Source organism: Streptomyces sp. NPDC059875 (assembly GCF_042731085.1).
Taxonomy (GTDB): domain Bacteria; phylum Actinomycetota; class Actinomycetes; order Streptomycetales; family Streptomycetaceae; genus Streptomyces.
The window spans coordinates 1-55,842 of sequence record NZ_JBHWJZ010000003.1; the positions used below are offsets into that span (position 1 = coordinate 1).

The following is a 55,842-nucleotide window of genomic DNA, read 5'->3' on the forward strand; positions in this document are numbered from 1 at the left end:
CCCGGCAGGCGTGCCGGGAGCCACTCGCATACGGCGATCAACCCGAACTGCCGAACTGCCGAATCATCAAACTGCCGAATTGCCGAACTGCCGGTCAATCGCGACGGTTCTGCTCTCTGGCGAGTGTGAGCACCAGTCGGGCGGTGGCGTCCACGAGTTCCTTGTCTATGGGCTTACCCGACACGAGCACGCGGTAGTACAGGGGGCCGAGGAGAACATCCACGAGGTGGTCGACGCTCCGCCCGTCGACCGCGGCGTCGTCATCGCGGGCGAGGAGCGCGCGCAGGCCGGCCGTGTCGCGCTCGCGCTGCTCCCGGAGGAAGCCGTCCCGCAGCGAGCCGGCCGTGTCCGCGTCCAGCTGGGCCTGGCCGATGAGGGCCTGCAGCACCTGGCCGGCCGGTTCCTCGAAGAAGTCGGCCACGCGCCGGAGTTGGGCCCTCAGCTCTTCCTCGGAGCTGCCGTGGCCCGGGTGCCACTCCAGGGCCTCGCGTGCATCGTCTATGAGGGTGTCGAGAAGGATGTCGACCTTCGACTTCCACCAGCGGTAGATCGTCTGCTTGGCCACGCCCGCGCGCTGCGCGATGCCTTCGATGGTCAGGGCGGCGAAACCTCGCTCGACCAGGAGGTCGTCCGCGGCGTGGAGCACCGCGAGCCGCACGCTCTCGCTGCGGCGTGGGCCCGTTCGGCTGACGACATCGGTCTGTTCGCAGGCCGGTCGTGGCTTCCGCGTAGTGCTGATGGTTCCCTCAACCCTTCGAGTCGTGACCTGTGGTGATTCTGGCACAGCCGTGTCGGCCGGTCCGCCGGGAAGCTTCGCGGCGGTCACGGCTCACCCCGTCTTCCGGCCCGTGCGGACCAGGCTGAGCAGGACGCCGAGCGCGAGTGCCGCGACCACCGCGCTGAACGTCTCGCCCGCCGGACGCAGGCTGGTCTCGCGGATCAGGACGCCGACGCCCACGGCGGGCACCGCCAGCATCGAGTACAGGATGGCGAAGAAGGTGGAGACCGACGCGCCGCGATGCTGTGGAGCGCTGCGCGTGGTGATGCTGCCGATGCCGTGGCCGAGAGCGACACCTGTCGCCAGTCCGTTCACGGCGGCCCCGATGAGCAGCGGCGTCAGCGTGCTCGTCGCCATCGCGGTGGCGATGAGGGCCGAGGCGACGATCAGCCCCGCGCACGCCGTCGGCAGGGCGACGCCGGCCTTGAGGACGCGCACCAGGAGCTGACCGAGGGCGGTGCAGGCGAACGCGACGAAGACCACGAGGCCCGTCAGGGAGTGGCTCGACTCGTGCAGCACGGTGCCGAGGAACAGTCCCGTCACGGCGGTCAGCACGCCGAGCACCGCGAAGCCCGCACCCGCCGCCATCGCGGAGCGCAGGAAGTCCGACCGGATCTCGCCCGGGATGTGCAGCCGCTGGAGCCGGAGGGAGACCTTGGACCGGTGCGTGGAGCTCTCCCCGCTCATCGCCACCGCCAGCGCACCGACGGCGGCCAGGACGAGCATGACGACCCAGGGGGTGCGCAGTGGGGACCGCGTGACGTCCGCGAGGATCCCCGCGAGGAGAGTGCCGCAGGCGAGGCCGCCCATGTTGGCGAACAGGGCCAGGGTGGCGGGCTTGACGCGGCTGTCCTGCCCGAGGCGTTCGGTGAGTGAGGCGGTGGCGGCGCCGGTCACCAGGGCGGCCGAGAACCCGGAGACGACGCGGGCGATGAGCATGGTGGTCACGCCCTCCGCGTAGATGAAGACGATCGCCGCGGCGACGGAGAGCAAGGTCGCGGTCAGCAGGACGGGTCGGCGTCCCACCTGGTCCGAGAGTCGCCCGAAGACCAGTAGTCCGACCACCACGCCCACGGCGTAGACGGCGAAGACGACGGTGACCGTGAACGGCGTGATGCCGAAGACCTCGCCGTAGATCGGATAGAGGGCGGTGGGCGCGGTCGTGCCGGCCATGGTGATCCAGAAGGCGAAGGCGACGCCTAACACGGCGAGGCCGCCGCCTCGTGCCCTCGCCGGTGCACCGGCGAGGTCGCCGGCGCGGATGGTTGAGTTCCCCACTGATCGTGGCCTCTCGTGAGCGGTCTGAGGTACGGACGCGGGCACAGTCGAGACTTACCGTTGCGTCTAGTCAAGACACTAGACTAACCGTCTCGTCTATTCAATGGCTCCATGCACGCAGAGGCCGCTCGGTCGCCCGTGATCGTGGCGGGCGCCAGGGGATCCGGCGCCGTTTACCCGCCCAGCATGCCGCGCAGCAACTCGTCGAACCCGACCCGCAGTTCGGCTCGGCTCGGCACGGAGGAGTGGAACGAACCCGCGGCGCAGGAGAACATCAGCCCCTCGCACCACGCGATCAGGGACAGCGCGTGCCGCTCGGGGGCGGGTGAGCCGGCGTCCGCCATCATCGCGATCAACGGCCCGTGAAAGGCCAACCCGGCCGTGTCGAAGAAGGTGCGCAGCTCGGGGCGGCGGGTGGCCTCCAGGGCGAGTTCGTAGCGCGAGACGAGCAGCGCCCGGTGGTCGGTGAGGTACCGGTGCAGGGCGAGCGAGAGTGCGTCCACCAGCTCTCCGGCGCCCGCGTCCGGCCCCGGCATCTCGTGCGGGGTGAGAACCCGGGCCTCCAGCTCGACCTGACGGCGGACCGCGGTCTCCAAAAGCGCCTGGCGGGTGCGCGCGTGATTGGAGGTCGAGCCCTGCGGCAGCCCCGCCCGCTCGTCCACGGCCCGGTGGGTGAGTCCGCGCATCCCGCCTTCGACGAGGAGATCGAGTGCGGCGTCGCCGATCCGCTCGGCGCGGGAGAGGGGCGCGGCGGGGGAGTCCGGAGCCAGGGGTTCGGGGGCGGATCCGGGGGTGTGTGCGGTCATGGGGTCAACCTACTACCGACCCGACTACAGCTGTAGTACGGTCGAGAAGTCACTACAGCTGTAGTTTCCGAGGGAGCAGTCATGGAACAGCACCGTGCCGTCGTCATCGGAGCAGGCATCGGCGGACTCACCGCCGCCGTCGCCCTCCAGCGGAGCGGCTGGGACGTCACCGTCCTGGAGCGCGCCGCCGCCCTCGAGCCGGTCGGGGCCGGCATCGGCCTCGCCCCCAACTCCCAGCGCGCCCTGGACGTCATCGGGCTCGGCGACCGCGTCCGCGAGCTGTCCGCCTGGCAGGGCGACGGCGGCATGCGCGCCCCCGACGGCCGCTGGCTCGCCCGTACGAGCGCCAAGGCCGCCGCCGCGCGCTTCGGTGGACCCCTCGTCCTGCTCCACCGCGCCACCCTCGTGGAGATCCTCACCTCCGCCCTCCCCGCCGGAGTCGTACGGACCGGAGTGACGGCGTCCCTCGCCGACCCCGGCGACGACGACCGGCCCGCCGTCGTCCGCACCGGCGACGGGGACATCGAGGCCGAACTGGTCCTCGGCGCCGACGGCATCCACTCCGCGGTCCGCCGCGCCCTCTTCCCCGACCACGCGGGTCCCGAGTACTCCGGCTTCACGACCTGGCGCGTCGTCGTGCCCGCCCCCGACCGCCCCTTCGCCCCGCACGAGACCTGGGGACCGGGCCGACTCTGGGGCACCCAGCCCCTCAAGGACGGCCGTGTCTACGCCTACGCGATGGCCGCTGCCCCCGAGGGCGCCCACGCCCCCGACGACGAGAAGGCCGAACTCCTGCGCCTGTTCGGGGACTGGCACCACCCGGTGCCCGAGATCCTCGCCGCCGTCGACCCCGGCGGCGTCCTGCGCCACGACGTCCACCACATGCCCCGACCGCTGCCCGCCTTCCACCGCGGCCGCGTCGCCCTGCTCGGCGACGCCGCCCACGCCATGGAGCCCACGCTCGGCCAGGGCGGCAACCAGGCCATCGAGGACGCGATCGTCCTCGCCCACCACTCCGGCCGGGGACTTCCGCCGAGCCGCGCACTCTCCGCGTACACCGCCGACCGGCTGCCGCGCACCATGGCGATCGTCCGCAAGGCCGCCCGGACCGGCCGGCTGACCCTCCTCTCCGCCCGCCCCGCCGTCGCCCTGCGCAACGCGCTCATCGCCGCCGTCTCGCGCTTCGGCCCGGGTCTCGTCCTGCGCGGTTTCGACGGCATCGCCGACTGGCGACCGCCGGTCGCCGCGGACCGCCCGCGAGTAAGCTGACCAGCGCGAACGGCAGATCCGCCAAGGACAGAACCGCGAACGACACATCACCCAGCGCTAGGGAGACCCCGTGAAGGTCGGCTGCATCGGACTCGGCGACATCGCGCAGAAGGCATATCTCCCGGTCCTCGCCGCCCTTCCCGGGGTGGAACTCCACCTGCAGACGCGGACGAAGGCCACCCTGGAGCGGGTCGCCGACACCCACCACGTACCGGCGGTGCGGCGCCACAGCGACCTCGACTCGCTGCTCTCCGCCGGCCTCGACGCCGCCTTCGTGCACGCGCCGACCGCCACGCACGCCGAGATCGCCACCCGGCTCCTCCAGGCCGGTGTGGCGACCTACGTCGACAAGCCCCTGGCGTACGAGTACGCCGACTCCGAGCGGCTCGTGGAGCTCGCCGAGGAGCGGGGGGTGAGCCTGGCCGTCGGCTTCAACCGGCGCCTGGCCCCCAGTTACGAGCAGTGCCTGGACCACCCGCGCGAGCTGATCCTCATGCAGAAGAACCGGATCGGGCTGCCCGAGGACCCGCGCACCCTCGTCCTCGACGACTTCATCCACGTCGTCGACACCCTGCGCTTCCTGCTGCCGGGAGAGGTCGAGCACACCGACGTACGGGCCAGGATCCGCGGCGGACTGATGCACCACGTCGTGCTCCAGCTCTCCGGCGACGGATTCACCGCCATCGGCATGATGAACCGGATGAACGGCTCCACCGAGGAGATCCTCGAAGTCTCCGGCCAGGACACCAAGCGCCAGGTCCTCAACCTCGCGGACGTCGTGGACCACAAGGGTCAGCCGACCGTCCGGCGACGCGGGGACTGGGTGCCGGTGGCCCGCCAGCGCGGCATCGAGCAGGCCGTCATCGCCTTCCTCGACGCCGTACGGGCCGGCAAGCACCTCAGTGCCCGGGACGCCCTGTCGACCCACGAGCTGTGCGAGCGCGTGGTGCGCGAAGCTCTGACACAGGCCTCCTGAGCGCCCCCATGCCCTCGGCGGCGCACAGCGCCGCCAGCACGGTCAGCGCGCCGTACAGCGGCCAGTCGCCGAAGCTTGCGTAGCCGGTGGTCGTCCGGGCCAGGGGCAGTTCGTAGACGGCCGCCGCGCTGCGGTCGGTGGCCAGCGTCGTACCGATCCGGCTGCCGTCGGGGCCGTACACGGCGCTGACGCCGGTCAACGTCGCGTGCACCACCGGCCGACCGGACTCCGCCGCGCGCAGCGCCGCGAGCGAAGCGTGCTGGGCGGGCGCCCAGCTGTCCTGGAAGGTCGAGGTCGCCGACTGGGCGATCAGCACGTCGGCACCGTCGCGGGCCAGCCGACGGGACATGTCGGGGAAGGCCGACTCGAAGCAGACCAGCGGACCGATCCGCAGCGCAGGCTCGGCGCCGTCGGCCGGCAGGGTCATCACCACGGGCTCGGTGCCGCGCCGCCGGTCCTCGCCCGCCGCCTTGCCGACGGACGTCACCCAGCCGAGGACGCCGCGGGCCGGGACGTACTCGCCGAACGGCACGAGCCGCATCTTGTCGTACCGGTCGCCGGTGGGGCCCTTCTCCCCGATCAGCACGGCGCTCTTGAAGATGCCCGGCCGGTCGGAGCGGCGGGCGTCCACATTGACGAGGATCGGCGCGTCCACCGCGCGGGAGAGCGCCGTCAGCCGGGCGGCGAGGTCGGGGCGGGTGGCCAGATCGGCGCCGACGCTGCTCTCGCCCCAGACGACCAGGTCCAGGTCCAGGTCCCGGCCGACGAGTTCACGCGTCAGCTCCTCGCCGCGGGCGAACCGCCGCTCGGCGCCGCCGGACCCGTCGTACACCCCCGGCTGCACGACGGCGATCCGCGCCGTCCCCTGCTCCCGTGGTGGTGCGGTGCCCCACCAGACCACGCCGATGGTGAGCGCGCACACCACGAGTCCCACCAGCGCCGTGATCCGTACGGCGGCCGCCGACACCACAAGAAGCGCCACGGCCGTGTTGACCGCCACCACCAGCAGGGACACGAGCCACACACCGCCGACGGAGGCGAGCCGCAGCGCCGGCGCGACCTGCCACTGACTCGCGCCCAACAGGCCCCACGGCCCGCCCAAGGCCTCCCAGGAACGGGCCAGTTCGATCAGCAGCCAGCCGGAGGGGATGACCAGGAGCGCGGCGACGGCACGCGGACCGGACGGCCCGTCGCCGAGCATCGCCCGCACCAGCCATCCCCAGGGCACCCACAACAGCCCGAGCAGCGCGGCCAGTACGAGCAGGAAGACGTGCAGGCTCGGCGCCAGCCAGTGGTGCATGGCCAGCATGAAGCCGATGCCGCCCAGCCAGCCCTCCAGGGCGGCGCGGCGCGCCGTGGGCGCGGTGCGGAGCAGCAGCAGCCACGGGACGAGGGCGACATAGGCGAGCCACCAGAGTGCGGGAGCCGGGAAGGCGAGCGCGGGCAGGGCGCCGGCGACGACCGCGAGCGCGGCGCGGGCGCCGCGACGCGGTGTCCGCACGGCGCGAGACGGCGCGTCCTCGGGCGGCCCGTCCCCGGGTGGGCCGTCCCCGGCCCCTGAGCCCGCCCGGGCGCTTTCCCGGGCTTCCGTACGGGCCCAGTGCGGGCGCCGGGCACCGCCACCGGGCCCGTGCTCCGCGCCGGTGCCGCCACGGCCGAACGCAATCCCCACGCCGCGCCTCCAGGTGTCGCCTCCAGTGTGCGCCGCGCGGTCCCTACGCGCGGCGCCACTTCTCCCGTACGACGACCGAACGGAGCCGCCAGCCCGCGTCCGTCCGGAGCAGCGAGAACGCGTACCGGCCGCCACAGACGAAGTCCTCGCCCGATTCGAAGCGCATGGGGTTCACGTAGTCGGCGTGGACCTCCGCGGTGTCCCCCGGATAGCCGCCGAGGTCCTGGATGGTCACCCGGCGGTTCACGATGAGGTGCTGGCGCACCGGGAACAGCCGCATCGTCTCCGCGAGCCAGTCGGCCACCTCCGCCGCCGGGCCCTCGACGCCGCCGGAACCGCGGTAGTCGGCCGTGCCGTCGCGGGTGAACAGCGCCCGGTAGCCCGTCCAGTCGGAGTCGTCCACGGCCACCGCGTACCCGGTGACGAGGTCGTCGATGGCCAGCCGGTCCATCACGGTCGCGAGATCCACGCGCTGCGTCATCGGCTCAGTGTCGGGCAGGGGGAGCCGCGGGGCCAAGAGCCGTGCGGCGTGGGCGTGGTCGGATCCCGGTCATACTTTCCGTCATGCGCATCGACATCGATCCCGACCGGAGCGACCGGAACACCTTCTACCGGCTGCTCACCGCCACCGTCGTGCCCCGGCCGATCGCCTGGATCTCCACGACCTCGGCCGACGGGACGGACAATCTGGCCCCGCATTCCTTCTTCACGATCTCGTCGGTGACCCCGCCGGTGGTGCAGTTCACCTCGGTGGGCCGCAAGGACTCGCTGCGCAACATCGAGGACACCGGGGCCTTCGTGGTGAACTTCGCGCCCGAGCCGCTCTTCGAGCAGATCAACGCCACGGCGACGGACTTCCCGCGCGGGGTGAGCGAGTTCGACGCCTGCGGGGTGGAACGCGAGCCGAGCCTACGGGTCAAGCCGCCGCGGGTGGCGCACGCGCCGGTGGCGCTGGAGTGCGAGCTGCACAGCACGCTGCGGATCGGGGACTCGACCGTCGTCTTCGGTCGGGTGGTGCACGCGGCGGTGGACGAGTCCGTGATGGTGGACGGCCACCCCGAGATCACGCTCATGCGGCCGCTGACCCGGCTCGGCAAGAACGAGTGGGGGACGCTGGGCGGCATCCGGGAGATCGCCCGGGTCCCGTACGAGTCCGGGGCCTGACGTCCGAGTCCCGGGCGTGACGAGCCCGGTCTAGGCGGCCTCCCACCGGTGCGGGCGGCCGCCGCGCCACTCCACCAGATGCGGATCGTCGAGGATCATGTCGGCGTCCTCGAGCCCGGCTCGGCGCAGGAACTCGACGAGGTCCGTGTCGTTGTGCGCGAGGCCCACGATCTGCCCGCGGACGGTGACGCGCCGCCCGCCGTCGGGGGAGGGGCGGTGGATGACGATGGGTGCTTGCCAGGCCATGGTTCCAGGGTGCGACGCGCGCCCGGATTGCGCCCGGCGGATCCGCCGGCCGGGTTCACACGGGGTGTGAACGGAACGCGTCGACACCTGCCGTGCACACGCTCGCAGCTCAGCCGTGCCGGCGGGAGGATCGTCGCGTCCCTTCGGGAGGCGCGCACCAGAGAAGAGCCGCCGGAGACCCCCCGAGTCCGGCGACCCGTCCCGATCCGGCGCGAACCCGGTACCCGCCCGAACGGACATGAGCCCGTCCGCCCGCCGGCGGTCCATCGACTCCTGCCGGCCGCGGACGGGCTCCGGCCCGTGCGGTGATCTCGGTTCCGGTCCGGTCAGTGACCGGACTCGCCCGCGTGGGGGCTGAGGGCGTCCGTGCCGACCAGGATGAAGAGCAGAATGCCCAGAATGATCCGGTAGACGACGAACGGCATGAAGCTCTTGGTCGTGATGAACTTCATGAACCAGGCGATGACGGCGTATCCGACGGCGAACGCGATGATCGTCGCGAAGATCGTCGGACCCCAGGAGACGTGGCCGCCGTTGCCCGCGTCCTTCAGTTCGTACGCGCCCGAGGCGAGCACCGCCGGGATGGCCAGCAGGAACGAGTACCGGGCCGCCGCCTCGCGGGTGTAGCCCATGAGCAGACCACCGGAGATCGTCGCGCCCGAGCGGGAGACGCCGGGGATCAGGGCCATCGCCTGGCAGACGCCGAAGATCAGGCCGTCCTTCACGCCGAGGTCCTTGAGCGTCTTGCGCTCGCGGACGACGCGATGCCGTCCGCCGATCTCGTCGCGGGCGGCGAGACGGTCCGCGACGCCGAGGACGACGCCCATCACGATGAGGGTCGTGGCGATCAGCCGCAGATCACGGAACGGGCCCTCGATCTGGTCCTTGAGCGTCACGCCGAGCACACCGATCGGGATCGAGCCGACGATGACCAGCCAGCCCATCTGGGCGTCGTGGTCGCTGCGCATCGACTTGTCCCGCAGCGAGCGGAACCAGGCCGAGACGATCCGCGCGATGTCCTTGCGGAAGTAGATCAGGACGGCCGTCTCCGTGCCGATCTGGGTGATCGCGGTGAAGGCCGCGCCCGGGTCCTCCCAGCCGGCGAAGGCGGCGGTGAGGCGAAGGTGCGCGCTGGAGGAGATGGGAAGGAACTCCGTCAGCCCCTGGACGAGTCCGAGGATGAATGATTCGAACCAACTCATGGGGCTAGGGCCGTCCCGAATGTGCTCGTGCGGTCAGAAAGGGCGGTCGGATCGGAGATCGCCCGCCGGTCGTTGCGCAGCGTACCGTCCTTGGGTGACGGCCCCGATCCCAGGTCCGCACGGGCCCTGTTGCCCTCGGGTCTCCATGGAGCTCGGTCCTGAGGCGGCCGTGGCCCTCAGCCCTCCACGGGACCCGTCGTCGTCCAGCCTGCCGACCGCACATGGTGGGTCAGGCTCGCGGCGTCCGCCTCGTCGCCGCAGCAGGCGCAGACGACCCGGGGGCTGAGCACCTCGCCGCAGCTGTGCTCCAGGACCACCGGCCGGTCCTGCGGGTTCATATGGCGGTCGCCCCAGGCCATGAGCGTCAGCAGCACCGGCTGCAGCTCCTCGCCGGCCGGAGTGGCCCGGTACTCGAAGCGCCGCGGGCGCTCGCTGTACGGCACCTTCTCCAGGATTCCGGCCTCGACCAGCCGCTTCAGGCGTGCCGTGAGGATGTCGCGCGGAGCGCCGGTGTTGCGGGCGATCCGGTCGAAGCGGCGCACACCGAGCGAGATCTCGCGCAGCACGAGCAGCGAGTACTTCTCGCCGACGAGGGTGAGGGCGTCGGCGATCGAGCAAGGGCGGGGGGCGGCCTTCATGCGCCCAGCCTAAGGCAGGGCGCAGGGGGAGGGTTTGAGAATCAAACTCGCTGGGCTATGTTACTGGCAGGTGTTGGTCCATTTTTCCAACTCATCAGGTGATCGAGGAGCCGTCATCATGCGCGACGCCGTCATCGTCGAAGCAGTCCGTACGCCCATAGGCAAGGGAAAGGCGAACGGTGCCCTCGCCGGGGTCCACCCCGTCGCCCTGCTCTCCCACACGCTCAGCGCCCTGATCGAGCGCAGCGGCATCGACCCCGCCCTCGTCGACGACGTCATCGGCGGAACGGTCGACCAGGTCGGCGAGCAGGCCATGAACACCACCCGGTACGCCTGGCTGGGCGCCGGCTTCCCCGAGTCCGTGCCCGCCACCACCGTCGACCGGCAGTGCGGCTCCTCCCAGCAGGCCGTGCACTTCGCGGCCCAGGGCGTGATCTCCGGGGCGTACGACATCGCCGTCGCCTGCGGTGTCGAGTCCATGAGCCGCGTCCCGATGTGGTCGAACGTGCCGCCCGGCGCGGACCCCTTCGGCCCCGGGGTCGCCGAGCGCTACCCCGAGGGCCTGGTCCCGCAGGGCGTCAGTGCGGAGCTCATCGCCGCGAAGTGGTCGATCGGGCGCGAGGCGATGGACGAGTTCGCCGCCGCCTCGCACGCCAAGGCCGCCCGCAGCTGGGACGCCGGTCTCTTCGACACCGAGGTCGTCCCCTACGGGGACGTCCGCCGTGACGAGTCGGTGCGGCCCTCGACCACACCGGAGATCCTGGCCGGGCTCCGGCCCGCCTTCCAGGACCCCGTCTTCGCCGAGCGCTTCCCGCAGATCGACTGGTCGGTCACCGCGGGCAACAGCAGCCCCACCAACGACGGCGCCTCGGCCGTGCTCGTCATGGCGGCGGACACGGCCGAACGGCTCGGGCTCCGCCCGCTCGCGCGGCTGCACAGCTTCGCGGTGACCGGCTCCGACCCGCTGCTGATGCTGACCGGCGTGATCCCCGCGACGGAGAAGGTGCTGCGCAGGGCCGGGCTCGGCCTCGACGACATCGACCTCTTCGAGATCAACGAGGCGTTCGCGAGCGTCGTGCTCGCCTGGCAGCAGGAGACCGGTGCCGACCCGGCGAGGGTCAACGTCCACGGCGGCGCCATCGCGATCGGCCACCCCCTCGGCGCCAGCGGCACGCGGCTGACGACCACCCTGGTCCACGCCCTGCGGGCCCGTGGGGCCCGGTACGGCCTCCAGGCGATGTGCGAGGCGGGCGGCCTGGCCAACGCGATGATCGTCGAGGCGCTCTGACGGACGGGCCCGGTCGGCACGGCCGCCCGGTGCCCGGCGGGGCGGGGCTGGGCGGGCCGAGCGGGCCGAGCGGGCGACCGGCCGAACCGGCTCGCCCCGGCCGTCGGGGCGCGGGGCGGCAGCGTCCTGCGTCGCCGTCGACGCCTACGACACGCCCTGGCGCTCCTGCGAGGCGCCCACCCCCGCCAGCGGGCGCGGCTCCGACGGCTCGGTGGCGGGGTCGGGCGTCGCGCGCAGACCGTGGCGCTTGCGCCAGGCGACGGTCGCCGCGGCGAGGCCGGACACGACGATGAAGCCCATCGAGATCAGAAAGGCGGGCGAGGTCGGCGAAGCGGCCTCGCTGCCCGCCACCACGTACGCCGTCGTGTTCGGGATCGACCCGATGCCCGTCGCCAGGAGGAACGGCGCGTATCCAATCCGCGACACCGCCGCGCAGTAGTTGGCGGCGGCGAACGGCACCCCGGGGAAGAGCCGGATCGCCAGCATCGAGCGGAACCCGTGCCGGCTCAGCTGCCCGTCCGCCGCCTTCAGCCAGCGTCCCCGCAGCAGCGGTCGCAGCGCGTCCTGCCCGAGAACTCGCCCCAGGGTGAAGGAGATCCCCGCCCCCAGGACCGTCCCGGCCACCGCCGCAGCGAGGCCCGCCTGGGTGCCGAAGAGCGCGCCCGCCGCCAGGTTCAGGATCGGCCGCGGGACGAAGGCGGCGGTGCACGCCCCGTACGCGAGCCCGAAGAGCACCACCGCGCCGACGCCGCTCATCTGCGGCGGCCAGCCCGCCGACAGCAGCCGCTGGGGCTCGTAGAGCACCACGGTCGTCGCCGCGGCGAGCAGGAGTACGGCGAGCAGCGACAGCCGCGACCAGGGCGAAAGCAGCGCCCGGGAGCAGCGCAGTGCGAGGGAGCCCGGCGGCCGGGAGACGGGGTCGAGCATCCGGGGAGAGTAACCGACGGGCCCATGTGATCGCCGTAATGTCCGTCATCCGCCGTAGTGTGAGCCGCATGACGCTCGCCGTGCCCGACAGCGCTCTCGCCGACACCGTGCTCGCCCGCCTCACCGAGGTCTACCCGGCGGCCGGCGACCCCTTCCGGGCGCAGGAGATGGTCGCGTACATGAAGGGCGCTGCCCCCTTCCTGGGCATCCGCACCCCCGAGCGGCGCGCCCTGTCCCGTACGGTCCTCGACGGCACCCCGCGCCCCGAAGAGGCCGACTGCGTCGCCGTCGCACTGCGCTGCTTCGCGCTCCCCGAGCGCGAGTACCACTACTTCGCCGTCGACTACCTGCGCCGTCACGTCACGCGCTGCTCCTCCGGCTTCCTGCCCGTCGCCCGGCACCTCGTCACCACGGACTCGTGGTGGGACACGGTCGACCACCTCGCGGCGCATGTGGTCGGCGGCCTCGTCGCGGCCGATCCGGCGCTGGCCGCGCGGATGGACGAGTGGATCGAGGACGACGACCTGTGGGTCGACCGCACCGCGCTGCTGCACCAACTCCGCTTCAGGGACGCGACCGACACCGAGCGGCTCTTCGCCTACTGCCTCCGCCGGGCCGGCGACACCGACTTCTTCCTCCGCAAGGCGATCGGCTGGGCCCTGCGCGAGTACGCCAAGACCGGCCCCGACGAGGTGCGCGCGTTCGTCGAGCAGAACCGATCCCGGCTCGCCCCGCTCTCGGTGCGCGAGGCGCTCAAGCACCTCTGAACTCTCCTACGGCAGAAAATCGTTCGACGGCGACCGCCCGTCCCGGGATGATCGTGGACATGTTCCGGTACGCCTTCCTCGAAGCACGGCCCGCAGTCGCGGCCGCGCCGAAGGCTGCCGTCGCGCCCGTCGCCGCCGCTGCGTTCGCAGCCGCCGCGCTCGCGGCCGTCGCACTCGACGGCGCCCGAAGCTGACCCTCCCCGGCTCGTCCGGCGGACCCCACAGGGGGAGGGTCGGTCCGGCCCCGGGGTCCCCTCACACGCTTCGAGCTCAAGGAACGAGCGAACCATGTCCAAGACGGCATACGTGCGCACCAAGCCACACCTCAACATCGGCACCATGGGTCACGTCGACCACGGCAAGACCACCTTGACCGCCGCCATCACCAAGGTCCTCAGCGAGCGCGGGACCGGCACCTTCGTGCCGTTCGACCGGATCGACCGCGCGCCCGAGGAGGCCCAGCGCGGCATCACCATCAACATCGCGCACGTCGAGTACGAGACCGACACCCGCCACTACGCCCATGTCGACATGCCCGGACACGCCGACTACGTCAAGAACATGGTCACCGGCGCCGCCCAGCTCGACGGGGCCATCCTCGTCGTCTCCGCGCTCGACGGGATCATGCCGCAGACCGCCGAGCACGTCCTGCTCGCCCGTCAGGTCGGCGTCGACCACATCGTGGTCGCGCTCAACAAGGCCGACGCGGGTGACGACGAGCTGACCGACCTCGTCGAGCTGGAGGTGCGGGAGCTGCTCACCGCGAACGGCTACGGCGGCGACTCCGTCCCCGTCGTCCGGGTGTCCGGGCTCAAGGCCCTGGAGGGGGACCCGCGCTGGACCGCGGCGATCGAGGCGCTGCTCGACGCGGTGGACACCTATGTGCCCATGCCCGTGCGGTACGTGGACGCGCCGTTCCTGATGTCCGTCGAGAACGTCCTCACCATCACCGGCCGCGGCACGGTCGTCACGGGAGCCGTCGAGCGCGGGACGGTGCGCGTGGGCGACCGCGTCGAGGTACTGGGCGCGGAGACCGAGACGGTCGTCACCGGGGTCGAGACCTTCGGCAAGCCCATGGAGTCGGCCGAGGCCGGCGACAACGTGGCCCTGCTGCTGCGCGGTGTCGCGCGCGACACGGTCCGCCGCGGGCACGTGGTCGCGGCGCCGGGCAGCGTCGTACCGAGCCTGCGGTTCACCGCGCAGGTCTACGTCCTGTCGGGCAAGGAGGGGGGCCGCACCACGCCCGTCTCGACCGGCTACCGGCCGCAGTTCTACATCAGGACCGCGGACGTCGTCGGTGACGTCGACCTCGGCGAGGCGGCGGTCGCGCGCCCGGGCGACACGGTCACCATGACCGTCGAACTCGGCCGCGCCGTACCGCTGGAGCCGGGGCTCGGCTTCGCGATCCGCGAGGGCGGACGCACGGTCGGCGCCGGCACGGTCACGACCGTCGGCTGAGCCCGATCGGATGGAGGCCCGCATTCCGCACCCTGCGGAATGCGGGCCCGACTCCGTGCGCCACACTCGGATGATGACGCAGACAGCACTGGTACTGGGCGCGAGCGGACTGGCGGGTGCGGGCTGGGAGTTCGGCATCCTGCACGGTCTGGCCGAGGCCGGAGTCGACCTGTCCACCGCGGATCTGATCGTCGGCACCTCGGCGGGCGCGGTCGTCGGCGCGCTGCTCGCCGCCGGGAAGCACACCCTCGCCGAGCTGTACGAAAGCCAGCTCGACGACGCCCCGGACGAGCCCGCGGCCCGGCTGGGCGCCGGAACGATCCTCCGCTACGCGATCGCCGTCCTGACCTCCCGTACCCCCGAGGCGTACGGGCGCAAGCTCGGCAAGCTCGCGCTCGGCGCCACCACCGTCGACGAGGCCACGCGCCGCGAGACCATCGCCCGCCGGCTCGACGCGGCGGAGGAGTGGCCCGAACGCCGACTGCTCATCACCGCCGTCGACGCGCTGACCGGCGAGCTCAAGGCCTACGACAAGGACAGCGGCGCCACGATCGTCGACGCCGTCACGGCGAGCTGCGCCGTTCCCGCGTCCGCACCGGCCGCCACGATCGACGGCCGCCGCTGGATCGACGGTGGGGTGCACTCCACCGCCAACGCCCACCTCGCCGCCGGCTACGACCGGGTCGTCGTCATCGCGCCCAACGCCTCCGGCAACAAGGTCATCGTCTCCGCCGCCCGCCAGGGCGCGGCGCTCGCCGCGGCCGGGGCGCGGGTCGAGGTGATCACCATGGACGCCGACTCCAAGGCGGCCTTCGGCCGCAACCCGCTCGACACGAGCCGCCGGGCGCCCGCCGCCCGCGCCGGACGGGCCCAGGCCGCCGCCCATGCGAAGGCGGTGGCCGCCGTGTGGGCACAATGAGAGCGTGAACGAGCAGATACCCGTCATCCGGGACGTCGACTGGGGGACCGCCCGGCTCATGCCCGACGTCGACCGGGAGCGGGCCTGGCTGCTCACCGTCGACGGCGCGCCGCAGTCGTACGTCGATCTGGACGAGCCGACGCACCTCGAGTTCGAGTACGCGCAGCGGCTCGCCCATGTCGTCGACAGCGTGGCCGAGGAGGGCGCGCCCCTGGCCGTGCTGCACCTCGGCGGCGGGGCGCTCACGCTGCCCCGGTACGTCGCGGCGACCCGTCCCGGCTCACGGCAGGACGTCGTGGAGGCCGACCGTGGCCTGCTCGACCTGGTCACCGAGCACCTGCCGCTGCCGGCGGGCTCGGGGGTCACGGTGCACGGAGCGGACGCCAGGGCGTGGCTGGAGAACGCGCCCGCCGCGTCCGCGGACGTGCTGATCGCCGACGTGTTCGGCGGCTCCCGGGTGCCCGCGCATCTGACCTCGGCCGAGTACGCGCGGGAGGCCCGGCGGGTGCTGCGACCGGGCGGTGTCTACGCCGCGAACCTCGCCGACGGAGCGCCGTTCGACTTCCTCCGCTCCCAACTGGCGACCTTCGCGGGCGTCTTCACCGAGCTGGCCCTGATCGCCGAACCGGCGGTGCTGCGGGGCCGCCGCTTCGGCAACGCGATCCTCATCGCCTCCGACGAGGAGATCGACACGGCCCATCTGGCCCGGCGGGCGGCCGGCGACGCGTTCCCCGCGCGCGTGGAGTACGGGGCGACCCTCACCCGCTTCACGGGGTCGGCCCGCCCGGTGACCGACGCGGACGCGGTCCCGTCGCCCGTGCCGCCGGACGGAGCCTTCAGCATCGGCTGAGGGCCGCCGGGCCGCCCACGCGATCCGCCGATGCCAAGTCAGTCGGCGGAGTGCGGCGTCCGAGCCTCCGCGACCGATGCGACCGGCACCGGCGCGAGCGGCGCCTCGGCGATCGGCGCCGGAACGGGCACGCCCGCCGCGTGGTCGGCGGAACCGCGCACCTCCTTCGTGCGGCGCTTCAGGTTCCGGACGTCCGGGACCAGGAGGACGAGGGCCGTCACCACCACGATCAACGCCGCCGATCCCCACAGCGCCTCGCTGCGGCCGAAGAGGCTCTCCGCAGGGCCCGCGAGGGCCGTGGACAGCGGGAGCATGGCCGTCGAGCCGAACCAGTCGTACGCCGACACCCGGGACAGCTTGTCCTCCGGGATCTCCTGGTGCAGCGTCGTCATCCACGCCACGCCGAACACCTCGATGGCCACGCCGCTGACGAACATCGCGGCCGAGAGACCCACCACGTCGAGCGGAACCGCGAGCGCCGCAGACGGCAGGGCGATCGGGAAGACGCCGAGCGTGCCCACGAGCAGCATCCGGCGCGGCTTCCAGCGCATCATCAGCAGCGCGCCGGCGAGCATGCCCACGCCGAAGAAGGCCAGCGCGATGCCCCACGGCCGGGCGCCGCCGAGCTGGTCCCGGGCCACCAGCGGGCCGTACACCGACTCGGCCGCGCCGACGAGTGCCACGACGATGGAGAACTGGGCCACGATGGACCACAGCCAGGGCCGGCCGATGAACTCGTGCCAGCCCTCGCGCAGATCGGCGAGCAGACCGCCGCCCGGCTCGCGCTCCGCGATGTGGCTGACGTCGAGGAAGGCGCGCAGCGCGCCGGCCACGGCGAAGGCCGCTGCGTCGATCGCGAGGACCCAGCCGGGCCCGACCGCGGCGATCATCGCGCCGCCGAGCGCCGCCCCGCCGATGCCGGCGCCGTGCATCGCCATCCGGAACAGGGCGAAGGCCCGGCTGACCTGTTCGCCGCTGACGCTGGACATCAGCATGCCCTCGGCCGCCGGGCTGAAGAAGGCCTGGCCCGTTCCGCCCAGCGCGGTCAGCAGCATCATCTGCCACAGCTGCGGCTCGCCCGTGAGGACAAGGAGGGCGAAGACGCCCTGCGAGACGAAGTTGAGGGCGTTGGCGGCGACCATCACCCGGTGCCGGGGTATCCGGTCCGCGACCGCGCCGCCGATGAGCAGGAAGAGTACGAGCGGGAGGGTGCGGGCCGCCGCCACCAGACCCACGTCGCCGGCGTCCCCACCGGAGTGCATCACGGCGAACGCCGCCGCGATCAGGGCACCGTGGGCCCCGAGGTTCGTGACGATCGCGGCGGCGGTCAGCAGCAGATAGTTGCGGCCGGCCCACTCGGGGCGGCGGGACAGCAGGGAGGTGCGGGGGGAGGCGGCGGGGGTTCTCACCCCGGGACTATCCCTGTCGCCGCCGCCTCCTGCCAAACCGATTACCGGACCACTCCGACCGGTGGGGAGTCCGTCAGGACGAGGCCGGGGCCAGCCGCACCGTCGAGAGGATCTGCTGGATCGTCGCGTCCGGCAGCTCGTCCTTGACCCCGTCGGCCCCGTAGAGCACGAACGACGAGAAGTCGCCCTTGGAGTTCTTGAAGGAGAACGCGACGGACTTGCCGTCCGACTCGCACTTGTTCCGCTTCTTGATCCCCGGAGCGGTGGCCGTCGCCATGCTGCCGACGAGGCCGGACTTGGTGGTGTACGGCACCGCCTTGGTGATCTTGATGGTGCCCTTGGGCATGTGCTGGGCGTAGCCGGCCCACACCCAGTTGCCGGCCTCGTTGTACGCGGCCTCCGCGGTGTCCTTGGCGCCCTGGCCGCCCTTGGTGCCCGCGCTGCTCAGGCTCCAGGTCTCCTGGGTGCCGTTCTTGTCGACGTCGTACGCGCACCACTTGCTCTTGTAATAGGTGGGCGCGGACATCGTGACGACCGGGGAGCCGTCGCCCTTCTTCTCGTCCTCGAAGAAGGTGACGGAGCCGGGCTTCAGCAGCTCCCACTCCGGCGGTACGTCGAACAGCGTGCCGTACTTGGGGTTGTGGACGACCTTCCAGCCCGGGATCGTGGGCTGCTGCTGGGCGTCGTCGCGCGGGTTGTCGATCGGCGGGGACGACGGTGCGGCCGAACTGGAGGCCGACGAGGTCGGCTGCTTCGGGTCGTCGCCGGCCTGGGTGTTCTTGCCGTCGTCCTTGCCGAGGACGAGGAAACCGGTGACACCGGCGGCCACGACGACGGCGGTCGCGGCGACGATGGCGATGACGGTCGTCTGCTTCTTCTTGCCGTCACCCGGCCCGCCCGGCGGGGGCGGCATCCCCGGCACCTGGTACTGCGGCACGGTCGGCTGCTGGTACGGGTTGGGCTGTGGGTACCCCGGCTGGGCCGGCTGCTGGGGGTAGCCCGGCTGCGTCGGCGGCTGTTGCGGATATCCGGGCTGCTGCTGGTACCCCGGCTGCCCCGGCTGCTGATACGGGTTCGGCTGCTGGTAACCCGACTGCTGGTACGGGTTCTGACTCTGATCCTGCGGGTTCTGCTCGCCCCCGGGCGGCTGCTGTCCTGGCCACATGGCCAGTAACCATAGAGGTGTGGCGGGAACCCTGCTACGCCCGCCCCCGCGCGGGAGCGCGGCGCCGGGGATGGCCTTCCCTGCTACCCGCGGGTAACATCGCCGTATGAGCGCAGACCAGATGTCCGTCGGCGAGATGCTCGCCGCGACGGTTCCCATGGCCAGGACCCTCAACCTCGAGTTCCTGGAGACCACTTCCGAGCGTGCCGTCGTCCGCCTGCCCGACCAGGCCGACTACCACAACCACGTCGGCGGCCCGCACGCCGGAGCCATGTTCACGCTGGCCGAGTCCGCCAGCGGCGCGATCGTCCTGGCCGCCTTCGGCGACCAGCTGAGCCGCGCGGTGCCGCTCGCCGTCACTGCCGAGATCGGCTACAAGAAGCTCGCGATGGGCGTCGTCACGGCCACCGCCACCCTGGGCCGCCCGGCCGCCGACGTCGTGGCCGAGCTGGACGCCGGCGCGCGGCCCGAGTTCCCGGTCCACATCGCGATCACGCGCGAGGACGGCGCCGTGACCGGCGAGATGACGGTCGTCTGGACGCTGCGCCCCAACGCCTGACAGGCACGGCACCGAGCCGCCCCCGCACGCCGATTCGCGTGCGGGGGCGGCTTTGTCAGCGGGGCTCCGGTGAAAATGACGGGCCGTCACGCATAGTGCGCTCACCGCGTCAACGCGGCATCCGCGCCCGTGCGAAGGAGCAGCGCCGTGTCAGAACTCGAGTCCCGCGAGCCGTATCCCCCTTCGGCCGGTCCCGCGGCCGATCCGTCCGCCGATGCGGACGAGCGTCGCGCCGCCCGTGCCGCCTCCGGGTGCCTCAAGGGCCGCCCGCGCCCGGCACCGTCGGGGCAGCGGTCCGCCCCGCAGGCCCCGTCGGGGGAGCGTCCCGCCCCGCAGGCGCCGTCGGGGGAGCGTCCCGCCCCGCAGGCGCCGTCGGGGGAGCGGTCCGCCCCGCAGGCGCCGTCGGGGGAGCGGTCCGCCGCGCAGGCCGCGGCCGATACGCGACTGCCGCGCAGGGGCGCGCTGTGGTTGCTCGGCGGGGCCGTCGCCGCCGCGGCCTCCCTGGCCACGCCGGCACTCGCCACGCCGGCGCGCGCCACACCCGCGCGCCGCCGCGGCGGCCGGGTCGACGACCTCCTCGCCCGGCTCACCCTGGACGAGAAGGTCTCCCTGCTGCACGGCGCCCGCGACCCGAAGAGCCTCGGCCAGGCGGGCTACGTACCCGGTGTGCCCCGGCTCGGCGTCCCGGCGCTGCGACTCGCCGACGGGCCGGCCGGGGTCCGGGTCAGGCGCACCGCCACCGCCCTGCCCGCCCCCGTCATGCTCGCCGCCGCCTTCGATCCCGGCCTCGCCCGCGCCTACGGCGGGGTCATCGGCCGCGAGGGCCGCGCGCTCGGCCAGGACGTGCTGCTCTCCCCGATGGTCAATCTGATCCGCACCCCGTACGCGGGACGGAACTTCGAGACCTTCTCCGAGGACCCGCTCCTCACCGCCGACCTCGTCGCCGAGGAGATCCGCGGTATCCAGGCCGAGGGCCTGATCGCCACGGTCAAGCACCTCGCCCTCAACAACCAGGAGCGGGACCGGACGTCCGTCGACGTACACGTCGACGAACAGACCCTCCACGAGACCGAGCTGCGCGGCTTCGAGGCCGCCGTCGCCGCCGGGGTGGGGGCGGCCATGGCCGCGTACAACAAGATCGACGGCGTGTACGCCACCGAGAACCCCGTGCTCCTCACCGATGTGCTGCGTACCCGCTGGGGCTTCGACGGCTGGGTGATGAGCGACTGGGGCGCCACCCACAGCACCGCGCCCGCGCTCGAAGCCGGCCTCGACATGGAGATGCCGTCCGGCGCGCACTTCGGCGCCGCGCTCAAGCAGGCGGTGGGGGAGGGCCGGGTCGCCGAGGCGGCCGTGGACCGGGCCGTGCGCCGCATCCTCTCCGTACGGGACCGGTTCGGGCTCCTCGACGAGGCGCCGCCGCCGGACCGGGACGCACCGTCGGGCGCCGACGTCGCCCTGCGCGTCGCCATCGCCGGAGCCACCCTGCTGCGCAACGAGCGCGGGACCCTGCCGCTCACCGGCCCCGCCGCCCGCTCCCTCGCCGTCATCGGCCCCACCGGCGCGGTCCCGTTCGCCAGCGGCGGCGGCAGCGCCCATGTGGTCCCCGACTCCGCCGCCCGGCCGCTCGACGCGATCCGGGACCGGGCCGGGGCCGGGGCCACCGTCACGTACACAAGCGGCGAAGACCTCTTCGGACGGCCGCTGCCCGCCCCGGAGCCCCCGACCGAGCTGGAGAACCGCACCGTCGCCGCCGGCGCCACCTGGAGCTACGAGGGCACCCTCACCCTCCCCGAGGCCGACCGCTGGACCTTCCTCGTCCACTACAGCGGCGCCCGGCCCACCGTCACCCTCGACTCCACCGAACTCTTCCCCCTCCGCCAGGGCGGGGAAGACGTCTTCGTAGGAGGACTGGAGAAGCGCACCTCGGACGGTCTCGCCGTCCGCCGCGCCACCGTCGACCTCGCCGCCGGGCCCCACCGCCTGACCGTCTCCGCCCGCGGCGGGCCGGCCGGTCAGCTCTTCCGGCTCCGCGCGATCACCTCAGCCGATCGCGCGGAGGACGTCGCGGAGGCGGTGCGCGCGGCCCGCGCCGCGCGGAGCGTCGTGCTCTTCGCGTACGAGGACGCCACCGAGGGCGAGGACCGGACGAGCCTCGCGCTCCCCGGCAACCAGGAGGCCCTGATCGACGCGGTGACGGCCGCCAACCCCCGTACCACCGTCGTCCTCAACACCTCGTCCGCGGTCGCCATGCCCTGGCTGGAGCGCAGCGCCGCCGTGCTCCAGATGTACTACCCCGGGCAGGAGGGCGCCGCCGCGACCACGGCCGTCCTGTTCGGCGACGCCGACCCCGGCGGACGGCTGACCCAGACCTTCCCCGCCGCCGAGGACCTGCACCCCACGGCGGGCGACCCGCGCCGCTACCCAGGGGTGGACGGGGTCCAGGAGTACAGCGAGGGCGTCCATGTGGGCCACCGCTGGTACGACGCCGAGAGGGTGGAGCCGCTGTTCCCGTTCGGGCACGGACTCTCGTACACCACGTTCGGCTACGAGGACCTGACGATCGAGCCCGCGGACGACGGCGGACTCGAGGTCAGCTTCACGGTGCGGAACACGGGCGGCCGGACCGGGACCGAAGTGGCCCAGGTCTACCTCGGCCCCTCGCCCCACCTCGCCGCGCTCGGCGTCGACCAGCCGCGGCAGCTCCTGGCCGCCTACCGGCGCCTGGAGCTGGCCGCGGGCGAGCGGTGCCGGGTGACGGTGTCCGTCGCCGCCCGCACCCTCGCCTCCTGGGACGTGGCCCGGCACGGCTGGGTGCGCGGGACGGGCCGGCGCACGGTCCGGGTGGGCGCTTCGTCACGTGATCCCCGGCTGTTCGCGAGGGTCGCGGTGCGTCCGCTGTGACCAGGTAGGCTGCCCCGGCGTGCGCGACGCGGCGCACGCCATCGACACGGGAGGATCCGCGTTGCACGTCCAGGAGTGGCTGGAGACGATCCCCGCGGTCGCCGTCTACGCGCTGGTGGGGGTGGTGATCGGGCTGGAGAGCCTGGGCATCCCGCTGCCCGGCGAGATCGTCCTCGTGAGCTCGGCCCTGCTCGCCTCGCAGCACGGCGACATCAATCCGTACGTCCTCGGCGCCTGCGCCACGGCCGGCGCGATCATCGGCGACTCGATCGGCTACGCGATCGGCCGCAAGGGCGGGCGACCGCTGCTGGCCTGGCTGGGGAAGAAGTTCCCCAAGCACTTCAGCGAGGCCAATATCGCGCTCGCGGAGCGGTCCTTCGAGAAGTGGGGCATGTGGGCGGTCTTCTTCGGCCGTTTCGTCGCCCTGCTGCGGATCTTCGCCGGACCGCTGGCGGGCGTCCTGCACATGCCGTACTGGAAGTTCCTCATCGCCAATGTCTTCGGCGGGATCCTCTGGGCGGGCGGGACCACGGCGGTCATCTACTCGGTGGGCGTCGTCGCCGAGGCCTGGCTCAAGCGCTTCTCCTGGCTCGGCCTGGTGCTCGCCGTCCTGATCGGCCTGGCCTCCATGCTGATCATCAAGAACCGTGCGAAGAAGGCGGCGGCCAAGGCGGAGTCGTCCGCCGAGCCGGTGCCGGCGGCCGTCGGGGACTGACGACCCGCGTACGGCGACAGCGGTACGACGACAGCGGTACGCAGAGGGGCGCGGTGCCTTCCCCGGGCACCGCGCCCCTCTGCGTACCCGGGGGCTCAGTCCCCGAACGCCTCGGCGTGGCCCTTGGCCAGGTGCAGGTACATCTCCGCGTTGAGGCGGATACCGGCCTGCTCCTCCTCGGTCAGCGGCCGTCGGACCTTGGCCGGGACGCCCGCGACGAGCGAACCCGGCGGGATCTCCATCCCCTGGGGGACGAGCGCCTGGGCGGCGACGAGCGAACCGGCACCGACCCGGGCCCCGTTGAGGACCGTGGCGCCCATGCCGATCAGGACGTCGTCCTCGATCGTGCAGCCGTGGACGGTCGCGTTGTGGCCGACCGTCACGCGGTCGCCGATGGTGACCGGAAAGCCGGGGTCGACGTGGACCGTGCAGTTGTCCTGGATGTTGGAGTCCTCGCCGACGGCAATGGGGCCGCAGTCCGCCCGCAGCACCGCGTGGTACCAGACGCTCGCTCGGGCGCCGAGCGTGACGTCGCCGAGCACGACGGAGGTCGGCGCGGTGAAGGCGGTCGGATCGACCTGCGGCTCCTTGCCGCCCACGCCCTTGATCAACGCCTCTGTCATCGTTCGCTCCTGATCCCTCGTCGTTGCGTCACGCCTCCGGGGCAATCTAGCCCTGCCCCATGACGGACATCACAGGGCACCCCACTGATCAGGCACGACGGCGAGGACTACCGTGTCCGGGTGCCCAGGAACAGAAACACGTTCTCTTCTCTCGCCGCCTGGCGGCGCCGGGTTCTCGCCCGTGTCGTGCAGGGCGGTTGGCGCTGGGTGCAGGAGGCCGGTTCCGTCACCGCCGAGCACCCGGGGCGGCTGCGTTTCCGTCGCCTCGGCGCGGGCACCCGGCTCGCCTTCCCGCAGGGGACCGTCTTCGGTGAGCAGTGGATCGAGATCGGCGAGTGCTGCATCATCGCCGAGCAGGTCACCCTCACCGCCGGCATGCTCCCCGGACTCGACCTCGGCCCCGACACGGTCCTGACCCTCGGGAACGGCGTCGTCCTGGGGCGCGGCAGCCATGTCATCGCGGACACCAGGGTGACGATCGGCTCGGACACGTACTGCGGGCCGTACGTCTACATCACCTCGACCAACCACAGTTACGACGATCCGGACGAGCCGGTCGGCAGGCAGTGGCCACGCTCCGAGCCGGTCGAGATCGGGCCGGGCTGCTGGCTGGGCACGGGCGCGGTGATCCTGCCGGGCGCCAGGCTCGGCCGCAACGTGGTGGTCGCGGCGGGCGCGGTCGTGCGGGGAGAGGTCCCGGACCACTCGGTGGTGGCCGGGGCGCCGGCGAAGGTCGTGCGCAGCTGGGACCTGGAGCGGGGCTGGCAGCCGCCGCTGCGGACCCCGGCGCCGGTGCCGATCCCGGACGGCGTGACGCACGAGCAGCTCGCCGCACTCGCGGCCTGGGACCTCGCGGAGGGCTGATCCGGCGACCGGCACGGACCGGGCCGACGGGACGGCCGGACGACCAGGGCGACCGGGCGTCCCGGCGCTCGCGCCCCGGGCTCAGCCGGACGCGAGCAGCACCGTGCCGACCAGGGCGAGGCCCGCACCCGCCGCCTGCACCGCCCGCAGCCGCTCCTTGAGCACCCCGAGCGCGGCAAGCGCCGTCACCACCGGGTAGAGGTTGGCCAGGACGGCGGCGACGGTGACCGGACCGTTCTGCGCCGCGATCGAGTACGTACCGTTGGCGGCGACGTCCGCGAGGCCGACGAAGGCGAGCGCCGGGAGCGCGGCCCAGACGACCTTCATCCCTCCGCCCTCGGGCAGCGCCCGGCCGCCCCGCTTCACGGAGACGAACAGTGCCCCGCCGCCCACCAGCACGTTGGTGACGCGCTGCACGAACAGGGCGAGGAACAGGCCGGTGAGGGTCGAGGACGCCTCCGCGATCAGGGCCATCACCGAGCCGAACCCGAAGGCCGCGACGAGGGTGAGGAGCACCGCCTGGCGCTGCACGGGCGCGCCGCGCAGCTCCGGTCCGCCGGCCAGGACGATTCCGACGACCGCCACGCCGATCCCGGCGAACTGGAGCAGCCCCGGCCGGTCGCCGATGAGCAGGCCCACCGAGACGGGCACGACGACACCGAGCGAGCCGAGCGGGGAGACCACACCCATCGGGCCGAGCGCCAGCGCCTTGTAGAACGCGAGCATGGCCACCGGGCCGACCACGCCCGCTGCGACCGCGTACCAGAGCTGTGGGCCCACCTCGCTCCACCCGCCGGTGGCGATCACGATGGCGCCGAGGACCACGACCGCGATCGTCTGCGAGGCGACGATGACCGTCAGGGCGGGCATGCGCCGGGTGAGCAGCCCGCCGCCGAAATCGGCCAGCCCCCAGAGCAGGGCGGTGGCCAGGGCGAACAGCGCGGTCATGGAATCCTCGCAGGGTGGTGGTCTGGCAGTACAGTGCGGTGTACAGCTGGGTACACCGCGATAGACCCCACGGTAGTTCAGTCTGTTGAACTCTGTCATCCAGAATATTGGACGGAATGTGTCGGACCTCGATCAGCTCACGCAGTCGCTCGCGCGGAATCTGAAGCGGTGGCGCAATGAACGCGGTTTCACGCTGGACGCGCTCGCCGCACGGGCGGGGGTCAGCCGCGGCATGATCATCCAGATCGAGCAGGCCCGCACCAACCCCAGCGTCGGCACCACGGTGAAGCTGGCGGACGCGCTCGGCGTCTCGATCACGACCCTGCTCGACTACGAGCAGGGCCCGCAGGTCCGCCTCGTCCCGCCCGAGCAGGCCGTCCGCATGTGGTCCACCTCCACCGGCAGCCAGACCAAGCTCCTGGTCGGCACCGAGGCCCGCGGCCCGCTGGAGCTCTGGTCCTGGACGCTGATGCCGGGCGACGGCAGCGCCTCCGACCCGCACCCCGACGGCACCACCGAACTGCTCCATGTCACCGAGGGGGAGCTCACCCTCGTCGTCGAGGGCGAGGAGCACCGGATCCCGGCCGGCACCTCCGCGGTCTTCGAGGCCAACGTGCCGCACGCCTACCGGAACGACGGCACGGAGAAGGCCGAGATGACCATGGCCGTCTCCATCCCGCCCGCACGCTGAGACGGCCGAACCGGGGAGCGGACGGCTTGTTAGCGTGACGCGCATGCGCGCACCCATCGGAGACTTCGACAACGCCGTACCCGCCCCCGAGTGCCTCGACCTGCTCACGGAACCGGTGGCCGCCGCGGTCCGCGCCTGGCAAGGCGCCGTCCCCGCCGACCAGTTGCTGTACGTGGACACCGACCCGGAGATCGCCGACACGGCCGCCTTCGTCGAGAACCACGGCCGCGAACTGCTCGACCAGTCCGCGAACTGCGTGATCGTGGCCGGGAAGCGCGGCGAGGTGACGACCCTGGCCGCCTGCGTGGTGCGCTCGGCCACCCGGGTCGACGTCAACGGAGTCGTCCGCAAGCACCTGGGCTCCCGCAAGGTGCGGTTCGCGCCGATGGAGACCGCGACCGGCGAGAGCGGCATGGAGTACGGCGGCGTCACCCCGATCGGCCTCCCCGCCGACTGGCCGGTCCTCGTCGACGCCACCGTCGTCGACACCGCATGGGTCCTCGTCGGAAGCGGCCGGCGCCGGGGCAAGCTGATCGTCCCGGGCAAGGCCTTCGCCGAACTGCCCGGCGCCGTCGTCCTGGAGGGCCTCGGCGTCAGCTGAGGCGGGGAATCTCGATCGCGGGGCAACGATCCATGACCATGTCGAGCCCGGCCTCGCGCGTCCGGGTGTACGCCGCCTCGTCGATCACGCCGAGCTGGAACCACACCGCCTTGGCGCCGATGGCCGCAGCCTCGTCGGCGACCTGCCCCGCGTGCTCGCTGTTGACGAACACGTCGACCACGTCGACCGGGAACGGGATGTCGGCGAGCGAGGCGTAGCCCTGCTCGCCGTGGACCGTCTCCGCCTTCGGGTGGACGGGCACGATCCTCTTGCCGAAGCGCTGGAGAACCGCGGCCACGCCGTACGCAGCGCGCGCCTGGTTCGACGACAGGCCCACGACCGCCCAGGTGTCGCCCATGGCGGTCAGGATCTTCCGTACGGTGTCCGACTCGGTGGTCGTGGTCTCGACGCTCATCTACTGCCTCCTGTGGCTCGTCCCTGTACAGAACGAGCCGTGAGGCCCGGTGATTCCCCGCCGGCGCGCGCTCGGGCAGGGCCCGCGTCCCAGGCCCGCCGCTCGTCGTCGCGCGGGGACTCGACCACCCGCGGAGCGCCCCGGCCGAAGGTCATCACCGGGCGGGACGCGTCCCAGGTCCGCCACCCCGGGTCGCCGCTCTCCGCGAACCGTACCCAGGCCGTGTGCATCGCCGCCGCCAGCTCCCTCGGGGCGTCCGGGCCGGTCAGCGCCGCCGCCTCGGGCCGGTCCAGGGTGTCGAAGACGAAGGCGATCTCCAAGGCGTGGCAGGCCCCGAGACCGAGGACGGGCGAGCGCCAGCCGAACTCGTAGACGTAGGTGGCACCCCGGCCCTCGGCCCGGGCGTCCGCGAGCCGGTACAGCGGCACGCGCAGCAGCTTGTCCGTCGCGAGCGCGCCCAGCAACTCGCCCGGTGTCGCACCGGGGCGGTTCGCCCGGTACGCGCGCGTGGTGCGCCACGGCACCTTGGTCCGCCACAGCGCCACCCGCAGCGCGAGGCGGCTCAGCCGCTCGGTGAGCCGGCTGGGCACGAACCACAGGCGGTACTCCTCGCTGTTCGTCCCCATCAGCAGATCGACGTCCGCCGACGCCCCTTCGCGCAGCGCCTCACCCGGCTCGCGCGGGAGGACCTCGCCGTCGACGGCGATCTGGAAGGAGTGACCGCCGGTCAGCGGTGAGCCCTTGCCGGTCACCGCGGTCTGCGCGTCGAGGAGCTGGTCACGGGGCACGGCGGACAGCGCCCGCGCCGTCGCCTCGACACCCAGGTGCGCGGCGATGGCCTCCGTCGTCCGACGAGCCCGGTCGAGCGGCAGCGCGGTCGGCGCCCCGCTCTGGAGCACGGCGCGCCGGAACAGGCCCTTGGCGAGCGGGGAGGCGAGCAGCGCCGCGATCGAGATCGCGCCCGCGGACTCGCCGAAGACCGTCACCCGCTCCGGGTCACCGCCGAAGGCGGCGATGTTCCGCCGTACCCAGGCCAGCCCGGCCAGCTGATCGAGCAGGCCCAGATTGGCCGGGGCGTCCGGGAACACCCCGAACCCCTCGATACCGAGGCGGTAGTTGAGCGAGACGAGCACGACACCGTCACGGGCGAACGCCGCCCCGTCGTAGACGGGGACGGAAGAGGAACCGTGGACGAGCGAACCCCCGTGGATCCAGACCATGACGGGCCGTTCTCCGGCCGAACGTGGCCAGGGCGCCCAGACGTTCAGGTTGAGACAGTCCTCGCCCTCGACGTCCGGGTCGGGGAGCAGCGCGTCCAGGGGCGGGGCGTACGGGCGTTTGGGCGCCGTCGCCCCGAAGGCGACCGCGTCGCGCACGCCGTCCCACGGCTCGACGGCCTCGGGCGCGCGGAACCGCAAGGGACCCACCGGGGCCTCGGCGTAGGGGACACCGAGGAAGGCGGCCACGCCACCCTTCAGGGTGCCCCGCAGGACGCCGTCGCTCGTGGTCGCCACGGGAGCGGATGCGTCGGACATCGTTCAGCCCTTCCTCGGCACGACGGTCGGCACGGGTCGGCACAGGTCGGCACGGATCACGACGGTCGGCATGGATTCAGACCGCGGAGACCAGTGCCCGCTTGAGGACCTTTCCGCTCGGCCCGAGCGGAAGCGCGTCGACGAACCGCACCACGCGCGGGTACTTGTGCCGGCCGAGGCGCTCCTTCGACCAGTCGACGAGCTCCTCCGCCGTGACCGGGCCGGCGCCGGCGCGCAGCACGACCACCGCGCAGACCTCCTCGCCCTTGGCGTCGTCGGGGACACCGATCACCGCGACCTCGGAGACCGCCGGGTGGCGGACCAGGACCTCCTCCACCTCGCGCGGGTAGATGTTGAAGCCGCCGCGGATGACCAGGTCCTTCTTCCGGTCCACGATGCTCAGGAAGCCGTCCTCGTCGCGGACCCCGAGGTCGCCCGTGCGGAACCAGCCGTCGACCACGGCCGCGGCCGTCGCCTCGGGGTCGTCGAGATACCCCGCGAAGACGTTGTGTCCGCGCACCACGACCTCGCCGATCTCGCCGTGCGCGAGCAACCGGATCTCGTCGTCCACGGCCGCGTCCGCGATCCCGATCTCGACGCCCCAGACGGGGTGCCCGACCGTGCCCGGACGCCGTCCGATGTGCGGCTGGTTGAAGGTGGCGACCGGCGAGGTCTCGGTGAGGCCGTAGCCCTCCAGGACCTGGGTGGAGAACGTCTCCTCGAACCGTTCGAGCACGGCCACGGGGAGCGCCGCGCCACCCGAGACCGCGGCGCGCAGTCCCGTCGGCCTGGCGTGGGACCCGGCGGCCGCCTCCACCAGGGCGTGGTACATCGTCGGTACGCCCATGAAGACGGTGACTCCCTCCGTGGCCAGCACTTCCAGGGCCGCGGGCCCGCTGAACCGGGGCATCAGGACGAGCGTGGACCCGGCCCGCAGCGTCCCGTTCATGGCGCACGTCTGGCCGTAGCTGTGGAAGAGCGGCAGACAGCCGAGGACCACGTCCTCCGCGCCCAGACCCAGCAGGTCCTGCGAGGTCACGGAGGCATTCAGCACGATGTTGAGGTGCGTGAGCCGGGCCCCCTTCGGCCGGCCCGTCGTCCCGCTCGTGTAGAGGATCACCGCCGTGTCGGAGGGCTCGGCGGGCTCCGGAGCACGCAGCGGCTCCGCCGCCGAAGGGGCACCCTGCAGCGCGTGCACGCCGGTGGCCCGCGCCGCCGCCTCCTCGGCCACCGGCCACAGCGGCCCGCCGCTGACGATCGCCACCGCCCCGCTGTGCTCCAGGACGTACCGCACCTCCTCGGCCACCAGCAGCGCGTGCACGGGCACGACCGTGGCGCCCGCGGCCAGCGCGCCGTAGTACACCCGCAGGAACTCCGTGGTGTTCGGCAGCAGCACGGCGACCCGGTCGCCCGGCTTCACCCCGGCGGCGCGCAGCCCCGCCGCGCAGCGCAGCGCCTCGCCCCACAGCTCCCCGTACGTCACCCGGGCCGCACCCTCGACCACCGCGATCCGGTCGGGGAAAAGGCGGGCGGACTCGCCCAGGACGTTGGCGACGCTCAGTGACATGGCACGCTCCAGGAAACGCGGCGTTAACGAAGGCCTGACACGGGACAGAATCCGTCCTGGCGCCGGTCGTGCACCATGTGCATCTGCCCAGCATGCGGACGACGGGGCTGGGCAGTGGCCCCCCTCGGGCCTCCTGGGCGTGGCATTCGCCAAATTCCGGCGTTACGGTGCGGCCATGACGTACGGCCCCCCGAACCCCGACAGGGCGTACGGGTCCCCGACGCCCGGCAGAGCGTACGGCCCTCCGGCGCCCGGCAGGACGCACCGCTCCACGGGGCGCGGCTCCACGACGCCCGGCAGTGTGCGCGCCCACACGCCCGTCGGCTCCGCCACCGGCGTACTGCGCCGTACCCTCGCCACCGCGCTGCTCGGCGACATCGACCCCCTCACCGACCGGGCCGTCGACGACATCCGCGCCCACAGCGGCACCTACGCCTCGGGAACCCCCGTCACCCGCGAGGAGCTCTGGGCGTTCGTCCGCGACAACCTGACGCGCGCCCTGGAGGACTTCGGCGGCCTGGCCCCCACCGGCGGCGACTTCGAAGACGCGGCTCGTGAGACCGGGCGCCGACGGGCCGAGCAGAACGTGCCGCTCGACACCGTGCTGCGGGCCTACCGCCGCGGCGGCCGCGTCCTGTGGCAGGTGATGGCCGAGCACTTGAGGGTCAGGCCCGGGCGGGACTCCGACACCCGCGACACCGAACTCGACGTCGCGGGCGCGGTCTGGGAGACCATCGACCGCTACTCGGTCGTCATGTCCGACTCCTACCGCCTGACCCAGCTGGAGATGCAGAGCCGCCAGGACACCCGCCGGGTCGCCCTCTTCGAGGCCCTGCTCGACGGCCGCGCCGAGGACCCGGCCGTCGCGGCGGCCGCGTCCACCGCGCTCGGCGTCCCGCAGCAGGACCGGTACGTCGTCGTGGTCGCCGCCCAGAACCCGGCCGCCCCGCCCAATCCGGCACCCGTCCTCGAAGCGCGGGGCATGTGGTCGTTCTGGCGCCCCCGCGCCGGCCGCTACGCCGGCATCGTCCGGCTGCCGCGCGGCGCGGACGCCACGCACACCCTGCTCGACCTGCTCCGGCACCGGACGGGTGCGACCGCCGGAGTCTCCCCGGAGTTCGACCGGCTCGCGCGCGCCGGCCGCGCCCTGCGGCTCGCCGAGGAGACCTTGCGTACCCTCCCCGCGGGCAGCGGCGAGGCCGCGGCGTTCGACGACCGGCTTGCCGAGGTGCTGCTCAGCGGCCGGGGCGACATCGCCGACCGGATCGTCACCGTCCATCTCGGACCGGTCCTGGCCACCGGCGGCGAGCGCGCCGCCCTGCTCGAGACCCTCCGGGTCTGGCTGGACAACGGCTGCTCGGCCGCCCGGGCCGCCGAGCTGCTCTACTGCCACCGCAACACCGTCCTCAACCGCATCAGCCGTATCTCGGAGCTCACCGGCCGATCCAGCGAGTCGGGCGACACCCGCCTCGGCTGGTCGCTGGCCCTGAGGGCGCTGCCCCTCGCCGACCTCGGCGAACCGGGCGAGCAGCGGGAGGAGCAGGAGCGGCCGCCGGGGGACTGAGGACGGGGGCGCGGTCGCGGACGCATAGGGTGGCGGGATGCAGGAGCAGTACCGCACGCTCGCCCGCGAGGGTGTGCACGAGACCGAGATCAACCGTTCGCGCTTCATCTGCGCGCTGGCGCCCGTCGCGACCGAGCAGGAGGCGCAGGCGTTCGTCGCGCGCATCCGCAAGGAGCACCCGACCGCCACGCACAACTGCTTCGCGTACGTCATCGGCGCCGACGCGGCCGTCCAGAAGGCGAGCGACGACGGCGAGCCCGGCGGCACGGCCGGTACCCCGATGCTCCAGATGCTCATGCGACGCGAGGTGCGGTACGTCGCCGCCGTCGTGACCCGCTACTACGGCGGCGTGAAGCTCGGCGCGGGCGGTCTGATCAGGGCCTACGGCGGGGTGGTCGGCGAGGCCCTGGACGCGCTCGGGACCATCACCCGGAAGCGTTTCCGCCTCGCCACCGTCACCGTCGACCACCAGCGCGCGGGCAAGCTGGAGAACGACCTGCGGGCGACGGGACGGGCCGTGCGCGAGGTGACGTACGCCGAGGGCGTCACCATCGAGATCGGTCTGCCGGACGCGGACGTGGAGGCGTTCCGCGCCTGGCTCGCCGACGCGACGGCTGGCACGGCCGCGCTGCGGCTCGGCGGCGAGGCGTACGGCGATGCCTGAGCGCGTCACGCGTCGCGTACACCCGCCCGCGACCCGGGGAATCCCCGAAGCCGGGACCGATGTCCGACCCCACCGATACGCTCCTCGATCATGAGATTCCTGCACACGTCGGACTGGCACCTGGGACGGTCGTTCCACCGGGTGAGCCTGCTCGACGCCCAGTCCGCGTTCCTGGACCACCTGGTGGCCACGGTGCGCGAGCGCGACGTGGACGCGGTCCTCGTCGCCGGGGATGTCTACGACCGGGCCGTGCCGCCGCTCTCCGCCGTCGAGCTCTTCGACACCGCTCTGCACCGGCTCGCCGAGGCCGGAGTGCCGACGGTCATGATCTCCGGGAACCACGACTCGGCGCGGCGCCTCGGCGTCGGCGCCGGGCTCATCGAGCGCGCCGGAATCTACCTGCGGACGGACCCGGCCGGGGTCGGCACGCCCGTCGTACTCACGGACGCCCACGGCGACGTGGCCCTGTACGGCCTGCCCTACCTCGAACCGGCCCTGGTCCGCGAGCAGTTCGGCGCCGCCAAGGCCGGACACGAGGCGGTCCTCGGCGCCGCCATGGACCGCGTCCGCGCCGACCTCGCCGAGCGGCCCGACTCCACCCGCTCCGTGGTCCTCGCCCACGCGTTCGTCGCCGGCGGTGAACCGAGCGACAGCGAACGGGACATCACCGTCGGCGGCGTCGCCGCCGTCCCCGCCGGAGTCTTCGACGGCGTCGACTACGTGGCCCTCGGCCATCTGCACGGCAGCCAGACCGTCACCCCGCGCGTGCGCTACTCCGGCTCTCCGCTCGCCTACTCCTTCTCCGAGGCCGACCACCGCAAGACCATGTGGCTGATCGACCTCGGACCCGACGGCGGGATCGAGGCCGCCGAGCGGATCGACTGCCCGGTGCCCCGGGACCTCGCCCGGATCAGGGGCCGCCTGGACGACCTGCTGGCCGACCCCGCCCTCGTACGGCACGAGCAGTCCTGGGTCGAGGCGACCCTCACGGACCCCGTACGGCCCGCCGAGCCCATGGCCCGGCTCACCGAACGCTTCTCGCACACCCTGAACCTGGTCTTCGAGCCCGAGCGCACCGAGAGCGACCCGTTCGCCTCGTACGCGCAGCGGCTGCGCGACCGCAGCGACCAGCAGATCGCGGAGGACTTCGTGGCCCACGTGCGCGGCGGCGCCGGACCGGACGGCGCCGAAAGGACCGTGCTGTACGGCGCGTTCGACGACGTACGGGTGGACGCGACGGAGCGGGAGCGCGAGGTGGGCGCCCGGTGAGACTGCACCGCCTCTCGGTCACCGCGTTCGGGCCCTTCGGCGCCACCCAGGAGATCGACTTCGACGCGCTGTCCGCCGCGGGGCTCTTCCTGCTGCACGGACCGACCGGCGCCGGCAAGACCTCCGTCCTCGACGCCGTCTGCTACGCCCTGTACGGCGCCGTGCCCGGCGCGCGGCAGTCCCCGGGAGCCTCGCTCCGCAGCGACCACGCCCCGCTCGGCACGTCCACCGAGGTGACGCTCGAACTGACCGTGGGGGAGCGGCGGTTGGAGATCACCCGGCGGCCCGCCCAGCCGCGCCCCAAGAAGCGGGGCGGCGGCTTCACGACCGAGAAGGCGCAGAGCCTGCTCCGGGAGTACGACGCCGGCACGGCGGAGTGGACCGGGCTCAGCCGCTCCCACCAGGAGATCGGCGAGGAGATCACCCAGCTCCTCGGTATGAGCCGGGAACAGTTCTGTCAGGTCGTCCTGCTTCCGCAGGGCGATTTCGCCCGCTTCCTGCGGGCGGACGCCGAGGCGCGCGGCAAGCTGCTCGGGCGGCTCTTCGACACCCGCCGGTTCGCGGCTGTCGAGGAGCGACTCGCCGATCTGCGGCGCGGGGCCGAGCAGCAGGTACGGGACGGGGACGAGCGGCTGCTCGCGCTGGCCCATCGGATGGCGCAGGTCACGGGCGGAGCCGTGGTCGAGGAGCGGCCCGGTGAGCCCGGACTCGCCGAGGCCGTCCAGATCCGCGCCGCCGTGGCCCGCTCCGAGGCGCGCGAGGCCCTCGACATCGCCGACTCGGCCGTCTCGGCGGCCGAGTCACGCCAGGCCGCGGCGCGTCACGCGCTCGACGCGGAGCGGGACCTGGCTGCCCGTCAGGCGCGGTACGCCGAGGCGCGGCGACGGCGGGAGGAGCTGGAGGCGCGCCGGCCCGAGCGGGACGCATGGGAGGCCACGCTGGACCGTGCGCGCAAGGCCGACCGCGTGGCGCCCGCTCTCGGCCTGCGCGTCGACGCGGAGCGCGACCACGCGGGGGCGAGCGCGGCCCGTGAGCAGAGTCGCGGCAGGCTGCCCGCCGACCTGGTCGACGCGGGCGCGGAGCAGCTGTCCGACCTGGAGCGCCGGCTCCGTGAGGAGCTGGGCGGCCTCGAGTCCGCGCGGCGGGCCGAGCGGCGTGGCGCGGAGATCGCCCAGGAGCGTGCCGTACTGGAGCGCCAGGCCCGCGCCGACGAGGAGATCCTCCAGGAGGCGGGCGGCTGGCTCGACGGGTGGGAGGCGCGGCGGACGGAGCTGACGGCGCGCATCGAGTCGGCCCAGGAGGCCGCCGCCCGCGCCGAGCACCTCGCGGGGCGTCTCGAACCCGCCCGCCGCAGGCTGTCCGCGGCCCGTCGCCGCGACGACCTCGCGGAGCGGACGAGCGTCGCCGACTCGCGCCTCACGGCCGCCCGCGAGCGCCGCAACGCGGCCCACGAGGCCTGGCTCGACGTCAAGTCCCGGCGCCTGCAGGGCATCGCGGCCGAACTGGCCGCCGCCCTGACCCCCGGCGCCCCCTGCCAGGTCTGCGGCTCCGCCGACCACCCGGCCCCCGCCCGCACGGGCGCCGACCACGTCGACCGCACCGCGGAGGACGCGGCGTACGCCGCCTTCACCCACGCGGAGGAATCGCGTACGGCCGCGGAACGCGAGCTCGCAGCCACCCGGGAAGCCTGGTCCGCGGCTCGGGCAGAGGTCCTGCCGGGGCTCGACGACGGACCCGACGCGACAGGGGACGCGGCGCGGCGCGGCTCGCCTGCGGACGCCGTGGCCGACGGCCGTACGCCGACCGACCACGGCCCTGGCGGTGCGTTGCCCACGACGGGTGAGGGAGTCCCGGTGGGCGCCGGCCGTGGCCGTGCGTCGGCCGCCGTCGGGGAGACGGAAGTCGATGCCGAGCCCACCGTCACCGAACTGTCCCGAGAAGTCGAGGAGTTGGCGCGGCAGCACGCCGAGGCGCATGCGCTGGCCGCGCAGACGCACGGTGCCCGTGAGGCGCTCGGGCGGGCCGAGCGGGAGTACGAGCGCCGGGTCGGCGCGCAGCGGGACGCCGAGCGGCGGGTGGCCGGGCGGACCTCGCAGCGTGAGGCGCTCGACCGCGAACAGGCCGCCCTGGACGCCGAACTGGTCAGGGGCCGTGGCGACTCCGCGAGCGTCGCCGAGCACGCCTCCCGCCTTGAGCGGAAGATTGCCATCCTGATCGACGCCGCCGAGACCGTCCGTGCCGTGGACCTCACCGCGCAGCGGCTCAAGGAGGCCGACGACCGGCTCGCCGACGCGGCGTTCCGTGCCGGGTTCGACACCCCCGCCCAGGCCGCGACGGCGCTCCTGGAGGACGGCGAGCGCCGCACCCTCCAGCACCGCCTCGACGCCTGGCAGGCGGAGGCCGCTGCCGTCGCCGACCGGCTCGCCGAGCCCGAGACGCGGGCCGCGGCGGACCGGCCGCCCGCCGATCCGGCGAGCGCCGAAGCAGCGCACACCGCGGCCGAACGGGCCCTGCGGGACGCCACGTCGGCCCTCGCCGCCGTACGGGACCGGTGTGCCGAGCTGGCCCGTCTCTCCCGCCAGGCCGACACCGAGGTCCGCCGCCTCGGGCCGCTCCGCGAGGAGTACGACCGCGTCGCCCGGCTCGCCGGACTCACCGCCGGCACCTCGGCCGAGAACGAACGCAGGATGCGCCTGGAGTCGTACGTCCTGGCCGCCCGGCTCGAACAGGTCGCGGCCGCCGCCACCGCCCGCCTCCAGCGGATGTCCTCCGGCCGCTACACCCTGGTCCACTCCGACGCCCGCTCCGGCGGCAAGCGCGCCGGCCTGGGCCTCCACGTGGTCGACGCCTGGACAGGCAACGAGCGCGACACCGCCACCCTCTCCGGCGGCGAGACCTTCTTCGCCTCCCTGGCGCTCGCGCTCGGCCTCGCCGATGTCGTCACCGACGAGGCCGGTGGCGTCCGGCTCGACACCCTCTTCATCGACGAGGGCTTCGGCAGCCTGGACGACCAGACCCTCGACGAGGTGCTCGACGTCCTCGACTCCCTGCGCGAACGGGACCGCAGCGTCGGCATCGTCAGCCACGTGGGAGACCTGCGCCGCCGCATCCCGGCCCAGCTGGAGGTCGTCAAGGAGCGGACAGGGTCGATCGTGCGGCAGAAGGGGGTAGGTGCCTGACCCGCCGGTGCGAACCGGCCGTCAGGAAGGCTTCCTATCCTGTTTTGCCCCCGTTTTCCTTGATCGCCTTCTTCCTTGTGTCCCCGGCCGCGGGCCCAGCCCGCACGTGATCAAACGATCACGTTCGGAAAGCGGAAGCCTTCTCACAGCAGGGGGCGGGGCGCGTTGCGAACCTTCGCCGGGACCTGTCGGCGATCCTGGGGAACCATGCGGATGCTGCTCTCGGTCGTCTTGGTGCTCGCTGCCGTAAACGCGGTCAACAACCGGTTGGCCCCCGGCCTCTACGTGCCGGTCTGCCTCACCGCGGCGGCCCTGCTCGTGCTGATCGCGCGGCTCTCCGGACTGACGGCGGACGATCTGGGGCTCGGCAGGGACTCCGTCCGCCGCGGACTGCGATGGGGGCTGATCCTGGTCGCGGCCGTCGTCGCGGTGTACCTGGCGGGGCTCGCCATGCCGTTCACCCGGGAAGCCTTCCAGGACCAGCGTGCCGCAGGTCTGACCGGCGGCGAGCTGGCGTACCGCGCCCTGGTCCGCGTGCCGCTCGGCACGGTGCTGCTGGAGGAGATCGCCTTTCGTGGAGTGCTGTGGGCCATGCTGGAACGACGGTGGGGCCACCTTTGGGCGACGACAATCTCCTCCTTCCTCTTCGGCCTCTGGCACGTCCTGCCGTCCCGCGGGTTGACTCGCGCCAACGCGGCGGCTGAGGCCGTCTTCGGTACCGGCTCCGCCGGCGTGGCCCTGTCGGTGGTGACGGCTGTCGTCGGCACGGCCCTTGCCGGGGTCCTGCTCTGCGAACTCCGCCGCCGATCGGGGAGCCTGATTCCGCCCATGGCGCTGCATTGCGCGCTGAACAGCACGGGGTACGTGCTGGCCTGGGCGGCAGGACGCTGGTGGGGTTCTCCGTAGCCCCTCCCGGACGCTCCGAGCCCACGGCACCAGGCGCCGCGGCTGCTGCTTCGGGCCGGAATCGACGAGGGGTTCGGCAGTCTGGACGACCAGACCCTCGACGAGGTGCTCGACGTCCTCGACTCCCTGCGCGAACGGGACCGCAGCGTCGGCATCGTCAGCCACGTGGGAGACCTGCGCCGCCGCATCCCGGCCCAGCTGGAGGTCGTCAAGGAGCGCCACGGCTCTACCGTGAAGCTCCGTACGGGAGGCGGCCTCAGCGGCTGATCGGGCGTCGGGGGAGCGGCGAGGAGTACACCACGTTCGTCGTCACGGAGCCGAGCGTGGCGACCTTCCCGGAGATTTCCTCCAGGTGCTTCATGGACCGGGCGGCCACCTTGATCACGAAGCAGTCGTCGCCGGTCACATGGTGCGCCTCCAGGACCTCCGGCGTGGTCTCGATCAGATCGTGGAACGGCTTGTAGTTGCCGTTGGGGTAGCGCAGCCGGACGAAGGCGAGGATCGGCAGCCCGAGCCGCTCCTGGTCCACCACCGCCGTGTATCCGGCGATCACCCCGGCCTCCTCCAGCCTGCGCACCCGCTCGGTCACGGCGGAGGCGGACATGGACACGGCCCGGGCCAGCTCCGCGAAGCTGGCCCGGCCCTGGCTCTGCAGGGCCTCGAGGATGCGCCAGTCGGTGGCGTCCGGTGAATAAGCGGTCATGGCCGAGATGTACCAGGGAGATCCCCGGGCGATCAAGACGCGCCCGGGGATTCTCACGGTGCGGAAGGGGAATCGTGCCGGATTCCCCGCCCGCCCGCCGACCTCTTCGCCGGTTCGGGCCGCGGGCCTTCTCGTCTGTGCCCGCGGTCCCTTCGCCCGGTCCGTCAGAGGCGCGAGATCTCGTCCACGAGGTCGTCGAGACCCAGCGGACCCTGCGACAGCGCCGCCATGTGCCACGCCTTCGCGTCGAACGCGTCGCCGTGCGCCGCCCGCGCGTTGGCGCGGCCGAGCAGCCAGGCACGCTCGCCCAGCTTGTAGCCGATCGCCTGGCCCGGCATCGAGAGATAGCGCGTCATCTCGCTCGCGACGAAGGCCGGCGGACGGCTGCAGTGCTGCTGGAAGAACTCCTCGGCCAGCTCGGGCGTCCACTGCTCGCCCGGGTGGAAGGGCGAGTCCGCCGGGATCTCGAGCCGCAGGTGCATGCCGATGTCGACGATCACGCGGCAGGCGCGCATCATCTGCGCGTCCAGATAGCCGAGCCGCCGTTCGGCGTCCGGCAGGAAGCCGAGCTCGTCCATCAGCCGCTCCGCGTAGAGCGCCCAGCCCTCCGCGTTGGCGCTGACCCCGCCGATCGTCGCCTGGTAGCGGGAGAGCCGGTCGGCCACGTGCACCCACTGGGCGATCTGCAGGTGGTGGCCGGGGACACCCTCGTGGTACCAGGTCGACACCAGGTCGTACACCGGGAAGCGGGTCTGGCCGTCGACCGGCAGCCAGGTGCGCCCGGGCCGGGAGAAGTCCTCCGAGGGGCCGGTGTAGTACGGGGCTGCGGCGCCGCCCGGCGGGGCGATGTGCGACTCCACCTTCCGTACCCGCTCGGCGAGTTCGAAGTGGGTGCCGTCGAGCGCCTCGATCGCCTCGTCCATCAGTTCCTGCAGCCAGACCCTGACCTCCTCGACGCCCTCGATGTGGGTGCCGTGGACGTCCAGGTGCGCGAGCGCCTCCCACGGACCCGACCCGGGCAGGATGCGCTCCGCCTCGACGCGCATCTCGCCGAGGAGACGGTGGTACTCGGACCAGCCGTACGCGTAGGCCTGGTCCAGGTCCAGGTCGGTGCCGTTGAAGTAGCGCGACCACCGCTGGTAGCGCTCGCGGCCCACCGTGTCGGGCGCGCCCACGACCGCGGGGGCGTACACGTCACGCATCCAGTCCCGCAGCGCGGCGAGCGCCTCGGTCGCGCCACGGGCCGCCGCCGCGAGCTCCGTCCGCAGTTCGGGACGCAGGGACTGAGGCCCCTGGTCGGCGAACTCCTCGAACCAGCCACGGCCCTCGCCCTCGCCGCCCGACCACTCCGTCAGCTGGTCGACGAAGGTCGCGGTCGGCCGCGGGCCGCCCAGCAGCTTGCGCTCCAGACCCAGCGCGAGCGAGGCGCGGTAGCCCTCCAAGGACGCGGGAACCGCGCGCAGCCGCTGGGCCACGGCCTCCCAGTCCTCTTCCGTCTCCGTCGCCATCACGGTGAACACCATCCGCACGCTGTGCGCGGGGGACCGCATGTTGCTGACCGTGCAGAGGCCCTCATCGGCCTCGTGGACGGCGAGTTCGGCTGTCAGCCGCTCCCGGAGCAGGCGGCCGCAGCGCCGTTCGGCATCGGTGTCCGCGCCGGGCCGCCGCTCGGCCTCGTCGAGCAGGGCCAGGGTGCGGCGGGCGAGTTCGGCCACCGCCTCCTGTCCGGCCGGTGAGAAGTCGGGAAGGAGGCCGGCGCTCTCTTTGACTCCCAGGTATGTACCGGTGATCGGGTCGAGTGCGATGAGTGCGTCGACGTAGGTGTCGGCGACCTGGCGGGGCAGCGCGCTGCTGGAAGTCTCTGGCATGAGGCTCATCCTCGTGCCTCCACCGTCCTCGCGTCACCCTCGTTCGATCTCAGTCGGCTGACAAATGAGCGCCGGGAGAAGGCGGGAGAAGAGGGCCGCACTCCCACTGCTGGAAGATCAGCCGGGTCTCGACGCGGGCCACCTCGCGGCGCGAGGTGAACTCGTCGAGCACGAGTCGTTGCAGGTCGGCGGGGTCGGAGACGGCCACGTGCACGAGGTAGTCGTCGGGCCCCGTCAGATGGAACAGTGCGCGGGACTCCGGCAGCGCGCGGATGCGCTCCACGAACGGACCGATCAGTTCGCGCCGGTGCGGGCGGACCTGGACGAGGAGCAGTGCTTCGAGCCCACGGCCGAGTTTGGCCGAATCCAGTCGCAGCCGGTGACCCAGGATCACTCCCGTACGGCGCAGCCGTGCCACCCGGTCCAGGCAGGTGGACGGTGCCACGCCCACCTCGGCGGCGAGTTCGCGGTAGGTGGTCCGGGCGTCGTTCTGCAAGAGGCGAAGTATGTGCAGATCGACCGGGTCCAGTACGACAGAATCGGCCATCTGCCGAACGTAGCACGGTGATACATCGCTGCCTTCCGGTATCCGTTCACAGTGCCGTCATGTACATGGACTACGACGCCTCCACCCGCAGGGCTCTGGCCACCGAAGCCGTGCACGCCGGCCGCGACGATCTCGCTGCTCTCGGCCTGCACGCCCCGCCGCTCGACCTGTCCACGACCTACCCGTCGTACGACACCCGGGCCGAGGCCGCCCGGATCGACGAATTCGCCGCCACGGGGGCCCGGCTCGACGGGCCGCCCGTCTACGCCCGCCTGGACAACCCCACCACCGCCCGCTTCGAGACGGCGCTCGCCCGCCTGGAGGGCACCGACTCCGCCGTGGCCTTCGCCAGCGGCATGGCGGCGCTCACCGCCGTCCTGCTCGTACGGGCGAGCCTCGGGCTGCGCCACGTGGTGGCCGTCCGTCCGCTGTACGGCTGCAGCGACCATCTGCTGAACGCCGGACTGCTCGGCACCGAGGTCACCTGGACCGACCCGGCGGGCATCGCCGAGGCGATCCGGCCGGACACCGGCCTGGTGATGGTGGAGACCCCGGCCAACCCGACCCTCGCCGAGGTCGACATCCGCGCCGTGGCCCACGCCTGCGGCTCCGTGCCGCTCCTGGTGGACAACACCTTCGCCACCCCGGTGCTCCAGCGGCCGGCCGAGCACGGGGCGCGGATCGTCCTGCACAGCGCGACCAAGTACCTGGGCGGCCACGGCGACGTCATGGGCGGCGTCGTGGCCTGCGACGAGGAGTTCGCCCGCAGCCTGCGCCAGGTGCGGTTCGCGACGGGCGGTGTGCTGCACCCGCTGGCCGGCTATCTGCTGCTGCGCGGGCTCTCCACCCTGCCGGTACGGGTGCGGGCGGCGTCGACGACGGCCGCGGAGCTGGTCCGGCGGCTCGCCACCGATCCGCGCATTTCCCGGGTCCACTACCCGAGCGTGGGCGGCGCGATGGTCTCGTTCGAGGTGTACGGAGACCCGCACGACGTGATCGCCGGCGTACGGCTCATCACGCCGGCGGTCAGTCTCGGCAGCGTCGACACCCTGATCCAGCACCCGGCCTCCATCAGCCACCGGATCGTGGCCGAGGGAGACCGGCGCTCGGCGGGCGTCAGCGACCGGCTGCTGCGGATGTCGGTCGGTCTGGAGGACGTCGAGGACCTGTGGCGGGACCTGACCCAGGCGCTCAGCGCTCGGCCTGCTGGTACTCCTCGTACGGCAGACGGCTCCGCGTCGGAGTCGCCCCGAGTCGGGCGGTGATGACGAGGGTCCCCTCCTCGATCTGATAGTCGAGGGGGAGGTTGAGCGCCCGCATCGCGGCGACCATGCCCGTGTTGGAGGACTGGGTCACGGCGTAGACGCTCTCGCATCCGGCCTCGACGGCCATCGCGACCAGCCGGCCCAGCAGTTCGGAGCCGATGCCCCTGCGCTGCCAGTCGTCCTCGACCATCAGGGCGACCTCCGTCTCGTCGCCGTCCCACAGCAGGTGGCCGAGGGCGACGAGCCGGCCGGAGGCCGTCTGCACGGCGAGGGTGCGGCCGAAGCGGGGGCTGAGGAGGTGGTCGAGATAGCGGTCGGCGTCGCCCACCGGCCCGTGGTAGCGCAGGCTCAGGGTGCGCTCGGAGCAGCGGTCGTGCATGGCGCGAGCCGCGACCAGGTCGCTCTGGTCGACGCGGCGGACGGTGATCTCGTTGCCCTCGGGCAGGGTGAGGACGTCGTGGCTGCGCGGGATGCGCGGGCCGAGGCGGGCGTCGAGTTCGACGAGCGCGCGGGCGCGGGCGAACTCGGTGGGCGTGAACGGCAGATAGGGCCGCTCGATCGTGATCGCCCCGCCGTTCGGGTCGCGCAGCCGCATCACCGTCTCTTCCAGGACGCCCTCGACCGGGGCGGTCTCGCCGGTGGGGCGGCCGGTCAGGGAGACAGCGGGCAGGGAGTGGATGGTGCACCGGCCGAGCAGCTGGCGCAGGGCGAGCGGGAGTTCGGCCGCGTCGAGGGCGGTCCGGGTGGCGAGACCGAGCAGCCGGGTCGGGGTGTCCACGAGGTCGTGGGCGTCGGCCCGCTCGATCCAGGTGCTGCTCCCGCCGGCCGCCGCGATCTCGCGGGTGAGCTCGTTGGCCTGGAGTCCGGCCGGGGCGCGCAGCAGGAACTCGTCGACGGTGCCCTCGGCGAGCGGGTGGGTCTGCAGGGTCAGGATGTCGACCCGGTGACGGGCCAGCGCCGTGCACAGCGCGGCGAGGCTGCCCGGGGTGTCGCGGACCGTGGTCCGCATCCGCCAGAGGGACGTCTCGACGGGCTCGTCGCTGTCGGTGGAACCGGCCGACGGCAGCGGGGCAGGCCCGCTGCCGCCGGGATCACCGGCCGGCGGCGCATGGCTGTGACGCCGTGCCCACCATGTGTGGAAGGCGGCCGTGGCGATCAGGGCGATGGCCGAGAACACGAGCATGTACGGACCCTCGGCGCCGCGGACGACGGTCTTGGCGATCGTGTCGGCCACCACCACGGCCGTGAACAGGGCGGCCAGCTCGATCAGGTCCCGCCGCCAGTGGTGGGGGCGGCGGGCACTCTTCGCAGAAGTCACATCAGTCATGGCTTCACTGTGACCCAGCGGTGTTGCGTGATCACGAACGCTTTGTGACTGACGGGTTAAGCGCCGATCTGGGGCCTTCATGGCGATTTCAGGCCGGTTGTGTCACATCCTGACCGGTCTGGAGGGACGAACTCTGGAGAGCCCTGCGCAACCGCCCGGCCTGGACGACGAGCTGGGAGGAGCCGCCACGCCCGGCGGCCGCCGCCAGGCCCGGTATCTCGGCCGTCGCTCCACACCGCTCCACACAGTCGGCGGCCACGGCCAGCAGTTCACCGAGCGCACGCACCGGCTTCTCCGCCGCCAGCAGTCCGGGCAGCGCGCCGGCGAGCACGGCCCAGGTGGTGGCGTACGCGCCGGTGGCGGCGGCCGAACGGGCCGCCTCCGCGAGCCGGTTGGGCTTGACGGTGCCCTCGCCGACCAGTCCGGCCAGGGTCTGCCCCAGCAGCTGGAGATCCAGATCGCCCCGGGCGGCCAGGACGAGGAGTGTGTCCACGGCCGTCAGCCGGTCCTCCGCGTGCCGACAGCCGAGGCCGATCGCCACCGCGAGATGGGTCGCCGGGCCGACCGGCCCGTCGGACTCGGCGAGCGCCGTCAGACCCCAGGTCACTCCGCGCTCGTCCCACTCGACGCCGCCTGCGAGGACGCGCAGCAGCCAGGCCGCCAAGGTCTCCCGGTCGTCCGGCAGGACGCCCGGCCAGTTCCGCCGTTCGCCGATCCAGTGGTGGCAGCGGTGGTCGACCTGGGTCTGGGCACCGCCCAGCCACCGGAACGCCGGCGGGAACTCCTCGCGTACGGTCCGCCGTTCACGGATCTTCAGGACAAGACGGTCCGCCAGCCACCACTTCCCGTTGTCCTTGTCCTTTTCGTGGCCGCGGGTCAGGAACCGCACTCCGGGGGCCAGGGACACGTCGGCCGTCAGCCAGTCGGCGAGCCGCTCACCGGCCCGGGTGCCGAGTTCCGCCGCCGCCACCGCCGCGTCCCGGGCGGACGCGTCTGCCTTGCGGACCCGCAGCAGTGCCTGGGCGAGGTCGGCCGGAGCCGGTTCGATCCCCGCGTCCCGGTAGGCCCGCAGCCGCCCCACCAGGACTGACGGCTCGATCGCCCCGGTGTGCCAGGTGGGGGCCGCGAGCAGGAACGGGAGCCGGTCCGTGCCGATCATGGAGGCGGCCTCCCACAGCCGCGCGTCGACCACCCTGTCCAGGGCGCGGTGCACACACGTGGCAGGACTCTGCCCCCGCACCAGGGCGTCGTGGAGTCGTGCGGGCCGCACCATTCCCATCAACGCGGCGAGGACGACGTCCACGCCGTAGGTGCCGTGACCGAAGGGGTCCCGGGGACGTCCGTCGGTGTCCTTCTCCATCCAGGACGCGTCGGCGAACGCGGCCGCCACCGCCCCGGTCAGCTCCTCACGGTTGCGATGCGCATGCCGGACGAGGCCGTCCAGCGCGCGCTCGAACTCCTCGGGCGCGTCCGTGCGGCCCTTCGAGACCGCCACCAGATCCTCGATCATCTCGGCGACCGTGTCCGCGGGATCCGCCACGCGCCGAAGCTCCGGCACCGGAGGAAGGATCTCCTCGTACGGAACGTCGTCGCCGATGTCCGTCGCCGCGCCGAACAGCTCCTCGGCCGCCTGTCGGTGCGCCGGGCTCAAGGAGGCGGCGGCACAGGCCAGTTCCTCGCGCACCTGCTCGTCCACCCCCGCCAGGTGCCGTCCGACCAGCTTGAGCGCCCGCTCCTGGATGCCGGTGTCCTCGTGCCCGAACGCGTCCGCGACGACCGGAAGGAGCTCCGGCACGGCCGACGGGTCGTGCCGCAGCGCCTTGCCGAGCAGCGTCAACTGCGCCCGCACCAGCTTCTTCTCCGTACGGAACAGCACCGGCCCGGACATCTCGGCCAGCTCCCGGACGGTCAACGCGCCCTCCGCCGCGAGGCCGGCGAGGATCTCCTGGGCGTAACCCGCCACCGGCGAGGGGCCGTCGGCCGCCATGCCGATCCAGTCGGCCGTCCGCTCGCGGCGCTCCTCGGAGGTCGGTTCGAGGAGCTGGAGGAGGGCGAGTGGGAAGCGTAGATCCCGGGGCCGGCCGCCCCGGAGCAGCCGCGCCACACAGGCCTCGGCGAGGGACGCACGGTCCAGCACACCTTCGTCGGCGAGGGTCTTGAGCGCGGTCGGCCAGTGCGCCGGGCTCCCGGGTCCGGCCGTCCACGTGAGCCGATCAGGGGTCTCGGTCATCTCCAGCGCGCGAGGCACGAGCATGGGCGTCTGCGGGTCGGTCCGCAACCGCTCCAGGAGCGCGCCGTTGGTGCTCCAACGCGTCCAGCCGAGGACGTATCCGTCCGTGGTCGGCACGGCGCAACCGGAGCGCACCACCAGCTCGTGGACGAGCGGATACTCGTCCTCGGCGACAGCGGGCCGCTCGGCCAGCCGCTGCGCCACATCGCCCAGCCACGCCGGATCGCGGTCAGCGAGCACCGCGAGGAGCGGCTGCCACACCTGGCCCCAGTCCCGCAGGTCCCGGCTCCCGATCCAGGACGCGGCGGCCGCCGCGCCCGTGTGGCAGCCCGCGCCGGCGACGCGTACGGCGCGCAGGCTGTTCCGTCGCTCCTCCCAGCGCTGCCAGTCCCAGCCGCGCGCCTCGGTCCGCAGCGCCTTGAGCTCCGCCAGCGCGGCCTTGCGCGCGGCGGCGTCCAGCGGCTTCACCAGGCCGGGAACGTCCTCGGCCCGGCCGGCCCGGACCGCGGTGAGCAGGGCTCGCACCCCGTCGTGCTCCGTCATCGCGCACCTCCCGCCGCCAGGGCGGCGTCCGTCGTGGCCCCGCGCCGGGCCATCCGCACCGCGAGCGCGTGCTTGCACGGCCCCCGGCGGCCTCGGTAGTCCGCCCACCACTGGCACGTACAGCTCAGCACTCCGCCGGATTCCCGAACCTGATACCTCCGTTCACCGGAGGTCACCGCCGCGAGCTCGCCGTCGAGCACGACCGCCCCCTCGGCGACCAGGGCGCGCGCGGCCACCAGCCGCGGGTTGTGCCGCTCGGCGCGGTCCGCGTCGTACGGCAGCTCCCGGTGGAAGTACGCCGCGTCGGCCACGTCGTAGCCGACCCGGCCCGCCGTGCCGAGCCGGGTCAGCGCGGCGCGCACCCGGTCCACCGAAAGGCCCGCCTGCGCGGCCAGTTCGGAGAGGTCGATGCGCGGCTCCCAGGCCAGCAGCACCGACACCAGCTCGGCGTCCTGTGCCGCCTCTTCCGTGGCCAGTGCCTCCAGGACACCGCCCTCGCCGGAGAAGCCGCGCGAGGCGTCGGGCGACAGGGTGAGCGTGAGACGCATCCCCGGCAGCGTCACCTCCCAGGCGCTCGCGGTGGCGACCCCGTCCGGCACCGGGCCGTAGACCCGCAGCGCCGTCGCGTGCCGCAACACCCGCTCCAGGGCCACCAGCCGCTCGGGACCCGGCAGGCAGACGGCGCCCGCCACCGGCCGAGTCGTGGGCCGCAAGGTGCGCCCGGTCTGGACGACCCAGAGCGGACCGGCTCCACGGCCCTGCGAACGCGGCAGCGAGCGCAGGAACCGCACCGTCTCCGGGCCCGTCAGCTCCGCGCGCAGATCGAATCCGGCGGAGGCCACCTGGGCCTCGGCGAAGCCGCGCAACCAGCGATCGGGCAGCGGAACCTTCTTCTCGACGACCGCCCCCTCGAGCGTGGTCACCGCCAACTCGTCCGGACCGACCCGCAGATGGAGCGGATCACTCCCCGTCATCCGGGACAGCGCCTCGCGCAGCGGGTTGTTGACGTCCACGTTGGTGGTGCCGTGTCCCGTCTCCGCACCGTCGAGCCCCTCGCTGAGCACGTCGAGCCGTGCGTACACCCCACCGCACCCCGAGAACGACTCGAACCGCAGCCGGTCGCCGTTCCCCGTCACGACCGGGTCCAGCGACCCCGGCCGTATCCGCTGGTAGTAGCGGGCGGCGGCCACGTCCGCGACCGCGAGCAGGCCGCGCGCGGCGATCTGCGGGGACGTCAGAAAGCCGGAGAAGAAACGGGGATGCGCCTCGGCCCCCGCGGGCGTCAGCCCACCGGAGGTCTCCAGACCGAGCAGTCGGCCGGCCCCGGAGGACTCCAGGGCGGACGGGCGTGAATAGGCCAGCGCCTGTACGGATCGCGTCATGGAAAGGACGGTAGGACCCACCACTGACAATCGACTTCTGCCCGGCTCGGAGCCCTGCTCGCCCCCGCCCGGAGATCCTCCCGTTCACGCCCCTGCGATCGCCCGCAGCGCGTCCAGATGGCGCCGGTACACGACCCGGCCCTCGGTCGTGAGCGCCAGCCACGTCCGCGGTCGGCGCCCCACCCGGCCCTTGCCCACCGACACGAGACCGGCCTCCTCCAGCGCCGCCACCTGCTTCGACAGCGCCGAGTCGGTCACCTCCACAAGGTCGCGCACGAACGCGAACTCCGCCTTGTCCAGCGGCGCGAGAGCCGCGACGACCGAGAGTCGCACCGGCGACGTCAGCAGCGGCTCCAGGTCGTGGCGAGGGTGCGCGCCCGGCTTCTCCGTGGCACTCACGCCGTCGGCCTCCGCGTCTCCAGCCACGCCCCGACCGCGGGCGGGAGGGCGCACCCGAGGGCCGCGACCACGGCGAACGGAACGCTGCCCACCCACACGTTCAGCCCCAGGGCCAGTGCCGCCGCGTACAGCGCGCCCCACGTTCCGATGACGAGACCGTGTCGCACTCCGAAGCCTCGCCGCACGGCCCGCTGACGAGCCGCGTACGCGCTCAGCCCGGCGACGACGAGCGCGTAGAGCGTCATCGACACGGCGACGACGAGCGGGCTCCGCCACAGCAGGACGGTTGGTACCAGGGCGAGTTGGGTGGCACCGAAGACCAGTAGATACCGCCGGTACCAGGCGCTGCGCTCGCGTACCGCGTCCTCCATGGCGCGCGACCGGTCCAACGCCTGGGCCGCGTCCGTGAATGCGGACATGACCATCCCCCTCGTCCTCGACGGCAACTACTTTCCACTATGGCAAGTAAATGCCGCCGAGGCAACGAGGGGGCTGGTCTCACTGACTGACGCGCCCCGGCTGAAGTACCTTGCTGAACAGGACGGTTCCGCCTTCCGCGCGGAGCCGTACGGTCAGCTCGCCACTACCACCGTCGATGTCCACCTCGCCGAAGTACTGCGGACTCTCCATCGGCGACAGGTTCGCCCGCTCCGGCGCCCGGACGAAGACCCGCTCCGGGCCGAAGGTGGCGTCCAGCTTGTTGGCCGGGAACCCGCCCGCGGCCAGCGGACCGGAGACGAACTCCCAGAACGGCGCGAAGTCCTGGAACGCGGCGCGCTCCGGGGCGTAGTGCTGGGCCGAGGTGTAGTGGACGTCCGCGGTCAGCCACACCGTGCCGGTGATCCGCCGGTGCTTGACGAACCGCAGCAGCTCGGCGATCTGCAGCTCCCGGCCGAGCGGTGCGCCCGGGTCGCCCTGGGCGATCGCCTCGATGTTCGCCGCACCGTCGGGGACGACGAGGCCCAGCGGCATGTCCGCGGCGAGCACCTTCCACACCGCCCGCGAGCGGCTCAGCTCCCGCTTGAGCCACGCCAGTTGCTCCGCCCCGAGGATACCCGTGGTGTCGTCCGCCTGCCGGCCGGGGGAGTTGGCGTTGCGGTACGAACGCATGTCGAGGACGAAGACGTCGAGCAGCGGTCCGTACCGCACCACCCGGTGCATCCGGCCCTCCGCGGCGTCACCGCGCGCGTGGAGGGTGGACACCGGGAAGTACTCGGCGAACGCCCGGGAGGCGCGGGCCGCGAGCACGTCCACGTCCTTCTCGGTGTAGCGGGCGTCGTCCAGGATCTGGCCGGGGTACCAGTTGTTGCGGACCTCGTGGTCGTCCCACTGCACGATCGACGGCACCTGCGCGTTGAAGGCGCGCACGTTGTGGTCCAGGAGGTTGTAGCGGAAGTTGCCGCGGTACTCGTCCAGGGTCTCCGCGACCTTCGCCTTCTCAGGCGTGGTGACGTTCCGCCAGATCCGGCCGTCGGGCAGCGTCACGCTCGGCTGGATGGGGCCGTCCGCGTAGATCGTGTCGCCGCTGCACAGGAAGAAGTCCGGGTTCAGCCGGCGCATCTCCTCGTACGCCCGGAAGCCGCCGATGTCCGGGTTGATGCCCCAGCCCTGCCCGGCGATGTCGCCCGACCAGAGGAAGCGCACCCCGTCGCGCCGCCGCGCCGGAGCCGTACGGAAGGTGCCGACGACCGGTTCACCGGTACGGCGCGGGTCGTCCGGGTCCGCGAGCGTGACCCGGTAGTGGATCTGCTCACCCGCGGGCAGCCCGCGCAGCGCCGTCGTCCCGGTGAAGTCGCTGCCCGGGCCGAGCAGCGGACCGAAGTGGCGGTGGACTCGGCGGAACGATTCGCTCGCCGAGGTCTCCACGATCATCCGGGCCGGCCGGTCCGAACGGACCCAGACCAGACCCGAGGAGGCGGTCACGTCACCCGTCTGCACACCCCACGCGGCCCGCGGCCGCCCCGAGAGCGCCAGCGCCGGAGCGGCGGCCGCGGCGCCGCCGAGGGTGAGCGCCGCCGACGCGGCGAGCGAGCCGCGCAGCACGCTGCGGCGGGCCGGGGACGGGCCGTCGGGGACGGAGTAGGACATCGAAGCGCCTCCAAGTTCTGGGCCGGATAGGTCCGTTGTGCCGTCCCCATGCCTAACGGCAAGGGGCGGCGCGCACACGAACCCCGCGTGAACAGACCGGAGTCGCCCCCGTTCGGCCCAGCCCGGTCGAACCGGTCCCGCCCTGCCCCGGAGACCCGGCGGCACGCATCGGCCCGTGCGCATGGGCCGCGACACGCCCGGCCCGTCAGCCCGTCAGCCCGTCACCCCGACCCCGTCACCGCGACCCCGTCACCCCGCACGCCTCCGCCACCAGGTGTACGCCCCGCGCGATCTCGGACGGCGTCAGATGGGCGTAGCCGATCACCAGCCGGACGGCGCCGTCCGTCGGGCGCGCGGTGCCGTAGTCCTCCAGGGGGCGCAGGGCCACCCCTGTGGACGCCGCCCGCTCCACGAAGCGCGCGCCGGGACCGTAACGCTCCGGCACGCGCGCGATGATGTGCAGCCCGGCGGCGATCCCGCTCACCTCGGTGCCCGGGAAGTGCTTCTCCAGGGCCGCCACCAGGACGTCCCGCCGCTCCCGGTAGGCGCGCTGGCAGCGGCGCAGCTGCCGGTCGTAGCCGCCGCGCGTCACGAACTCCGTGAGCAGCGCCTGGCCCAGCGCCGGGTTCCCGAGGTCCATCGTCCGCTTGCGCTCCACGACCTCCGCGACCAGCTTCTCCGGCACCAGCATCCACCCGAGCCGCAGCCCGGGTGCGAGGGACTTGCTCACGGAGCCGGTGTACGCGACCCGCTCCGGATCGAGTCCCTGCAACGCACCGACGGGCGCCCGGTCGTAGCGGAAGTCCCCGTCGTAGTCGTCCTCCAGGACATAGCCGTCCACCGACCGGGCCCAGTCGAGGAGCGCGGCACGGCGCGCCGCCGAGTACGCGATCCCGGTGGGGAACTGGTGGGAGGGTGTCGTCACAACCGCCCGTACCCCCGACGCGGCGAGCGGACCGGGCAGCAGCCCCTCCTCGTCCACCGGCAGCCACACCGTCCGCACGCCGGTGGAGGCGAACAGCCGCCCGTGCTCCGGGCTGCCCGGATCCTCGATCCCGACGGTCTGTATCCCGCGGGCTCGCAGGACGAAGCCCATCAGCGTCGACGCCTGAGCCACCCCCGAACACACCACCAGACGTTCGGGATCGGCCACCACCCCGCGTCGCCGCGCGAGCATCCCGGCGAGCGCGGTCCGCAGCTCCGGCAGCCCCCGGGGGTCCGGATAGCCGAGCGACCGGTGGGGAAGCGCGGACAGCACCGACCGCTGGGCCGCCGCCCAGGCGGCGCGCGGGAAGAGCGCGAGATCGGGCGTCCCGGGATGGAAGTCCACCCGCACGCCCGGCGTGCGCGGCGCGAGATCCCGCGCGGCCTGCGAAGCGGCCGCCCGCGCGGCCTCGCCCACCCAGGTGCCCGACCCGCGGTCGCTGCGCAGATAGCCCTCGGCGGTGAGCTGCTCGTACGCCTCCGTCACCAGGCCGCGCGAGACGCCGAGATCGGCCGCAAGTTCACGGCTCGACGGCAGCCGCGTCCCCGCCGTGAGCCGGCCGGCGCGCACCGCGTCCCGCAGCGCCTCCTGGAGCGCCCGCCCGCGCCGCCGCGCCGGTGCGGCCGCCGCCGGGAGCAGCAGCTCCCAGGCCGGTGCGGGTCTGCCTTCGGGGCTTCTCGTGGCCGTCTCGTCCAGGGCCATGACAGTTCTGTCTCGCGATCTCGTCGTCTGTGGTCCGCCGTCGAGAAGTATGACCCGCATGCTGGTTCCCCCGGTGGGAGCTCACCCGCTCACCCGCTCACGCCCTCACCCACTCACGCCCTCATCCGCTCACGCGGCGGCGCCGAGCCCCGGCGCTCCCCAGACCGGGAACCAGCGGGCCAGGTCGGGCTCGACCCGTAGGTCGCCGGCGAGGAGGGCCCTGATCTGGAGTTCGAGCGCGGTGTCGCGCTTCTCTCCGCCGTCCGGCCGGGGCGCGAAGGGGTAGAACGTGCCGCGCTTGTAGAGGTAGATGAGCGCCAAAGGGCGCGCTCCCGCCGTCTCGTGGAACGCGACAAGCGAGCAGAGGAGCTGTGGGCCGAATCCGGCGTCCTGGAGGAGGGTGTTGACGGCATGCAGGTCGTTGACGAGGGACGCCGTGTCATCGGGGGGATGGCGGACGAGGAGCCAGGTGTAGCCGTACGCGTCCCGGCTGAACTCGACCGGGGTGCCACCCCGCTCGGTGTCCGCGTCGAGCAGGTCCCGCACCTCCTCCCGCAGCGAGGCGAAGGCGCCGCCCTCCACCCCGGCGAAACACACCGAGCCGCTGCCGGTCGGGACGAACCCCGCCCCCGCCTGCAGGGTGATCGCGGCGGACGGCAGGCCGAAGAGCTGGTCGAGGTCGGGAGGAACGGGCTTGCTGCGGCCGAGGATCGCGTCGAGGAGTCCCACGGTGGGAACCTCCGCTCAGGGTCGAGGCGGGTAGGGCCGCCAGGGTCGAGGCGGCTCAGGGCCGGCCGAGCTGCGCCGCGATGCGGCCGAGCTGGTCGAGGCGCTGATCGAGCGTCGGGTGCGAGGAGAACAGCCGGGTCAGGCTCTCCCGGGAGGAGAACGCGGGCGCGAACCAGAGGGCGTTGAACGGCTCCGCCTTCCGCAGGTCCCGGGTCGGGATCTTCGCCATCTCACCGGTCACCTTGGTGAGCGCGGCGGCGAGCGCCGAGGGACGGCCGGTGAGCATCGCGGCGGCGCGGTCGGCGGAGAGTTCGCGGTAGCGCGACAGGAGCCGGGTGAGCAGGAAGCTGATCACGTACACGACGGCGCTGACCACCGGTACGAGGATGACCGCGACGGCGGCGTTGCTGTCGCGGGTGTTCCGCCCGATGCCGCTGTAGAGCGCGACGCGGACCATCACTCCGGAGAGGACGCCGAGGAACGACGCGATGGTCATCACCGCGACATCGCGATGGGCGACATGGGACAGCTCGTGCGCGAGGACACCCTCCAGCTCCTCTGGTTCCAGCCGCCGCAGCAGGCCGGTGGTGGCGCAGACCAGGGCGGTCTTCTCGTTGCGTCCGGTGGCGAAGGCGTTCGGTACGTCGCTGTCGGCGATCGCCACCCGTGGCTTGGGCATGTCGGCGAGGGCGCAGACGCGGTCGACGGCACCGTGCAGCTCGGGTGCCTCCTCCGGGGTGACCTCGCGGGCACCCATGCCGAGGGCCGCGATGCGGTCGCTGAACCAGAACTGGGCGACGAAGAGGCCGCCGGCGATCACCAGGATGATCGGCCAGGAGCCCTGGAGCAGCACCAGCAGGACGCCGACGAAGACGACGTAGAGCAGTCCGATCAGGAACATCGTCGTGACCATGCGCGTCGTCAGTCCCCGATCCGGGACATAGCGCGAAGACGACCGGGCGCCGGGCATCCGCATCACCCACTCGGCAGAGATCCGCTGTGGCTGCCTTTGCTGCCAGTGTACGGGCGCTCTCACCACGTTCCAGCAGGTGAGGCGCCTGGCGGCTCGACGGGGATCGGCTCCCGGCCGCCCTGGTCGAGACGGAAGGGCGGGTAGGCGTCCGTCATCAGGCAGGCGTAGGCGGCGACCCGCAGAACCCAGCGGTTCAGTCCCACCACCAGATCGAACAGATCGCGGGGGTAGCGGCCGGTGAAGGCGAGGGCGAAGGCCGCGATCAGGGCGAGGAGGGTGATCAGGCCGATGCTCCACCACCCGGCGCGCATGCCGCCGCTGAAGAAGGCGATCACGAGGTAGTGCGGGATGGCGAGCAGCCACCACTTGACCAGCACGAGCGAGCGCGAGAGCCGTTCCGGGTACGCGATGTCCAGCCGGGCCGGGTAGTCCGGCTCGGGCCCGAGGCTGAACGGCGGGTAGCGGTCGGTGCCCAGCGCTCCGTACGCGTAGTAGGAGACGCGCCAGGACCAGCGCAGCACACCGACGTTGAAATCGAACAGTTGCCGCGGATAGCGCTCCGTGAACAGCACGGCGAAGAACGCGATCACCGTCACGACGAAGAAGGCGATCCACAGGAAGATCAGCACGATCCAGTGGGGGATGACCAGGATCCACTTCACCAGCCACAGCCAGCGGGAGAGAGGGCTGTCCAGCTCGGCGGTCACCGCCACCGGGGGATACGAGGTACGGGCGCTGTCCATGATCGTCAGCTCCTTGGCGGGTCGTCCTCTTCGTATCGGGAGCCGGCCGTCGTCACAGGATGCGGCCGCTGCCGTGCGGGGCGTACAGGTCGATGAGCCGGACGCGGGCGGAGTAGAGCCGCTGGGCGAGCGCTTGGCCCACCCAGTGACCGATCGCCGAGCCGAGGCTCGGATCGGCGTCCATCGCCATCCGTACGGCCGTCGCGTCGAACTCATGGGCGCGTACGGGTGTCATGGCCTCGGCACCCATGTGCCAGCGGTAGGGCTTGAACAGCCACGACCAGCCGACCAGCTCACCCGTCGCGAGACTGTCGATCACGACCGGAGATCTGCTGCCGGGGACGCGGAAGTCGAGCGTGACGGTGCCGGAGCGGATGATCCAGAACCGGTCCGCGTACTCCCCTTCGTCGAAGAGGCGCGTGCCGGAGGGGAAATTCACCTGATGGGCGAGGCTGAGGAGTCGCACGCGGTACTCGGCGGGCAGCGAGACGGTGATCCGCGTGGAGGAGGGAGGGTTCACGAGCTGCCTCCTTCGATGCGTCTGTCTCCAGTCTGCGCCGGAACCCGGCGGAACCGGGGGCGGGGAGGGCGGACGGTCGGCCCGGGACGGGAAAGTGGTCCCCGAAGACGCCGTGGAAGTGGACCTCGAACCGGGCCGCCCCGCTTCCTAGCGTCGGGACCATGAACGCGAACTCCCTGCGGGGCACGCTCCTCGTGACCGTCGCCTACGCGCTCGTCGGCGCCTCCTTCACCGCCAACAGTCTCCTCGGCGACTATCCGTACGCGGGCGGCCAGGCCCTGCGCTACGGCGCCGCCTGTCTCCTCCTGCTGCCGCTCCTCGGCCCGGGCGGGCTCGCCCCGCTCCGGGCGCTGGGCGCCCGCCAGTGGGCCCGCCTGGCCGTGCTCGCCGGCGTCGGCATGGTCGGCTTCAACCTCGCGGTCCTCGCCGCGGAACGCACCGCGGAGCCCGCCGTCCCCGGTGTGCTGGTCGGCTGCGCCCCCGTGGTGGTGGCCGTGCTCGTGCCGCTCCTCGAAGGGCGCAGGCCCAGCCGGCCGGTGCTCTACGGCGCGCTGCTCGTCGCCGCGGGTGCCTTCACGGTCCAGGGTTGGGGGCGCACCGACCTGGCCGGCCTCTCCTACTCCGTAGGAGCCCTGGCGGGCGAGGTCGGATTCACCGTCCTCGCCGTGCCCGTGCTGCGCCCGCTCGGGCCGAAGCTGCTCACGGCCGTCGTCTGCGGCATCGCGGCCGTCGAGTCGGCGCTGATCGGTCTGGTCGTGGACGGGGGTGCGTTCCTGCGGGTCCCGACGGCCGTGGAGACCGGCGCCCTGGTCTGGCAGGCCGCCCTCGCCACGGTCGTCGGCTTCGTCCTGTTCTACATGGGGGTCCAGCGGATCGGCATGGAGCGCGCCACCCTGTTCACCGGTGCGATCCCGGTCGCCGCGGCGCTGACCGCGGCGCTCGTGTCCACCGGGGGTTTCGGACTCCCGCAGGCCGCGGGCGGCGTCCTGGTGGGTGCCGGGGCGGCCCTCGGGACGGGCCTG

51 protein-coding genes and 2 pseudogenes are annotated in these 55,842 nt (G+C 73.0%); 23 read left to right on the forward strand and 30 right to left on the reverse strand.

Annotated elements, in window-relative coordinates:
- Positions 1–94: 94 nt before the first annotated feature.
- From ACFV9D_RS03960 to ACFV9D_RS03970, 3 genes are all read right to left on the reverse strand, one after another.
- Positions 95–658, reverse strand: a complete 564-nt coding sequence (locus tag ACFV9D_RS03960) for a TetR/AcrR family transcriptional regulator (RefSeq protein ID WP_385140482.1) — start codon at positions 656–658, stop codon at positions 95–97.
- Between the two features lie 171 nt (positions 659–829).
- Entirely contained in the window at positions 830–1,984 is a 1,155-nt protein-coding gene (locus ACFV9D_RS03965; RefSeq protein ID WP_385140484.1) for an MFS transporter, read from the reverse strand.
- A 245-nt stretch (positions 1,985–2,229) separates the two neighbouring features.
- Positions 2,230–2,862 (reverse strand): TetR/AcrR family transcriptional regulator, encoded by a 633-nt coding sequence (locus ACFV9D_RS03970; RefSeq protein WP_385140487.1) that lies wholly within the window; start codon positions 2,860–2,862, stop codon positions 2,230–2,232.
- Positions 2,863–2,943: 81 nt separating this feature from the next.
- On the opposite strand from ACFV9D_RS03970, the gene ACFV9D_RS03975 reads away from it, so the two are divergent.
- Positions 2,944–4,131: an FAD-dependent monooxygenase gene (locus ACFV9D_RS03975; protein ID WP_385140490.1), complete on the forward strand. Its 1,188-nt coding sequence runs from the start codon at positions 2,944–2,946 to the stop codon at positions 4,129–4,131.
- A gap of 70 nt (positions 4,132–4,201) precedes the next feature.
- Positions 4,202–5,107, forward strand: coding sequence for a Gfo/Idh/MocA family protein (locus ACFV9D_RS03980; RefSeq protein ID WP_385140492.1), 906 nt, complete (start codon positions 4,202–4,204; stop codon positions 5,105–5,107).
- Here the strand turns inward: ACFV9D_RS03980 and lnt are convergent.
- A complete protein-coding gene (lnt, locus tag ACFV9D_RS03985) occupies positions 5,031–6,608 on the reverse strand; it encodes an apolipoprotein N-acyltransferase (RefSeq protein WP_385140495.1) in 1,578 nt (525 codons plus the stop codon). The genes ACFV9D_RS03980 and lnt overlap by 77 nt on opposite strands.
- A 214-nt stretch (positions 6,609–6,822) precedes the next feature.
- Positions 6,823–7,260: a nuclear transport factor 2 family protein gene (locus ACFV9D_RS03990; RefSeq protein ID WP_385140498.1), complete on the reverse strand. Its 438-nt coding sequence runs from the start codon at positions 7,258–7,260 to the stop codon at positions 6,823–6,825.
- A gap of 83 nt (positions 7,261–7,343) precedes the next feature.
- Here ACFV9D_RS03990 and ACFV9D_RS03995 point away from each other — a divergent pair, with 83 nt between their 5' ends.
- Entirely contained in the window at positions 7,344–7,943 is a 600-nt protein-coding gene (locus ACFV9D_RS03995; RefSeq protein WP_385140501.1) for a flavin reductase family protein, read from the forward strand.
- A 30-nt stretch (positions 7,944–7,973) separates the two neighbouring features.
- Here ACFV9D_RS03995 and ACFV9D_RS04000 read toward each other — a convergent pair whose 3' ends face one another.
- From ACFV9D_RS04000 to ACFV9D_RS04010, 3 genes are all read right to left on the reverse strand, one after another.
- The gene (locus tag ACFV9D_RS04000) at positions 7,974–8,189 is read right to left on the reverse strand and encodes a hypothetical protein (RefSeq protein ID WP_329123203.1); all 216 of its coding nucleotides are present in this window, start codon (positions 8,187–8,189) and stop codon (positions 7,974–7,976) included.
- Positions 8,190–8,515: 326 nt separating this feature from the next.
- Positions 8,516–9,391 (reverse strand): undecaprenyl-diphosphate phosphatase, encoded by an 876-nt coding sequence (locus tag ACFV9D_RS04005; protein ID WP_385140504.1) that lies wholly within the window; start codon positions 9,389–9,391, stop codon positions 8,516–8,518.
- 176 nt (positions 9,392–9,567) lie between these two features.
- Complete coding sequence (locus ACFV9D_RS04010) at positions 9,568–10,029, reverse strand: winged helix-turn-helix transcriptional regulator (protein ID WP_385140507.1); 462 nt, start codon at positions 10,027–10,029, stop codon at positions 9,568–9,570.
- A gap of 118 nt (positions 10,030–10,147) precedes the next feature.
- On the opposite strand from ACFV9D_RS04010, the gene ACFV9D_RS04015 reads away from it, so the two are divergent.
- The gene (locus ACFV9D_RS04015) at positions 10,148–11,317 is read left to right on the forward strand and encodes a thiolase family protein (RefSeq protein WP_385140510.1); all 1,170 of its coding nucleotides are present in this window, start codon (positions 10,148–10,150) and stop codon (positions 11,315–11,317) included.
- A 144-nt stretch (positions 11,318–11,461) separates the two neighbouring features.
- Here the strand turns inward: ACFV9D_RS04015 and ACFV9D_RS04020 are convergent, their stop codons facing one another.
- Positions 11,462–12,244 (reverse strand): TVP38/TMEM64 family protein, encoded by a 783-nt coding sequence (locus ACFV9D_RS04020; RefSeq protein WP_385140512.1) that lies wholly within the window; start codon positions 12,242–12,244, stop codon positions 11,462–11,464.
- Between the two features lie 68 nt (positions 12,245–12,312).
- On the opposite strand from ACFV9D_RS04020, the gene ACFV9D_RS04025 reads away from it, so the two are divergent.
- The 5 genes from ACFV9D_RS04025 to ACFV9D_RS04045 all read left to right on the forward strand — a co-directional run bounded on the left by ACFV9D_RS04025 (position 12,313) and on the right by ACFV9D_RS04045 (position 16,238).
- Positions 12,313–13,011 (forward strand): DNA alkylation repair protein, encoded by a 699-nt coding sequence (locus ACFV9D_RS04025; RefSeq protein ID WP_385140514.1) that lies wholly within the window; start codon positions 12,313–12,315, stop codon positions 13,009–13,011.
- A 59-nt stretch (positions 13,012–13,070) separates the two neighbouring features.
- Positions 13,071–13,205: a hypothetical protein gene (locus ACFV9D_RS04030; RefSeq protein WP_329123215.1), complete on the forward strand. Its 135-nt coding sequence runs from the start codon at positions 13,071–13,073 to the stop codon at positions 13,203–13,205.
- Between the two features lie 94 nt (positions 13,206–13,299).
- Positions 13,300–14,469 carry an elongation factor Tu gene (gene tuf / locus ACFV9D_RS04035; RefSeq protein WP_385140517.1) on the forward strand — a complete coding sequence of 390 codons (1,170 nt, stop codon included), beginning with the start codon at positions 13,300–13,302 and terminating at the stop codon, positions 14,467–14,469.
- A 73-nt stretch (positions 14,470–14,542) separates the two neighbouring features.
- Positions 14,543–15,388, forward strand: coding sequence for a patatin-like phospholipase family protein (locus ACFV9D_RS04040; protein WP_385140519.1), 846 nt, complete (start codon positions 14,543–14,545; stop codon positions 15,386–15,388).
- A 4-nt stretch (positions 15,389–15,392) separates the two neighbouring features.
- Positions 15,393–16,238 (forward strand): spermidine synthase, encoded by an 846-nt coding sequence (locus ACFV9D_RS04045; protein ID WP_385140522.1) that lies wholly within the window; start codon positions 15,393–15,395, stop codon positions 16,236–16,238.
- A 38-nt stretch (positions 16,239–16,276) separates the two neighbouring features.
- Here the strand turns inward: ACFV9D_RS04045 and ACFV9D_RS04050 are convergent, their stop codons facing one another.
- Together ACFV9D_RS04050 and ACFV9D_RS04055 are read right to left on the reverse strand one after the other, a co-directional pair.
- Positions 16,277–17,647, reverse strand: coding sequence for an MFS transporter (locus ACFV9D_RS04050; RefSeq protein WP_385140525.1), 1,371 nt, complete (start codon positions 17,645–17,647; stop codon positions 16,277–16,279).
- A gap of 73 nt (positions 17,648–17,720) precedes the next feature.
- A complete protein-coding gene (locus tag ACFV9D_RS04055; RefSeq protein WP_385140528.1) occupies positions 17,721–18,812 on the reverse strand; it encodes a hypothetical protein in 1,092 nt (363 codons plus the stop codon).
- A gap of 106 nt (positions 18,813–18,918) precedes the next feature.
- On the opposite strand from ACFV9D_RS04055, the gene ACFV9D_RS04060 reads away from it, so the two are divergent.
- From ACFV9D_RS04060 to ACFV9D_RS04070, 3 genes are all read left to right on the forward strand, one after another.
- Positions 18,919–19,371, forward strand: coding sequence for a DUF4442 domain-containing protein (locus tag ACFV9D_RS04060; RefSeq protein ID WP_329123227.1), 453 nt, complete (start codon positions 18,919–18,921; stop codon positions 19,369–19,371).
- 147 nt (positions 19,372–19,518) lie between these two features.
- Positions 19,519–22,275, forward strand: coding sequence for a glycoside hydrolase family 3 C-terminal domain-containing protein (locus ACFV9D_RS04065; protein WP_385140531.1), 2,757 nt, complete (start codon positions 19,519–19,521; stop codon positions 22,273–22,275).
- A 61-nt stretch (positions 22,276–22,336) separates the two neighbouring features.
- A complete protein-coding gene (locus ACFV9D_RS04070) occupies positions 22,337–22,990 on the forward strand; it encodes a DedA family protein (RefSeq protein WP_385141521.1) in 654 nt (217 codons plus the stop codon).
- 95 nt (positions 22,991–23,085) lie between these two features.
- Here the strand turns inward: ACFV9D_RS04070 and ACFV9D_RS04075 are convergent, their stop codons facing one another.
- Positions 23,086–23,613 carry a gamma carbonic anhydrase family protein gene (locus tag ACFV9D_RS04075; RefSeq protein WP_385140534.1) on the reverse strand — a complete coding sequence of 176 codons (528 nt, stop codon included), beginning with the start codon at positions 23,611–23,613 and terminating at the stop codon, positions 23,086–23,088.
- A 120-nt stretch (positions 23,614–23,733) separates the two neighbouring features.
- Between ACFV9D_RS04075 and ACFV9D_RS04080 the strand changes: the two genes are divergently transcribed.
- Positions 23,734–24,477, forward strand: a complete 744-nt coding sequence (locus ACFV9D_RS04080) for an acyltransferase (RefSeq protein ID WP_385140537.1) — start codon at positions 23,734–23,736, stop codon at positions 24,475–24,477.
- Between the two features lie 81 nt (positions 24,478–24,558).
- On the opposite strand, the gene ACFV9D_RS04085 is transcribed toward ACFV9D_RS04080, so the two are convergent.
- The gene (locus ACFV9D_RS04085; protein ID WP_385140540.1) at positions 24,559–25,425 is read right to left on the reverse strand and encodes an EamA family transporter; all 867 of its coding nucleotides are present in this window, start codon (positions 25,423–25,425) and stop codon (positions 24,559–24,561) included.
- A gap of 118 nt (positions 25,426–25,543) precedes the next feature.
- Here ACFV9D_RS04085 and ACFV9D_RS04090 point away from each other — a divergent pair, with 118 nt between their 5' ends.
- Positions 25,544–26,116: a helix-turn-helix domain-containing protein gene (locus ACFV9D_RS04090; RefSeq protein WP_385140543.1), complete on the forward strand. Its 573-nt coding sequence runs from the start codon at positions 25,544–25,546 to the stop codon at positions 26,114–26,116.
- A 43-nt stretch (positions 26,117–26,159) separates the two neighbouring features.
- Positions 26,160–26,717, forward strand: a complete 558-nt coding sequence (locus tag ACFV9D_RS04095; protein WP_385140545.1) for a YbaK/EbsC family protein — start codon at positions 26,160–26,162, stop codon at positions 26,715–26,717.
- Here the strand turns inward: ACFV9D_RS04095 and ACFV9D_RS04100 are convergent.
- The 3 genes from ACFV9D_RS04100 to ACFV9D_RS04110 form a co-directional block, all read right to left on the reverse strand.
- A complete protein-coding gene (locus ACFV9D_RS04100; RefSeq protein ID WP_385140548.1) occupies positions 26,710–27,132 on the reverse strand; it encodes a CoA-binding protein in 423 nt (140 codons plus the stop codon). The two genes, ACFV9D_RS04095 and ACFV9D_RS04100, sit on opposite strands and share 8 nt — an antisense overlap.
- Complete coding sequence (locus ACFV9D_RS04105) at positions 27,129–28,667, reverse strand: carboxylesterase/lipase family protein (RefSeq protein WP_385140551.1); 1,539 nt, start codon at positions 28,665–28,667, stop codon at positions 27,129–27,131. The genes ACFV9D_RS04100 and ACFV9D_RS04105 overlap by 4 nt, the downstream gene beginning before the upstream one ends.
- Before the next feature lie 76 nt (positions 28,668–28,743).
- The gene (locus ACFV9D_RS04110; RefSeq protein ID WP_385140554.1) at positions 28,744–30,234 is read right to left on the reverse strand and encodes a long-chain fatty acid--CoA ligase; all 1,491 of its coding nucleotides are present in this window, start codon (positions 30,232–30,234) and stop codon (positions 28,744–28,746) included.
- A gap of 175 nt (positions 30,235–30,409) precedes the next feature.
- On the opposite strand from ACFV9D_RS04110, the gene ACFV9D_RS04115 reads away from it, so the two are divergent.
- From ACFV9D_RS04115 to ACFV9D_RS04140, 6 genes and pseudogenes are all read left to right on the forward strand, one after another.
- Complete coding sequence (locus tag ACFV9D_RS04115; protein WP_385140557.1) at positions 30,410–31,798, forward strand: PucR family transcriptional regulator; 1,389 nt, start codon at positions 30,410–30,412, stop codon at positions 31,796–31,798.
- 37 nt (positions 31,799–31,835) lie between these two features.
- Positions 31,836–32,462, forward strand: coding sequence for a YigZ family protein (locus ACFV9D_RS04120; protein WP_385140560.1), 627 nt, complete (start codon positions 31,836–31,838; stop codon positions 32,460–32,462).
- Between the two features lie 90 nt (positions 32,463–32,552).
- Entirely contained in the window at positions 32,553–33,731 is a 1,179-nt protein-coding gene (locus tag ACFV9D_RS04125) for an exonuclease SbcCD subunit D (RefSeq protein ID WP_385140562.1), read from the forward strand.
- The gene (locus ACFV9D_RS04130) at positions 33,728–36,910 is read left to right on the forward strand and encodes an AAA family ATPase (RefSeq protein WP_385140564.1); all 3,183 of its coding nucleotides are present in this window, start codon (positions 33,728–33,730) and stop codon (positions 36,908–36,910) included. The genes ACFV9D_RS04125 and ACFV9D_RS04130 overlap by 4 nt, the downstream gene beginning before the upstream one ends.
- Before the next feature lie 207 nt (positions 36,911–37,117).
- Positions 37,118–37,816 (forward strand): CPBP family intramembrane glutamic endopeptidase, encoded by a 699-nt coding sequence (locus ACFV9D_RS04135; RefSeq protein ID WP_385140567.1) that lies wholly within the window; start codon positions 37,118–37,120, stop codon positions 37,814–37,816.
- A 60-nt stretch (positions 37,817–37,876) separates the two neighbouring features.
- Positions 37,877–38,083, forward strand: a pseudogene (locus tag ACFV9D_RS04140) (hypothetical protein); the annotation flags it as partial.
- Here the strand turns inward: ACFV9D_RS04140 and ACFV9D_RS04145 are convergent.
- From ACFV9D_RS04145 to ACFV9D_RS04155, 3 genes are all read right to left on the reverse strand, one after another.
- Complete coding sequence (locus tag ACFV9D_RS04145) at positions 38,073–38,519, reverse strand: Lrp/AsnC family transcriptional regulator (protein WP_385140570.1); 447 nt, start codon at positions 38,517–38,519, stop codon at positions 38,073–38,075. The pseudogene ACFV9D_RS04140 and the gene ACFV9D_RS04145 sit on opposite strands and share 11 nt — an antisense overlap.
- 164 nt (positions 38,520–38,683) lie before the next feature.
- Positions 38,684–40,387: a DUF885 domain-containing protein gene (locus ACFV9D_RS04150; protein WP_385140572.1), complete on the reverse strand. Its 1,704-nt coding sequence runs from the start codon at positions 40,385–40,387 to the stop codon at positions 38,684–38,686.
- 49 nt (positions 40,388–40,436) lie between these two features.
- Positions 40,437–40,934, reverse strand: coding sequence for an Lrp/AsnC family transcriptional regulator (locus ACFV9D_RS04155; RefSeq protein WP_385140575.1), 498 nt, complete (start codon positions 40,932–40,934; stop codon positions 40,437–40,439).
- 59 nt (positions 40,935–40,993) lie between these two features.
- On the opposite strand from ACFV9D_RS04155, the gene ACFV9D_RS04160 reads away from it, so the two are divergent.
- Positions 40,994–42,199, forward strand: a complete 1,206-nt coding sequence (locus ACFV9D_RS04160) for a trans-sulfuration enzyme family protein (RefSeq protein WP_385140578.1) — start codon at positions 40,994–40,996, stop codon at positions 42,197–42,199.
- Here ACFV9D_RS04160 and ACFV9D_RS04165 read toward each other — a convergent pair.
- The 11 genes from ACFV9D_RS04165 to ACFV9D_RS04215 all read right to left on the reverse strand — a co-directional run bounded on the left by ACFV9D_RS04165 (position 42,126) and on the right by ACFV9D_RS04215 (position 54,820).
- Positions 42,126–43,526, reverse strand: a complete 1,401-nt coding sequence (locus ACFV9D_RS04165; RefSeq protein ID WP_385140581.1) for a GNAT family N-acetyltransferase — start codon at positions 43,524–43,526, stop codon at positions 42,126–42,128. The two genes, ACFV9D_RS04160 and ACFV9D_RS04165, sit on opposite strands and share 74 nt — an antisense overlap.
- Before the next feature lie 88 nt (positions 43,527–43,614).
- Entirely contained in the window at positions 43,615–46,299 is a 2,685-nt protein-coding gene (locus tag ACFV9D_RS04170; RefSeq protein WP_385140584.1) for a DUF6493 family protein, read from the reverse strand.
- Entirely contained in the window at positions 46,296–47,681 is a 1,386-nt protein-coding gene (locus ACFV9D_RS04175) for an SWIM zinc finger family protein (RefSeq protein WP_385140587.1), read from the reverse strand. The genes ACFV9D_RS04170 and ACFV9D_RS04175 overlap by 4 nt, the downstream gene beginning before the upstream one ends.
- A gap of 84 nt (positions 47,682–47,765) precedes the next feature.
- Positions 47,766–48,080 carry a winged helix-turn-helix domain-containing protein gene (locus ACFV9D_RS04180; RefSeq protein WP_385140590.1) on the reverse strand — a complete coding sequence of 105 codons (315 nt, stop codon included), beginning with the start codon at positions 48,078–48,080 and terminating at the stop codon, positions 47,766–47,768.
- Positions 48,077–48,499 carry a hypothetical protein gene (locus ACFV9D_RS04185; protein ID WP_385140593.1) on the reverse strand — a complete coding sequence of 141 codons (423 nt, stop codon included), beginning with the start codon at positions 48,497–48,499 and terminating at the stop codon, positions 48,077–48,079. Before ACFV9D_RS04185 ends, ACFV9D_RS04180 begins: the two co-directional genes overlap by 4 nt.
- Positions 48,500–48,578: 79 nt before the next feature.
- Positions 48,579–50,168 carry an alkaline phosphatase D family protein gene (locus ACFV9D_RS04190; protein ID WP_385140596.1) on the reverse strand — a complete coding sequence of 530 codons (1,590 nt, stop codon included), beginning with the start codon at positions 50,166–50,168 and terminating at the stop codon, positions 48,579–48,581.
- A gap of 235 nt (positions 50,169–50,403) precedes the next feature.
- Positions 50,404–51,855: a PLP-dependent aminotransferase family protein gene (locus ACFV9D_RS04195; protein ID WP_385140599.1), complete on the reverse strand. Its 1,452-nt coding sequence runs from the start codon at positions 51,853–51,855 to the stop codon at positions 50,404–50,406.
- Positions 51,856–51,984: 129 nt separating this feature from the next.
- On the reverse strand, positions 51,985–52,584 hold the full coding sequence (locus ACFV9D_RS04200; protein ID WP_385140601.1) for a hypothetical protein: 600 nt from the start codon (positions 52,582–52,584) through the stop codon (positions 51,985–51,987).
- A 55-nt stretch (positions 52,585–52,639) separates the two neighbouring features.
- Positions 52,640–53,554 (reverse strand): zinc metalloprotease HtpX, encoded by a 915-nt coding sequence (htpX, locus tag ACFV9D_RS04205; protein WP_385140604.1) that lies wholly within the window; start codon positions 53,552–53,554, stop codon positions 52,640–52,642.
- 62 nt (positions 53,555–53,616) lie between these two features.
- Complete coding sequence (locus ACFV9D_RS04210) at positions 53,617–54,300, reverse strand: DUF4389 domain-containing protein (RefSeq protein WP_385140607.1); 684 nt, start codon at positions 54,298–54,300, stop codon at positions 53,617–53,619.
- A 52-nt stretch (positions 54,301–54,352) separates the two neighbouring features.
- Complete coding sequence (locus ACFV9D_RS04215) at positions 54,353–54,820, reverse strand: Crp/Fnr family transcriptional regulator (RefSeq protein ID WP_385140610.1); 468 nt, start codon at positions 54,818–54,820, stop codon at positions 54,353–54,355.
- Positions 54,821–54,981: 161 nt separating this feature from the next.
- Between ACFV9D_RS04215 and ACFV9D_RS04220 the strand changes: the two are divergent.
- Positions 54,982–55,770 (forward strand): annotated as a pseudogene (locus ACFV9D_RS04220) (EamA family transporter); the annotation flags it as partial.
- Positions 55,771–55,842 lie beyond the last annotated feature (72 nt).

Excerpts from the sequence above, each read along its gene's own strand:
- ACFV9D_RS03970 (WP_385140487.1), bottom strand. The coding sequence starts at position 2,862 with ATGACCGCACACACCCCCGGATCCGCCCCCGAACCCCTGGCTCCGGAC.
- ACFV9D_RS03975 (WP_385140490.1), top strand. The coding sequence starts at position 2,944 with ATGGAACAGCACCGTGCCGTCGTCATCGGAGCAGGCATCGGCGGACTC.
- ACFV9D_RS03990 (WP_385140498.1), bottom strand. The coding sequence starts at position 7,260 with ATGACGCAGCGCGTGGATCTCGCGACCGTGATGGACCGGCTGGCCATC.
- ACFV9D_RS03995 (WP_385140501.1), top strand. The coding sequence starts at position 7,344 with ATGCGCATCGACATCGATCCCGACCGGAGCGACCGGAACACCTTCTAC.
- ACFV9D_RS04000 (WP_329123203.1), bottom strand. The coding sequence starts at position 8,189 with ATGGCCTGGCAAGCACCCATCGTCATCCACCGCCCCTCCCCCGACGGC.
- ACFV9D_RS04005 (WP_385140504.1), bottom strand. The coding sequence starts at position 9,391 with ATGAGTTGGTTCGAATCATTCATCCTCGGACTCGTCCAGGGGCTGACG.
- ACFV9D_RS04010 (WP_385140507.1), bottom strand. The coding sequence starts at position 10,029 with ATGAAGGCCGCCCCCCGCCCTTGCTCGATCGCCGACGCCCTCACCCTC.
- ACFV9D_RS04015 (WP_385140510.1), top strand. The coding sequence starts at position 10,148 with ATGCGCGACGCCGTCATCGTCGAAGCAGTCCGTACGCCCATAGGCAAG.
- ACFV9D_RS04020 (WP_385140512.1), bottom strand. The coding sequence starts at position 12,244 with ATGCTCGACCCCGTCTCCCGGCCGCCGGGCTCCCTCGCACTGCGCTGC.
- ACFV9D_RS04025 (WP_385140514.1), top strand. The coding sequence starts at position 12,313 with ATGACGCTCGCCGTGCCCGACAGCGCTCTCGCCGACACCGTGCTCGCC.
- ACFV9D_RS04030 (WP_329123215.1), top strand. The coding sequence starts at position 13,071 with ATGTTCCGGTACGCCTTCCTCGAAGCACGGCCCGCAGTCGCGGCCGCG.
- tuf (WP_385140517.1), top strand. The coding sequence starts at position 13,300 with ATGTCCAAGACGGCATACGTGCGCACCAAGCCACACCTCAACATCGGC.
- ACFV9D_RS04040 (WP_385140519.1), top strand. The coding sequence starts at position 14,543 with ATGACGCAGACAGCACTGGTACTGGGCGCGAGCGGACTGGCGGGTGCG.
- ACFV9D_RS04055 (WP_385140528.1), bottom strand. The coding sequence starts at position 18,812 with ATGTGGCCAGGACAGCAGCCGCCCGGGGGCGAGCAGAACCCGCAGGAT.
- ACFV9D_RS04060 (WP_329123227.1), top strand. The coding sequence starts at position 18,919 with ATGAGCGCAGACCAGATGTCCGTCGGCGAGATGCTCGCCGCGACGGTT.
- ACFV9D_RS04075 (WP_385140534.1), bottom strand. The coding sequence starts at position 23,613 with ATGACAGAGGCGTTGATCAAGGGCGTGGGCGGCAAGGAGCCGCAGGTC.
- ACFV9D_RS04085 (WP_385140540.1), bottom strand. The coding sequence starts at position 25,425 with ATGACCGCGCTGTTCGCCCTGGCCACCGCCCTGCTCTGGGGGCTGGCC.
- ACFV9D_RS04095 (WP_385140545.1), top strand. The coding sequence starts at position 26,160 with ATGCGCGCACCCATCGGAGACTTCGACAACGCCGTACCCGCCCCCGAG.
- ACFV9D_RS04100 (WP_385140548.1), bottom strand. The coding sequence starts at position 27,132 with ATGAGCGTCGAGACCACGACCACCGAGTCGGACACCGTACGGAAGATC.
- ACFV9D_RS04105 (WP_385140551.1), bottom strand. The coding sequence starts at position 28,667 with ATGTCCGACGCATCCGCTCCCGTGGCGACCACGAGCGACGGCGTCCTG.
- ACFV9D_RS04110 (WP_385140554.1), bottom strand. The coding sequence starts at position 30,234 with ATGTCACTGAGCGTCGCCAACGTCCTGGGCGAGTCCGCCCGCCTTTTC.
- ACFV9D_RS04115 (WP_385140557.1), top strand. The coding sequence starts at position 30,410 with ATGACGTACGGCCCCCCGAACCCCGACAGGGCGTACGGGTCCCCGACG.
- ACFV9D_RS04120 (WP_385140560.1), top strand. The coding sequence starts at position 31,836 with ATGCAGGAGCAGTACCGCACGCTCGCCCGCGAGGGTGTGCACGAGACC.
- ACFV9D_RS04125 (WP_385140562.1), top strand. The coding sequence starts at position 32,553 with ATGAGATTCCTGCACACGTCGGACTGGCACCTGGGACGGTCGTTCCAC.
- ACFV9D_RS04135 (WP_385140567.1), top strand. The coding sequence starts at position 37,118 with ATGCGGATGCTGCTCTCGGTCGTCTTGGTGCTCGCTGCCGTAAACGCG.
- ACFV9D_RS04145 (WP_385140570.1), bottom strand. The coding sequence starts at position 38,519 with ATGACCGCTTATTCACCGGACGCCACCGACTGGCGCATCCTCGAGGCC.
- ACFV9D_RS04150 (WP_385140572.1), bottom strand. The coding sequence starts at position 40,387 with ATGCCAGAGACTTCCAGCAGCGCGCTGCCCCGCCAGGTCGCCGACACC.
- ACFV9D_RS04155 (WP_385140575.1), bottom strand. The coding sequence starts at position 40,934 with ATGGCCGATTCTGTCGTACTGGACCCGGTCGATCTGCACATACTTCGC.
- ACFV9D_RS04160 (WP_385140578.1), top strand. The coding sequence starts at position 40,994 with ATGTACATGGACTACGACGCCTCCACCCGCAGGGCTCTGGCCACCGAA.
- ACFV9D_RS04165 (WP_385140581.1), bottom strand. The coding sequence starts at position 43,526 with ATGACTGATGTGACTTCTGCGAAGAGTGCCCGCCGCCCCCACCACTGG.
- ACFV9D_RS04170 (WP_385140584.1), bottom strand. The coding sequence starts at position 46,299 with ATGACGGAGCACGACGGGGTGCGAGCCCTGCTCACCGCGGTCCGGGCC.
- ACFV9D_RS04175 (WP_385140587.1), bottom strand. The coding sequence starts at position 47,681 with ATGACGCGATCCGTACAGGCGCTGGCCTATTCACGCCCGTCCGCCCTG.
- ACFV9D_RS04185 (WP_385140593.1), bottom strand. The coding sequence starts at position 48,499 with ATGTCCGCATTCACGGACGCGGCCCAGGCGTTGGACCGGTCGCGCGCC.
- ACFV9D_RS04190 (WP_385140596.1), bottom strand. The coding sequence starts at position 50,168 with ATGTCCTACTCCGTCCCCGACGGCCCGTCCCCGGCCCGCCGCAGCGTG.
- ACFV9D_RS04195 (WP_385140599.1), bottom strand. The coding sequence starts at position 51,855 with ATGGCCCTGGACGAGACGGCCACGAGAAGCCCCGAAGGCAGACCCGCA.
- htpX (WP_385140604.1), bottom strand. The coding sequence starts at position 53,554 with ATGCCCGGCGCCCGGTCGTCTTCGCGCTATGTCCCGGATCGGGGACTG.
- ACFV9D_RS04210 (WP_385140607.1), bottom strand. The coding sequence starts at position 54,300 with ATGGACAGCGCCCGTACCTCGTATCCCCCGGTGGCGGTGACCGCCGAG.